This is a genomic window from Streptomyces sp. WG7 (assembly GCF_049975785.1).
GTDB lineage: Bacteria > Actinomycetota > Actinomycetes > Streptomycetales > Streptomycetaceae > Streptomyces.
The window spans coordinates 1-57,671 of the sequence record NZ_JBNGGE010000010.1 but is presented as its reverse complement, the minus strand read 5'-3'; the positions used below and the strand labels follow the sequence as shown (position 1 = coordinate 57,671).

The window sequence follows — 57,671 nt, the reverse complement described above, 5'->3', positions numbered from 1 at the left end:
CGCCGGCGTCTACGTGGACAGCAGCACGCTCGGGTACCGGTGCGAGTCAGCAGCCTGGTGGTTGCATCTCGCGCCAGTTCACGCCTCGCCGGCGAGCCCGTCCCAGTCCACCGTGTCCCCTCCGGAGACAGGTGGCGGGAGTAGCTGACGCAGGCGGGCGACAGCAGGCTGAGGCATAGCGGAGTTCCTGCCTAAGGATTGTCCCGTATTTGATCTTCGGGCTGGTGAGGTGCGGCCGGCCGGGGTGCGGCAGTCGGGTACACCCCGTGGTCGAGGTGTACCCGACTGCGGGCTGCCGTGCGGGCGGCGTCGTGCTCCGCCCGCACGGGGTTTGTGCGAGGTCAGCGAGCGGCGGCGTTGTCCGTGACCCCGGCCTCGGGGGCTGCCTCGGCGTCGGGTTGGCGAGGGGCGGTGTTCTTCGGGCCGCGCAGGGCGACGTAGACGAGCAGGGCGGCCATGACGGCGGCGCCGACCCACATGGACTGCTGCCAGCCGTCGACGAAGGATTGCTGCGCGGCGTGGATCAGATCCTGGGCGTGGCGTCCTGTGGTGGGCGCGACCTCGATGGCGTTGGCGATGCCCTCGCGTGCGGTGTCCGCGGCCCCGTCGGGGATGCCGTCGAGCTTGCCGTCGATGGCGCTGCTGTAGCCGCTGGCCAGGAGCGCGCCGAGCGTCGCGATGCCGAGGGCGGTGCCGAACTCGCGGGTGACGTCATTGAGCGCGGAGGCGACGCCCTGCTTGGTTCGGGGCAGGGAGCCGGTGATGGCCTCGGTGGAGGGCGTCATCGACAGCCCCATGCCGATACCCATGACGATCATGCCGGTCAGGATGGACAGGTAGCCGCCGTCCACGGACACGAACATCGCCATCAGCGCCAGGCCGAGCGCGGACAGGGCGACGCCCACCGCCATGGTGGAGCGGGCACCGATCCTGGCGGCCACCTTCGGGGCCAGGCCCGAGCCCATCATCATCATGACGGCCATCGGCATCAGCGCCACGGTCGACAGCAGCCCCGACATGCCCAGCGCAGCCTGGAAGAACGGGAAGAGGACCACGGCGATACCGGCCTGGACACCGAAGACGACCAGCAGGGTGATCGAGCCGCTGGCCAGGCCGCGTTCACGGAACAGCCGTACGTCCAACAGCGAGGCATCGCGGCGGCGCAGCTCCCAGGCCACGAAGGTAACGGCGGCGGCGACGCCGACGGCCAGGCTGACCAGCGTGATGGGGGCGGCCCAGCCGCGCTCGGGGCCTTCCTGCAGGACGAAGATGAGACCAGTCACGGCGATGATGGAGAGCAGCGCGCCGATGGTGTCGAAGGAATGGGCGGAGCGTTCGCGGGAGTTGGGCACCGACTTCAGTGTCATCGCCAGCGCCACGGCCCCCAGGACTACGGGCAGTACGAACAGCCAGCGCCAGTCGGCGACGTCGACCAGCAAGGCGGACAAGAACATACCGACGATGCCGCCGCCTCCGGCGACACCGGTCCACACACCGATCGCCTTGCCGCGTTCCTCCTCGGGGAAGGTGGAGGTGATCACGGCCAGGGTGATCGGCATGATCATCGCGGCGCTGACGCCCGCGGCCACCCGGGCCGCGATCATTACCCCGGCCGTCGGGGCGAGTCCCGCGAGGACGCTGGCGGCGCCGAAGATGACCAACCCCGCAATCAACATGGGCTTGCGACCCAGGCGATCACCGATGGCGCCGAGCGGCAGCAGCAGCGCGGCCAGGGCGAGGGTGTAGCTGTTGATCATCCACAGGACGGCGGTCTGCGAGGCGCCGAACTCGACGGCCAGGTGGGTCTGGGCCACGCTCAGCCCCGACACCGAGGCGATCACGGCCATCAACGCGATCGAGACGGTGATCAGGATCGCGCGCAGCTGACGCGCATCCGGCACACCCTCTGCGTCGGCCGCCATATCCGGCGAGTGGGGAGGCTGATGGGTACTCATGGTTCCTTCCAAAAGGACATGCTGAATCAGCGCCGGGGCAGGGCCGGGCGCCACATCGATCAGATGGGGGATTTGCTCACCGCGCGGACCGCCGCATGGCGGTCGCGCAGTTGTTCGGCAGCGGACGTACGGGTCAGCCGGTGGCCCTCTGCGCGGCGGCGAAGGCAGCGTCGGTGTCCGCAGTGGCCAGCATCGCGTTGATGTGGGAGCCGGCCAGGGCTCCGGCCGCCGCGGAGGCGCCGACCTGAGCGGCGAGGTCGGTGGCGTTGCCCGCCACCCACACACCCGGGATCTCGGTGGTGCCGGCCATGGCGGAAGCGAAGCGGCGGCCCATGTTGTCGGGCAGGTCCTCCATGGGCAGCTTCAGGCCCTCCAAGCCCTCGGTACGGGCCTGCATCTGCGTGGCCACAGCCAGAATCCGCCGCTCCACGAAGGTGTCGTCGGTCAGGCGGACGCCTGCGAGCGCACCGTCGTCGTCGTTGACGACTTCCCTCACGTCGGTCTCGATGATGCGGATGTTGCGTGCGGCGAAGCGGGCGCGGATGTCCGCGTCCAGTTCGGTGCCGCGGGTGAAGTAGATGAGGTCGTCCGTCAGCTGGCGGAACAGCCAGGCGTGGTGAACGGACAGAGGGCCGGTGGCGACGATGCCGATGGGCTCGTCGCGCACCTCCCAGCCGTGGCAGTAGGGGCAGTGCACCACGCTCTGGCCCCAGTGCTCGCGCAGGCCGGGTACCTCGGGCAGCACGTCGCGCAGGCCGGTGGCCACCAGCACCCGGCGCGCTGTCAGCGTGCGGCCGTCGGCCAGAGTGAGGGTGAACCGCAGGTCGCCGTCGGCCGAGGGGGCGGAAGGTTCGGCCGTGGCCACTTCCCCGAAGACGATCCGGCCGCCGTACTGGCGTACCTGGTCACGACCGCGCCTGAGGATCTCGGGCGGCGGGGTACCGTCGAGGACGATGAAGCCGTGCATGGCTGCCGCGGGGGCGTTGCGCGGGGTACCGCTGTCGATCACGACGACCGAACGGCGCGAGCGGGCCAGCATCAGCGCGCCGTTCAGGCCCGCGGCACCGCCGCCGATCACCACCACATCCACGGTTTCGGTGGGCAGTGCGTCGCTCTCGTATCGGGAAGTCTGCGCAGACATGTCGCGCCCTTTCGTCGTACCTGGCCCCTCGGTGCCGGACCAGCTGTGTTCGACGTTAAGCCCACATTGCATGAAGGGCATACCATGTTGCCTATGACGCAAGAAGATGGGCAGCTCGACAGCCTCGTACGCAAACGGATCCGCGCACTGCGCGTCGCACAGGGATGGTCTCTGGAGGAACTGGCCACTCGGGCCAACCTCAGCCAGTCCTCGCTGAGCCGCATCGAGAACGGTCAGCGCCGCCTCGCCCTGGACCAGCTCGTCACCCTCGCCCGCGCCCTGGACACCACCTTGGACCAGCTCGTGGAGAACGCCGCCGACGACGTCGTCATCAGCCCGATGATCGACGGCGCCCACGGCATGATGCGCTGGCCCGTAAAGGGCGACCCCGGCATGACCGTGATGCGCCAGAGGATGACCGACCCACCGCCCGACAACCCGGCCCGCATGCGCGCCCACCCCGGCCGCGAATGGCTCGTCGTACTGTCCGGCACCGCGAGCCTCATGCTCGGCCATCGGCGCTTTCGCATCGAGACCAACCAGGCCGCCGAGTTCCCCACCATGATGCCGCACGCCATCGGCGCCGAGGGCGGACCGTGCGAGATCATGGGCATCTTCGACCGCGACGCCCGCCGCGGCCACCAGAAAGACGCCGACACCGACGACTCCGAAGCCGACCGCACAGGCACTCAGGGCCCCTGCGCATAGCGGGCCGCGGCCGGAGGGAGGTCCCGGCAAAGCGACGCGATCTTGCGTGCCGAGCAGCGCACCGAACCACATCCTTGCTTTATACGCAACGATGTGTGCGGCAGGCGCATGGTCGGCTTACGGTGGAGTCATGACCCACACTCATCAGCACACCCCCCACCACGGTCACGGCGGTCACCACCCCGGCCCCGGCCACGGCCACGGCCACGGCGGACACCATGCACACAGCGACGGCGGTCAGGCGGAGATCCTCGACCTGGATGCCGAGGTACTCGCCGAACACATTGCGTCAATCACAGCCTGGCTGCCGCTGAAGGACGAGCCCCGCCACATCGTGGACCTGGGCTGCGGCACCGGCGCGGGCACCTTCGCCCTCCTCGAACGCTTCCCCGATGCGCACATCACCGCCGTCGACACCTCCGCCGAGCACCTGAAGCTCCTGCGCGAGAAGGCATGCGCCCGCGGCATCCAGGAGCGCGTACGGACCGTGCAGGCCGACCTCGACCACCGCGAGTGGCCCGACCTCGGTCAGCCGGACCTGGCGTGGGCCTCGGCCTCGATGCACCACATGGCGAACCCCGAACGCGCCCTGCGTAACGTCCGCGAACTGATCGCCTCCGGCGGCCTGTTCGCCGTCGTCGAGCTCGCGGGCGTCCCCCGCTTCCTGCCTGCCCACGCCCCGGAAAACCGGCCCGGCCTCGAAGAGCGCGCTCATGCTGCGACCAACAGCTTCCACGCCGAGCGCGTTCCGCACCGCGGCGCCGACTGGGGCCCGATGCTGACCGCCGCCGGCTTCACCGTCGAGGACGATCGCACCCTCACTGTCAGCGTCGCAGGGGCGCGCAACGAAGCCGTCGGCCGCTACGCCTACGGCATTTTGCAGCGAATCCGCAGCGTCGCCGCCCCCGCTCTCAGCCCCGAGGACCTCACCGCACTCGACGAGCTCTTGGACACCAGCAGCCCGAACAGCCTGCTGCTCCGCGAGGACCTCGTCGTACGCACCGAGCGCACGGTGTGGGCCGCCCGCCGCGCCTGACTCCCAGCGGCCTCGCGGCAGGATCCGTGCCACCCAGACCAAGGTGGACGAGGGGAACGGGGTCGGCCTGGTCCAGCTCTTACCCGCCGAATCCTGAACGGACAGTGCTTCGGGCCGGGTGCGGTCAGTCGCGGCACGCGAGGTTGTGCAGATGGGCGATGCCGAGCATCGCGTGGTGCACGCCATCGCCTTTGAGGCGGCAGTCGCGCAGGATCTTCCAGGTCTTCATCCGGGCGAAGGCATGCTCGACCCGAGCACGGACCTTGCGGTGAGAGACGTTGTGCTCTACCTTCCAGGCGGGCAGATCGCTCTGTCCAGGGGTGCGGCGGTGTGGGATGACGAGCCCGGTACCTCGGTAACCTCCGTCGGCGATCACTGCGGTGTTCCCGACGGCGGCCTTCGCCCCGGATAGCTCCCATGCCTTGCAGTCGTTGCGGTTGCCCAGCAACGGTCGGCCGACCGCGACCACCAGTTGGGTGTCCGCGTCGATGACAACCTGGTGATTCGTCGAGCACCGGTAGTTCTTGGACCGCTCCGCCACCGCGTGGTCGCGGGTGGGAACCAGAGTGCCGTCCACGATGAGCACGGCGTCCTTGTGAAACCGCTTACGGGGCCGGAACGCGAGAAGAGGCCCGACATGCCTGACAATGCGGCCGGCTGCGGACTTCGAGACGCCGAAGAGCAGAGCGAGCTGCCGCAGGGTCAGGTTGGTACGCCAGTACGCAGCGACCAGAAGCACTCGGTCCTCCAGCGGAATCCCCCACGGCCGGCCCCGTCGAGCGACGTCGGCGTCTTTCCGCCACAGGGCACGCACCACCCGGTTGAACTGGCGCGGAGCCACACCAGCGAACGGGGCTATCCAGGAGGGCTCAGACGCTGTGATCACGCGTGACACGGTCGAGATCATAGCTGGGCAAGATCACTTACGGGACAGCCCTTAGCCTCGTGGGTGACCGGCCCCGGCGCCCGCCATGAGAGGTCGAGCATGGTCGCGTTCGACGCACCGCTCGACACCGGACGTTGATGATCAGGTCAGCGCGCCACCCGGTGGCGGAGGTAGACGATGCCCGAGTTGAAGGTGCGGGTCTCGACGAGATCGAGATCCACCCGACGCTCGTGCTGGGGGAAGAACGGAATGCCACCGCCGACCAGCACCGGGTAGACCATGGCCCGGTACTCGTCGATCAGACCCGATGCGGCCGCCTCGGCGGCGAGGGTCGCGCCACCGATCGCGATGTCCCCCTCCCCCGGCTCGGCTCGCAACCGCTCGATCTCCTCCGCCAGACCGCCGGAAGCCAGGCGGGCATTGCCCTGCACCGCCGACAGCGTGGTGGAGAACACCACCTTCGGGAGCGGATTCCAGAGTGCGGCCCACTCGAGCATCGAGTCGTCGAGCGACGGATCCTGATCGGCGGTCTCCCAGTACAGCATCGTCTCGTACAGCCGTCGTCCCAACAGGTGGACGCCGACCTCGCGGATCTCGTCGATCCAGAAACGAAAGACGTCCTCGTCCGGCACCGTCCAGTCGAAGTCGCCGTCCGGCCCGACGATGAAGCCGTCAAGTGAGACGCCCATCGAATAGGTCACGCTGCGCATCAGAAGTCCTCCTCGGTGACGGGTCGACACTACGCCCGCGGAACATCGCGAAACCCGTCGCGGCTCGCGGCATTTCCTGTGTCGAGCCACCTCGCTGGCGGGCGGTGCGTCCACGGTGTCCTCCCCGGCCTCGGGCGTCGTCGCGTCACCGGGACGGCCTCGACCTCGTCGAGACCGCCTCGGGACGTCACCGTCGAGGAAATCACCGCACGCACGGCCGCTCCCCCGCGCCTGCCCGCGACACCGCGGAGGCGGTTGCCCGTCGGCCCGGCGCTGTCGGTGGCGCCCCTCACCGGACGGCGAGCTCAGGACGGCGTGACGGCCAGCACGCGGTTGAGGGCGCCGCCCGGGCGGGTGGTCAGGTCGTCCCAGGTGCCCTCCTCCACGACGCGGCCGGATTCCAGGACGGCGATACGGTCCGCGCGGCGGATGGTGGCGGGACGGTGGGCGATGACGACGGTCGTCCGATCACCTCCGGCGAGCGCGGCGGCGAGCCGGGCGTCGCCGGCGTTGTCCAGGTGGGCCGTGGTCTCGTCCAGCACGAGGACCCTCGGCCGGGCCAGCAGGGCGCGGGCGAGAGCGACACGGGCCCGCTGGCCGCCGGAGAGCGTGGAGCCGCGCTCCCCGACGAGTGAGTCCAGGGCGGCGATCCCGTCCACGCCGCACACCCGGGCGGTTTCGGCGAGGACCTCGTCGTCCGCGTCCGGTGCGGCAAGGCGCAGGTTCTCCGCGAGGGTGCCGTGGAAGAGGGGCGTCTCCTGCCCCACGACGGCGACGGCACGGCGCAGTTCGGCGTCCGCCACGTCGCGGAGGTCGACGGGGTCGCCGTCACGGGGCACCAGCTGGACGGCTCCTGCGGACGGGTCCCAGAAGCGGGCCAGCAGGTGGGCGCAGGTCGACTTGCCGGCCCCCGAGACACCGACCAGGGCAAGCGTCTGCCCGGCGGGAACCGTCAGGTCGACTCCGTCGAGTACGGGTCCGCCCCCGTAGTCGAAGCACACCCCGTGCAGTCGGACACCCAGCGGGCCCGGGGGAAGCCGACGGACGGCGGCGGGTGGCGGGGCCGACGCGGGGGCCTTCACGGCCGCGTCGACGCGGGCGGCCGCGGCGCGCAGCCCCACGGCCTGGCTCAGCGACCGGGCCGACTCGGCGACCGGCCCCAGCACCGACAGGGCCAGCACCATGGCGGCCGGGGCCCATGCGCCGTGCGGCCGACCCGAGTTCACGGACTGCGCGGCCGCGAGCACCACGCCGAGGACCGCGAGCACGATGAGCAGATCACGGACGGCTGCGGCCATGGCCTCCCAGGAGGCCTCGGCCCGCTGTGCCGCACCTACCCGCCGGCCCTGCTCGGCGAGGCGGCGGCGCCGCTCGGCGAGCCCTCCGAAGACGAGCAGTTCACGCAGTCCGTCGACGGTCTCCACGGTGTCGGCCGAGAGCTTCGCGATCTCGGTCCTGGTGCGGGCCCCGCGCGTGGCGCGTCCACGCGCGTCGGTGAAGGGGGCCACGGTCAGGAGCGCGGCGCAGGGCAGCACCGCCGCCAGCAGCCACGGTTCCACCGCCGCCAGCGTGACGGCCCCGCCGGTGAACACCACGCCGGATGCCAGGAGTTGGGCCGTGGTGTGCGCGTAGAAGAACTCCAGCGCCTCGACGTCGGCCAGCGCGGTGGTGGCCAGGTCCCCGCTGCGGCGTCCGGCCACCCGGGCGGGGGCGCTGCGGGCGAGCCCGTCGAAGACCCGCACGCGCAGTTCGGCCAGCACCCGGTAGGCCAGGTCGTGCGAGAGATCCATCTCGCGCCAGGTCATCAGGGCGCGTACGAGGACGGGCGCGATCAGCGCCGTGACCGTACCGGGTGAGGGGGCCTGCTCTTCGATGACGGCGGTTCCGACGCTGTGTGCGGCCAGTGTCAGCAGCGCGACCAGTGAGCCCTGTTCGGCGAGTGCGGCGACGCAGGTGCGGGCCGCCATGACACGGTGCCCGGTGAGGGCGGGCAGCAGAGCGCGCAGTGAGCCCCGCGGGGGCACGGACGCGTCGGTGGTGCCGCCCGGTGTCACCACGGTGGTGGTGCCGATGGTGCTGCTCATGCGGCGAGCCCCTCTTCCTCGGTGTGACCGGCCTTGACGAGCTCCGCGTAGACGCCTCCGGCAGCCACGAGGGCGGCGTGCTCCCCGACTGCGTCCACGCGACCGCCGTCGAGGACGACGATGCGGTCGGCGTGCCGGACGGCGGCGATCCGGTGGGCGACCAGCAGGACGGTCCGGTCTCCGGCGGCGTCGAGCAGTTCCCGGACGATGTGGGCCTCCCGGCGTTCGTCGACCGCGCTCGTGGCCTCGTCGAGGACGAGTACCCGGGCGTCGGCGAGCAGGGCCCGGGCGAGGGCGAGGCGCTGGCGTTGTCCGCCGGACAGGGTGGCGCCCCGCTCGCCGAGCAGGGTGGCGTAGCCGTCGGGGAGGGCGGTGATCTCGTCGTGGACGCCGGCCGCCCGTGCCGCGTGGGCCAGTTCCTCGTCCGTGGCGTCCGGCCGTGCCAGGCGCAGGTTGTCGGCGATGGAGGCGTGGAAGAGGTAGGTCTCCTGCGAGACGACGGCTATGCCCTGCCGCAGCGAGTCGAGTCCGTACCCGGCCACGTCTCGGCCGTCGACGGTGATCCGGCCCCGCTGCGGGTCGCGGTGGCGCAGAAGCAGGGTGAGCAGCGTGGATTTGCCGGCGCCGGAAGGCCCGACGACGGCGGTGGTGCGCCCCGCCTCGGCGGTGAAGGTGACGTCGCGGAGGACCGGCCCGTCGGCTCCGTCGTATGCGAACTCCACGTGTTCGAAGCGTATGCACGGCGGATCCGGCCAGTGCGCTCGCTCCGGCGCCGGGTCGCGGACCTGGGGATCGGATACCTCGGGGTCGGCGGTGCGCAGTGCGGCGAGTCCGTCCGCCGCCGACGCCCCCAGGTATCCGGCGTGCCATTCGCGGGACAGGTCGCGTACGGGCCTGAAGCACTCGGAGGCCAGGAGCAGCACCAGGTAGGTGCCGGTGGGCGTGGCGGAACCGGTGACGGCCGACCAGCAGGCGAGCAGTGCGGCGGCCACGGTGCCGCCCTGGATGGCCAGGTCCGTGAGACCGGTGTCGACCAGTGACACGCGGAGCTTGGCGACGGTCGCCCGGTGCAGCGCCGCGGAGCGTACCTCCAGTCGCTCGCGGGTGCGTCCGACGGCGCCCGCGGCCCGCAGTGCGGGCATGCCCTGCAGTGCTTCGAGGTAGTCGGCGCCCAGGCCTTCGTAGGTGTCCCAGTGTTCCTTGCCGCGCTCGGCCAGGAGCCGGTCCCAGGCGCGTGGACCGAGCAGGCCGAGCAGCAGGGCGGGGACGAGACCGAGCAGGGCGACCGGTTCGACGGCGGCCAGGACGGCGAGGAGCAGCGGCGGCACGGCGACGGTGACGAGGAGCTGCGGCAGGTACCGGGAGACGTAGGCGTCGACGCCCTCGACCCCGTCGACGAGGGTGGCGCGTACGGCTCCGGCACGCGCGGCGGTCAGGTACGCCGGTCCGAGCCGTCCGAGGTGGGCGAGGAGTTCGTCCCGCAGCCGCACCCTGACCCGCGCCCCGGCACGGGTGGCGGTGCGCCGTTGCCAGTGACCGAGCCCCGCACGGGCGGCTACGACGCCGAGTACGCCCCCGAGGAGCGGCGGGAGCCGGTCCGTGTCGCCCCGGGCCACGCCGGCGAGGGCGATCGCGAGCAGCACGGCCTGCGCGAGGTGGGCGAGGGTGACGGCTCCCTGCAGGAGGGTCGCCGCGAGCAGGGGGCGCTGTGCGTGCCGTGCGGCACGCCGCAGCTCTGGGTGGACGATCACGGGGTTCCCCCTCCTGAGTGGGTGGTGCCGAGGGCCACGCCGTGGACGATCCGGGCCCTGCCGGGTGCGGCGCCTGGTGCGGCACCGAGGCCGGCTGCGCCGTGCGGTGACGGTGAGTTCGACGGACGTGGGCCGAGGTGACGTCTCCGGGAGCGGCCGCGAGGGGCTCCAGCCAGACCGCCGGCCCTCGCGGTGACAGCGCAGCCAGGCGGTACCGCTCCCGGGCAGCAGGTCGACAGCGCCCCAGAGCGCAATCTAGTGAACATCATTTTCATATTCCACGCCCGGGAGAGGGTGATCCGGGTAACACACCGGCCAGCCGCCCTCGGGGTCCCGGCCGACCCTGCCCGCGACGTTGAGCACATCGGCGAGCAGCCCGGGGGTGACCACCTCCTTCGGCGTCCCGTCCGCCACCACGCGGCCGTCCCGCAGGGCGACGATCCGCTCGGCGAACCGCGCCGCGTGGGCCAGGTCGTGCAGCACCATCACGACGGTGAGGCCGCGCTCCTCGCGCAGGCGCACCACGGTCTGCAGCACGTCGAGTTGGTGATGCAGGTCCAGGTAGGTGGTCGGCTCGTCGAGCAGCAGGACGCGAGTGTCCTGGGCGAGCGCCATCGCGAGCCGGACCCGCTGCCGTTCACCGCCCGACAGCGCGTCCACGTCCCGGTCGGCCCACTCCTCAACCCCGACGTCGCGCAACGCCCGCCGTACGACGGGGTCGTCGCCCTCGCGCAGCATGCCGAGCGGGCCGCGCGCCGCGTACCGCCCCTGCCGGACGAGGTGCCGGACCGTCATGCCGGGGACGGCCGGGGCCGACTGGTGCAGCAGCGCGACCCGTCGCGCCGTGGCGCGCCGGGAGAGGCCGGCGACGTCGTCGCCGCCGAGCAGGACCCGCCCCTGACCCGGCCGCAGCAGGCCGGCGGCCAGCCTCAGCAAGGTCGACTTGCCGCAGCCGTTGAGGCCGATGAGGGCGGTCAGCTCGCCGGGTTCGACGGTCACGTCGACACCGCGCAGCACGGGACGGCCGGGGTAGCCGAAGTGGACTCCCTCGGCACGGATACCCACGGATTCGGTCATGTTCTGTCCTTCGTCGACATCAGAACGTTCGGCTCGGTGCCCGGCGTACGACGACCAGCAGCAGCACCGCTCCGATACACGTGGTGAGCGCCCCGACCGGCAGCGTGAGCCCTTCGGTGTCCAGCACGACGGCCAGCAGCCGCGACATCAGCTGGGCCGCCGCGTCCGCCCCGCTCACCACGGCGGCCCCCACGAGGGCGGCACCGGGCAGCGTCACCCGCAGGTCCGCACCGAACACCGCCAGGGCCAGGTGCGGAACGAGCAGCCCGACGAAGCCCAGCGCGCCCACCGCGGCCACCGCGCTCGCCGTCAGTGCCACGGCGCACACCAGGGCAAGGGTCCGGGCACGCACGGCGGACAGCCCGGCCGCACCGGCGATCTCGTCGCCGCAGCGCAGCAGGGTCAGCGGCCCGGCCAGCAGCCAGGCCAGTACGCCCCAGGCCAGCGCCCACGGCCACAGCAGGTGCCAGTGCTGCCACACCCGCCCCTCCGTCGTGCCGACGAGCCACTGCACGACACTGCCGAGCTGTCCCGGTGCGACCAGCAGCACCATGGCGGTGAGCCCGCCGAGCACCGCCGACACCAGCACCCCGTGCACGGCGGTCTGCGCGGGATCGCCCCCGCCACGGCCCGCGAGCAGCCACGTCAGCGCGGCTCCGGCGAACCCGCCCAGACACGCGGCGACGACGACGGCGAGGGGCGATTCCCAGCCCGCCAGTCCGAGGCCGGTCGCGGTGACGGCACCCAGTACCGCGCCCGGGGTCACACCGGTGACCTCGGGTCCGGCGAGCGGGTTGCGCAGGGCGGACTGGAGGATCAGGCCCGCCACGCCGAGGCAGGCCCCCGCGCCGAGGGACACCAGCAGGCGGGGCAGGCGGAGTTGCAGCAGAATGTGCCGCTCCGTCGTGTCGCCGCCCCCACCGAGGACCTCGCGGACCACGGCCGGGGACATGCCGCGGCCGGCCAGCAGTCCACCGCAGACACACACGACGAGGAGCAGGAGGAGCACTCCGAAACGCCGGCTCACCACGCTCCCTCCTGCGAAACGCCGGTTCACCCTGCTCCCTCCTCCGGACCCCCGGCTCACCGGGCGCCCTCCTGCGACGCGGCCGGCGCGACCCGCCGGTCCGGGCGGGCGGCCTCGGAGCCCGCCGCCGGGCCGGAGGCCTTCGGTCTCCGCCTTCCCGACCGGAGCAGAGCGACCCCGACGGGCACGCCGAACAGGGACGTCCAGGCGCCGACAGGGGTCTCCACCGGTGCCAGTGCCAGCCGGGCCGGTACGTCGGCGACGGCCACCACCACGGCACCCCACGCGGCCGACCAGGGCAGCCAGCGCACGGCGTCCGCCGTCGGATCGAGCCGTCGGGCCAGATGCGGGGCGAGGAGACCGACCCATGCCACCGGACCGCACACGGCCGTCACGGGCGCGATCAGCAGGACCGCGATCGCCAGCGCGGCGAACCGGGCCCGGTGCACGCGGACACCCAGCGCCTCGGCGTCCTCGTCCCCCAGCCGCAGTACCGAGAGCACCGGCGCGCACAGCACGAGTGCGGGCACCGCGACGAGCAGCCACGGCCACAGCCCGGCGACGTCGTCCCAGGTACGGGCGGAGAGCGAGCCGAGCAGGTAGCGGTAGATCAGCTGGAGGTCCATCTGATCGGCCATGATCATGAGCACGAGCAGCGCGGCCTGCAGGGCGGCGGCGACCGCGGCCCCGGTGAGCAGTACCGCGGACGGGCTGCGCCCCAGTCCGGCGGCCAGCAGTGTGAGCGCGCCGCCGAGCGCGGCCCCGCCGACGGCCAGGAGGGGCTGCGCGACGGCGGGGACGGACACCGCCAGCACCAGGGGAGCCGCGACCCCGAGCGCGGCCCCGGAGGACACGCCCAGCATCTCGGGGACGGCGAGCGGGTTGCGCAGCGCCTCCTGCAGCACGAGGCCCGCCGCGCCCAGGCAGGCACCGGCGAGCAGCGCCAGCACCAGCCGGGGGACGCGCAGTTCGGTGACGACGATCCCGGCGAGCGTGCCGTCCGCGTCCCGCAATGCTCCGGGAAGGCGGTGCAGTGGCACGTAGGGCGTGCCCAGGCTCAGCATGCACACGGACGCCGCGACCAGCAGCGCGCTCACCACGAGAAGCTGCCACCGCCTGCTCGCCCTGCCCGCGCGCGGGTCGCGCGGGGACCGTACGGACCGCCGCCCGCCCGACGTCACGTCCTCGGCCGCGGCCGCGGCCCGGGCGGTCGGCTCTCTCATCGCAGCGCGGCCGTGGCCTCGTCGAGGACGATGCCGAGCGAGCGGGTGCCCCGTCCCTTGGCCCACACCTCGGAGTTCACCTCGTGGACGTCCCCGTTGCGCACGGCCGGGATTTTGCCCCACAGGGGGTTCTTCGCGAGCTTCTCCGACAGCTTGCCGTCCGGCTCGCCGAAGCTGATCGTCTCGACGAACAGCACGTCGACGTCGCGCGCGAGGATCTCTTCGAGGCTGTAACTTCCCTCCACACCACGAGAGGTCCAGGGATAGTCGGCCAGCTTGGGAAACAGACCGGCGGTCACGTCCGTGCCCGGGGTGGCGACGCCGAAGTTCTCGTCACTGCCGAAGATGACGAGCGCGGTCTTGTCGCTCTTGGCCCGCTCGGCGCCGGCAAGCTTGGCACGGAAGGCCCTCTCGGCCTTCTCGCCCTCGGCGGTGCGGCCGGTGAGCGCGGCGACGTCGCGCAGATAGCCGACACTGTCCTGCCACTTCTCGGGCTGCATGGCCCAGAACGTGGTGGCGCCCTTCAGGGCGGGGGCCAGCTTGCCGTGGGTGTCCTCGAGGCCGATCACGAGATCGGGCTTGTGGGAGAGGATCGCCTCCACCTCGGGGGCGATGAACCCTCCGGGAATAACGTCGATCTCGGCCGCCCGCTCCTTCCCCAGGAAGTCGGGGTGGGCCAGGAGAGCGTTGTTCGTGGCCGTGGGGACGATGCCCAGCTCGGTCAGGATGTCGTCGCAGAGCCCGAACAGGCAGACGATCCTCTCGGGTTCCCGCTCCAGGGAGATCTTGACGCCGTTCGCGTCGGTCAACTGCCGTGTCGCCTTGATGGGTTCCACCGTGACGTCGGTCCTGGCGTCGGCCTTCGCGGCCTTGCCACCACCCGTGGGTTCGGCGGATGTGCCGCATCCGACCAGGACGGAACCCACTAGCGCCGCGGTGATCCAGCGTCGGACGAATCTCGACGGTGAGGCCGGCATCGGTGCCCTCGCTTCTTCTCATGGTCCTGAACACGAGGCAAGGTACACGATGATAATCGTTTTCATCAGAGGCTGGTCGGGAGACCATCGGGGAAGACGGGTCCGCGATGAGCTCCGGCCAACTGCTGTTCGTCTCCGACCCCATGGGCGGATCCGTCCGCGTGCCGACCGTTCCGGACGGTGTGGAGGCGCACCGTCCCACCGGCCGCCATCCGTCCCAGCACGCGGGTTTTCCGGCGCTGCCGGGTGGGCGGTGCGGTGACCGGTCGCTCGGGTCGCCCGGCCGTCGGCCTGCCCGACGACGGTCACGGTCCGGCCGGCCTGGCGACTCGACGCGATGGTCGCGTTCGAACCTTGGTCGGTGGCCGCGAGCTCGAGCCGCATGGCGCGGAGGGCGAGGGTGAGGGTGAGGGTGGGGAAGCCGACGGTGGTGAGGATGCCGGCGGCCACGCGCCACGTACGGCCAACAGCCACACGCCACGCACGGCCTACGGCGACGCACCGCGTACAGCCAACAGCCACGCACGGCCTACGGCGACGCACCGCGTACGGTCAACGGCGTCCGGCGCGGACCGGGCGGCCGAGGCGGACCGCGACGCCCGGTGAGTACAGGACGCTGGCCGGGGCGTGGGCGGGGGCCGGGATCCCGGCGCTCGCGATCAGGTCCTCGTCGCAGGCGAGGAGCTCGGCGCGGTACAGGGGCCAGCGGGGATGCTGGTTGGGCAGATACGCCGCACCGCCGAAGAACGCGTTGTGCATGCCCCAGCGGGCGGTGAGGAAGTGTTCCAGCCCGGTGGGCTCGTCGATGCGTTCGCCGGGCCGTACGGTGATGCGGCTGTAGGCGCCGCGCGGGCCGGGCCAGCGGCGGGAACTGGTGTAGGTCACGGTGTCGCCGACGGTGCGGACGGACATGCGGGACCACAGGTAGGGCAGCCGGAAGCCGACGCGGCCCATCACCACGGGCAGGAGCCGTGAGGCGTCCATCGACCGGAAGACCACACCGCGCCGCCCGTGCGCGTCCACCGAGTACAGCCGCACGTTGGTCTCCGGGAACGAGCCGAAGTACGGCACCCCGGGCAGCCCCAGCCAGCCGACCCGGTGCATCCGGAAGGCGACGAGACCGACGTACGTGAGCCCGTCGTGCGTGTCGGGAACGGTGCCGCGCGGCATGAGCCCCGCCACGGTGGCGGGCTCGACGGCCCAGTGGACGAACGCGAGGTCGAGCCAATCCTGGGTGAGGAGCGGCGCCCGTATCGTCGCGGGGGCGTCGGGCGTGACGGCGCTGGGCTTCTGCACGGCGCAAGAATGGCAGACGGCGGGCGGGCACCGGGCCGGGGCGCTCCGTGGGGCCGCCGCTCGGGGCAGGCCTGGCCGGGACGAGCGGGGGTAGAGCGGCGGACTGGCGAGATCCAGGCCGTGTTCGACGGGACGGGTCTGCCGATCAGCCTAGGGTGTCCCGTCGCGCCGTGCCCCACTCCCACATGCTGCGCACCACTGGTTCCAGCGCCCGGCCCCGGCTGGTCAGAATGTAGCGGACGCGGGGAGGCCAGCCCGGGGTGCGGTGACGCTCGATGACGCCCGCACCGGTCAACTGGGCCAGCCGGTCCGAGAGGACCTTGTCCGAGAGAGCGGGCAGGGCGGCGGACAGTTCGGAGTATGTGGCCTGACCGCGGCGCAGGAACTCGCGGACCACCAGCGGCGTCCACCGACCACCCAACGCGGCGAGGGTGATGTCAACAGGGCATCGCGGTTCGTGGCCAGGCGGAACCAGGGCGCTGTCAGGACAGTCCGCCAGCGGGCCGTCCTGATCACCTGCCGGTGCGTGTCCAACGGTTTGGTGAGTCACGAAGCCCCCTCCTAATGTCCGTCGAAAACCCCGCCAGCTTGCCTCCAGGGGGGCCTTGTGCGCATCCACCACCTCAACTGCGGTTCTCTCCGCAAGATTCCACCACTCGGCGAAGAGCTTCCGGCCGGCGCCGTGAACCGCGAACGGGCCGTTGCCTGCCATTGCCTGCTCATCGAGACGGACTCGGACGGGCTGATCCTGGTCGACACCGGCCTCGGCACCGCCGACCTGCAGCACCCTGACCGGTCGCTGGGTGCGGACTGGGTCGCCTACGCCCAGCCCGAGCTGAATCCCGAGGAGAGCGCCCTGCGCCAAGTCGTCCGCCTCGGGTACGCGTCCCAGGACGTGCGGCACATCGTGCTCACCCACCTGCATCGCGACCATACGGGAGGACTGCCGGACTTCCCGCACGCGCAGGTGCATGTCCACCCCGACGAATACCGGGCCGTCACCGACCCCACGGCAGCGCACCACCGGCACACCCTCGACCGCTTCGTGCCGGCGCACCGGGCGCACAATCCGCTGCTCACCCCCGCGACCATGGCCGACCGCACAACGTGGTTCGGCTTCCCCGACGTGATGCGACCGCAGGGGCTGGTATGCGAGTTGCTGCTGGTGCCACTGCCTGGCCACTCGGCGGGACACTCGGGTGTCGCCGTGCGCGACGGCCACGGACGGTGGCTGCTGCACGCGGGCGACGCGTACATGTATCACGGCGAGCTCGAGCACACGCCGCCCCTCTCTCATCCCGTCCTCGACCCGGTCCAGCAGGGAGCACAGACCGACGCCACAGCTCGCGATGCGACCCGCGACCGACTGCGCTCCCTCCGACGCGACCACGCGGACGAGATCACGGTCTTCAGCGCACACGACCCATGGGAGCTGGCCTACTTCACCGCCTCCGGAAGTTAGCCGCCGTCGCGTCATCGCGTTCGTCTTCGAGTCGACCGTGCTGACGGACGGTCTACTCCCTGCTGATGCCGGTCCGCCTGGACGACTGACGGCACGGCGCCCGTACCCCGGCCGTTCCCCGGCCGTCCCCAGCACCCGCCGCGTTGTCAGTGGGCTGGCCTAGAGTTTTCAGCACTTGATCACTGCGGTGCGGGGAGGCACTCATGGGGTGGGTGGCGGCCGGGGACTACGAGGTGGCCCTGGACGACGGGAAGGTGGTGTGCCGCAACGCCGCCGGACGACGGCTCAAGTCGGTGCCGGCCAAACTGGCGGACGATCCCGCCGTGGTGGGGCTGCGCCAGCTCACCGAGTGGCTGGAGCGGCACGAACGCCAGTGCCTGACCGACGTGGAGCGGTGGATGGTGCGGTCACTGCCCGTCCCCCTCGCCGTGCTCACCCGGGTGTGGCCCGACCCGGCCTGGCGGTCCGCCCTGCGCGACCTCGTCGTCACCGGCGCCGACGGCGAGGTCGCGGGGTTCCTGCGGGACGCCGACCCCGACCGCGGCCTCGGTCTCGTCGACCTCGACGGGGACACCGTGCGCATCTCCCCCGGCCTCGTACGTCTCCCGCACCCCGTGCTGCTCGAAGACCTGGGGGAACTACGGGAGTTCGCCGTCGAACTCGGCGTCGAGCAGCGCGCCCAGCAGCTCTTCCGCGAGGTCTGGCACCGCCCCGCCGCGCTCGACGCGGAGAGCACCTCGGTCGAGGAGTACGCGGGCGGTGCCTTCAAGGAACTGCGTTTCCTGCACGGGCGGGTCACCCAGCTCGGTTACCGCGTGCGCGGCGGATACGCCGTCTGCTCCGTACGGGAGGGGGGCCGGGGCGTCGAGGCCCGCGTCTGGGTCGGCGACTACGACGGCTACGAGGAGACGGAGACCGGTCCCCTGATGTGGACCGACAGCGCCGGCCGCGTGCTGAAGCTCGGCGGGATCGGGCCGGTGGCCTGGTCGGAGGGCATGCGCATGGCTGCCGCGCTGTACGCCGGACGTGACATCGAGGACGAGGAGCGGGCGGCGTGAGCACCGTGAACGGGACCACCACCATGACAGCCGACGGGACCGCCGCCACACCGGGCGGAGCCACCATCGCGCAGGACGGAGCCACCATCCCGCCGGGCGGAGCCGCCGCGCACGACGACGCCACGCCCGCAACTCGTCGGACCACCGCCTACGACGACGCCACCGCAGCCGCCCTCCTCGAGGCCGGCGCCCTCCTGCCGCCGGGCAGCACCGACCGGGAGGACGCCGACACCCTCACCGTCCGTACCTACACCCATGCCGCTCTGGGCGACCGCAGTGTCGTCCGGCTGGTGCCGGGCACCCTCGGCGAGGCCGAGGACCTCGCCCTGGACTTCCTCGGCCTCGTGCGCGACGCGGAGACTCCCGAGGTCGGGCAGGTCAGGCGGGAGACCCTCGGATTCCCCGCCTGGGCACTGGTCAACGACCCGGCGAACGGACATCACGCGCTGGCCCTGGTCAAGGACGTCGAGCGGATCGCGCGGCAGGCCAAGTCCCGCCCCGGCACCGCGAAGGAGGGCTTCGAGGCACTCGGTGAACGGCTCGGCCGGGCGGTGCCGCACTTCCTGCCCACCTTCTACGAGCAGGCCGCCCGCATCTTCCTCCAGTACGACAACACCACCTACGCCGCCGCCTTCTTCGGCAAGGCCCGCGACGCCGAGCGGGTGCACGCGCTCAAGGTCGACGAGGAGCGGCAGCGCGCCGTCTTCCTGGAGTTCGCCTTCGCCGGGGCACTGACGGTCAAGGCGCTCAAGCAGCACGTGAAGGACCTCTCCGGCCGGCTGGACGCCGCCGAGGCGTGGGACCAGTTCCGGCAGCTGGCGGTGGAGCGCTGCGCGGCCGGTGTGCCGCCGTACGCGTCGCTGCCGCAGGACGCCCGCGTCCTGATCAAGGCGGCCGGGCTGTCCCGCGTCCAGGCGGAGTGCGACCTGGTCGCCGATCTGGTCGCCTCGCCCGCCGCCGTCCGGGCACCCGCCTCCTTCTGGACCGCCTACCGGACCACCCTGCCCGTCCTCGCCGGCCGGCGACCGGCCGTACGCGCCCGGCTGCTGGAGATCATGCCTGCCGGGCTGGACCGCGACGTGGAGAGCGACGACTTCTGGCTGACGCTGCTGGCCGAGTGCGGCGCCGACCGGTTGCTGACCCGCGAGGCAGACGAAGCCGACGAAGCCGATGAAGGCGATGAAGGCGACGGTGCGGACCGTACGGGCGGGCCCGTCGTCGCGGCGGACGGTGTCGACGCGGCGGACTGGCTCAGCCGTTGGGCCGCCCACCGCAAGCACGGCGCGACGGTGTGCGACACCTCGCCGGCCACCCTCGACCTGGTGGCGCGGATGGCGTCCCGGCTGCGCGCCGACGGACGGCCCGTCGACCTGTTCACCGGCCGCCGGTACATGGGCGCCGACATCGGCCTGCTGGACCTCTGCGCGGCGGCGGACATCCCCCTCGCCCTGCCGGACCCCCGCACCGAGGTCCATCTCGGACTGGACCGCTGGGCGCGGGACACCCGGCCCGGGCGGCGTGATCTGGCCGCCGTCGCGGCTGATCCGCGGCTGCGTCCCCTGCTGCTGCGGGCCGTCGGTGCCGTGGCCGAGGACCGGCAGGCGGCTGACATACTCGAGCACCTCGCCGGCCATCGGGTACTGAGCGGCGTCCTGCACGAATGGCTGGACGGCGCGGTCGGGGAACTCACCGGCTCGGTGGGGCTGCCCGGGGCCCGCGAGGCACTGCACCGGCTGGGGCCCTTCCGGGCCGTGGCTCCCCGAGTCAACCCCGAAGCGGTCGCCCGCGCCGCCGCCTACGAAACGGCTCCGCTGCTCGGACGAACCCTGCGGGCCGGCATCCTCGACGAACTGGGCTGGCCCGCCCTGGACGACGCCCTGCGGCTGCTCGACGCCGAGACACGCAAGGACCGCGACAACACGCTGATCGTCAACGAGGCCTGGCCCTGCCTGATCCTGAGCCGCGGTCACAAGGCGGTCGTCGTCGGCCCGGACGGGGTCCTGCTCGAACACGACCTGCGGCTCCCGGCCGAGCTGGACCGCTGGCGGCGCCCGCAGTTCCGCTACACCGACGGGGAACTGCTCGTGGTGTGGTGGAAGGAGGGCAAGCAGTGCGGCTACTGGTCCACCCGGCCCTCCGAGGTGGTCACGCTCACCGGTGAGCAGATCACCCACTGGTGGCGCGGCGACAACGCCGGCGCGCCGTCCATTCCGCTGCCCGACGGCGGCCGGGCCACCGGCGGGCGCACCCTGCACGCCGGTGACACCGTATTGCCCGCGAGCCGTCCCGTCATCGGGGACGGCGGCCTGTACTGGCGGCAGGGCAGGCAGGGCCGGCAGCAGGTGTGGCTGGAGTACGACCCGGCGACCGGCACCCACGGGCGTGCGTCCCTGCCCGCCTTCCTGCGGACCGGCATCAGGGACGACGCGACGCTGCTGCAGGACCGGTGTGAGGTGCTCCCGCTGCAACCGGGGCTGGAGCAAAGCCCGTTCGGCACGGACGGCACCGTTCTCGGCCGCTGGGTGCGTGCCGAGGACGAGGCCGGTGAGACCCTGACGACCACCGGAACGCCCGACGGCCGCACCGTCACGCTGCGGGCCTCCGAGCACGGGGAACGGGTCGTTCCGCTCGGTGCGCTGCGGATGCCCGGGGGCGCCGCGCCCGTCGTGGCCCGGACGCGGCGCCGGATCGCCCTGTTCGCGCCGGACGACGGTACGGGCACAGGCGTGCTCGGCCGGGTGACACCGAACGAACGGGGCGGGGAGTTCGCCGCGGGCACCCCACTCGTGCCGCCGGTCGCCTTCTGGCACGCCCTGCGTCCCCGTGACGAGCGTGCGTCGGCCCTGCTGCGCGCGCTCACCGACGAGCGGGCGGCCGAGCTGGTGCGCGACGCGGCGCGGGCGCTGGCCGAGCGTCAGGCGCTGGTGAAGGCGGCCGAGGGCACCGGCGGGGCAGCCAGTGGTCCGGGAACGGGCGGTGGTCCGGGAACGGGCGGTGGTCCGACCGGCGGGCAGGGCGGAGCGAGCGGTGGGACCGGCGGTCCGGGCGGTGTGACCGCCGACGGCGGGACCGCTGTGCCGACCGCCGAGGAGGTCGTACGGCAGGCCGTGTCCCGGTCGCTTCCCGGCCTCACCGACGAGCGGCTCCTCACCGGCGTGGCGGCCCTGGTCCGCTCGACCCTCCAGATCACCGACTCGGTCACCAGGTTCGTCACGCCGCCCGTCGAGCAGCCGAAGGCGGACCGGAAGCGGGCCGAGGGCATGTTCGCGGACTACCGTCCCGAGCACGGTGACGACCACACGTTGCGCACGGCCACCGACGGTCTGGCCCGCATGTGGGGATCCTGGGCGGGCAACAGCCAGTGGACCGCGCTCCGGCAGATCCGCGCCGTGAACCACGTACTCTCCGGGAAGCCCGCTGACGGCAGGCAGTTGTCCGACAGCACCCGCCGCACCGCCCCCGGCGACGGATGGCGCAGCGACGAGCACGCCGTCCCCCGTATCGGCATGGTCTGGCCGGCCCTCCTGAAGGTGGTGCGGCCACTGGCCTACCGGGCCGCCGCACCGACCGTGGCGGAGGACGAGCGCGAGGCACTGCTCCTCCTGTTCGAAGCACTGGCCGAAGGGCCGCTGGCCGCTCCCGGGAGCGGCCTGCGGGAGATCGTGCTGAGCGAGCCGTACGAGAGGCACGACAAGCACGACAAGCAGGAGCGCGCGGGTCAGGTGCTGCGGCGGGACGGTCGTACCGTGGTCGTCCTCGGTTGCCAGAACGTCGACTACGGTCGCGGCCGCGTCAACTGGCTCGCTCTCGACCACGACCCGACGGGCACGTTCGGGGCCGTCGCCCACTTCACTCTGGAGAAGGAGACCCGCCACGCCTCGGCGTTCCCGGGCGACGGCCTCGCCACCGTCACCCGGCTGATCCGGGACAAGGGTGCCGCTCCCTGGCAGCCGGACGCACCCGCCGCGCTCGCCGCGGCGACGCACGCGGGCCTGGGCCCGCTCCAGGCCACGGTGCTCCTCGCCGGGCTGCCGGAGCAGCTCGGCGCCGACGCGCTCACCACGATCGGGCTCAAGCCGCGCCAGCTGAACTCGGGCAGGAGCATGCTGAACTCGCTCCTCGCCGTTGACCGGCAGGCACTCGTCGGCGCCCTGCTGCCCGACGACCCGGCGGAGTTGTGGACGGCCGGGCCCGACACGGGCGCCGCGGGCCGGATGTGGGCCGAGCGTCTCGGTTCCTTCGTCCGCGTGCCCGAGGACCTGGCGCCCGCTCTCGACGGCCTTCCGACCGCCTCCGCCGAGGACGTCCTCAATCCGGCCCGCACCGCCTGGCTCAGCCGCACCACGGTCCAACGGCCCGACAAGGACGGCCGGCTGGTCGCGGAGGACCCCGCCGCGGTGCCCGGACGCCACCACCTGACCAGTGCGGTCACCGCCCTCACCTCACTCGCCTACGCCCTGCCCTACGGGCACCCCCTGCGCGCGGCCCTGCCGGACGGCCTGGCCGCGCTGCGCCGCCGCGTCGCCGACCCGGGGCTGCTGCTCGAGCTGGACGTCTCGTGGACGGAGAAGGGCGGGAGCACGGCCACCGAGCTCCGCAAGCTGTACGGACTCCCCGACACCGGGGGCGCCGGCGCGGACGGCACCACGCGGGTCGGTGAGGCGCTCGTACTGCACCCCTGGCACAGCGACAGGGAGACCGTGCTGGTGCGCCCGGCCGGCCTCACCGGCCCGGACGACGCCGTGTTCGGGCTCCTCGAAGGGCTGGTGGGTGCCTCGCGCGGCTCCGGGCTCCGGTCCCTGCGGGCCGTTCTCGGCGACGAGCTGGCCCGGACCCTCGCCGCCGGGCTCGATCCCGAAGGGCCCACCGGAGCGGCCCAGGACCCCACGGTCGGCGTACCGGCGCTCGTCACCGAGGTCGCCGCGGCCCACGGGCTGGGCGAGGACGCGGCGGCGCTCTATCTGCAGCTGCTCGCCCTGCCCGACCCGACGGACCGCAACTGCGCCCGCTGGACCGGCTGGAAACCCGGCCGTCTGAAGAAGGCCCGGGCCGAACTCGCCGCGACGGAGCTGGTCGTGGAGGCCAAGCGGCCCCGGGCCGGCCGCTCCCTCTTCCTGCCCTGCGGCTGGCGCGACCTCAAGGCGCCCGCGTTGCCGGTGGAGACGTGGAAGGAGAGCCTCTATCCCGTCCACGCGGGACTCCGCGCCGTGCCGCTCCTCCCGGTGCCCGAGCTGTTCGCCGTCGCCTGGGCCCGGGTGCGCGCCGGCGAAGCACCCGGCTACGAGGAGCTCACCACCCGCGCCACGAGGAAGGGCCGCCGCCGATGACCGCGCAGGCGAGTCCACCCGCACGCCCTCCCATGACCCCTGCCCGAGCCCACCGGAAGATCCGTCGATGACCACCACCCTCTCCCCCGACACCGCCCGCCAGATCGTGCCGCCCGAGGACCGGTACGCCACCGAGCTGGCCTTCCTCGCCGCCTACGACGACGGGCCCCGCCCGCCGGCCTGGCGGCTCACCCCCCGGGCCGTGGTCACGTTCGTCATGGGCAGCGACGGCCGGGCCCTGCGGCTGCCCGAGGACGCGGAGGCGCCCGAGGGCGTGCCGCGCCGTCTGGTGGTGGAGGGCAAGTTCGTCGGCGACCGGGCACTGGTCGAGCGGTGCGTCGTCACCCTCGCCGGCGAGCGCGGCCTGCTGCTCGTCGGCGAGCCCGGCACCGCCAAGTCCATGCTGTCCGAGCTGCTGGCGGCGGCCGTGTGCGGCACCAGCGGCCTGGTCGTCCAGGGCACGGCGGGCACCACCGAGGACCAGCTCAAGTACGGCTGGAACTACGCTCTGCTGCTGGCCCAGGGACCCAGCCGGAAGGCACTCGTGCCCTCCCCGGTCCTGACCGCGATGGGCCGGGGCGGCATCGCCCGCGTCGAGGAGGTGACCCGCTGTCTGCCGGAGGTGCAGGACGCCCTGGTCTCGCTGCTCTCCGAGCGGCGCATCGCCGTCCCCGAACTGTCGGGCACCGACGACGCCCTGGCGCACGCCACGCCCGGCTTCAATCTCATCGCCACCGCCAACCTGCGCGACAAGGGCGTCTCCGAGATGTCCGCCGCGCTCAAACGCCGCTTCAACTTCGAGACGGTCGGCCCCATTCCGGACCTGGACGCGGAGACGGCGCTGGTCCGCAGCCAGGCTCGGGCCTGTGTCGAACGGTCCGGCGCGCCGTTCCGGGTCGACGAGGCCGTCCTGGAGGCCCTCGTCGTCGCCTTCCGCGACCTGCGCGAGGGCCGTTCGGCGGAGGGCTGGGAGGTCGAGCGGCCGTCCACGGTGATGAGCACCGCGGAAGCCGTGTCCGTCGCGGGCGCGCTGGGACTGGCCGCGGCGTACTTCCCGGGCGACCGCGACGTACTGGGGCTGCTCCCCGGGCATCTCCTCGGCGTGGTCCGCAAGGACGACCCGGCCGACGCGGCGCGGCTGCGCGGTTACTGGGACGGCCCGGTCCGGCGCCGCGCGGAGCAGGGTTCGGCCACCTGGCGCACCCTGTGGGACCTGCGCACGGACCTGGAAGGCTGACTTCCGTGTCCCGCTCCTCGGCCTCCCCCGCGTCCTCCTCCTCGGCCTCCCCCGCCTCGTTGCCCCTGTCTCCGGACGAAGCGGTCGCCGCGCTCACCGCTCCCGCGGCGCCCTACCTCATCGGTGTACGGCATCACGCCCCGTCCCTGGCCGCGGCAGTGCCGGGGCTGCTGGACGGGGCCGCTCCGGACGTCCTGCTGGTCGAGCTTCCCGCCGAGATGCAGGAGTGGCTGCCCTGGCTGGGCCACGAGGAGACGCGGGCGCCGGTCGCCCTCGCGGCCGCGTCCACCGAGGAGGGCGGGGGGCCGGCCTTCTACCCCTTCGCCGACTTCTCCCCCGAGCTGGCCGCCGTGCGCTGGGCCTGCCGGCGCGGCGTGCCGGTCGTCGCCTGCGACCTGCCGTTGGCCGACCGGGCGTGGCGCGAGGCGAGGCACCCCGGCACATCCGCCCCGCCTTCCGCACCGTCGGCACCTTCCGTGCCATCCGCACCTTCCGGGCCGTCCGGGCCGTCCGGGCTCTCAGCCGTCGCGCCGGATTCCTACTGTTCCGGGCTCACCGCCGCTCTCCGGGCCCGGCTCACCGGGCGTCCCGACGAAGACCTCTGGGACCGTCTCGTCGAGGCCGCAGCTCCGGGGTCCGAGCCGGAAGCGTTGCGCCGTGCCGCGCTCCTCACCGGCTGGGCGCTGCGCGAGGAGGCCATCTCGTCGGGCGGCGTGCCGGAGCTGGATCTGCGGCGTGAGCGGTGGATGCGCTCCCGTCTGGCCGCCGCCACCGCGGACGGCGCGCGTGCCGCTGTGGTCGTAGGTGCCTTCCACGCACCGGCGCTGGTGTTCCCGGCCGCCGCCGCGCCCGAGCCCGAGGCCGAGCCGGACCGCCCCGGCAGGCCCGGCAGCCCCGGCAGCCGTCGCGGCCCGGCCGACCGGTCCGGCCACGTGGCCGACCACTCCGGGTGGATCACGTCCCTCATCCCGTACACGTACGCCCTCCTGGACGAGCGGTCCGGCTATCCGGCGGGCATCCGGGACCCTGAGTGGCAGCACCTCGTCCTGCGCTCGGCGGGCGATCCGGGGGCGCTGGAGGAGGCACTGACGGGAGCGGCCGTACGGGTGTGTGCGGGACTGCGCGCCCTCGGACATCCGTCGGGGCCCGCCGACGCCCGCGAGATCACCCGGCTGGCCTCGGACCTGGCGCGGTTGCGCGGGCTGCCCGCGGCGGGCCGGGGGGAGTTGGTCGAGGCGGTGCAGACGGTGCTCGCGCAGGGCGAGCCGTACGGCAGGGGGCGGGCCGTCGCCCGGGCGATGGAGCAGGTCCTCGTCGGGACGCGCAACGGCCGCCCGGCTCCGGGCGCGCCGCGCAGCGGCCTCGTTCCGGCCGTCGAGGCCGAACTGTCGGCGCTGGGACTGCCCGGACCGGGCACCGCGGGACCGGGCGCCACCGGACCGGGGGCGACCGGACCGGGGGCGACCGGCCAGGGGCCGACCGGGCGGGGACCGAGCGGATCAGGTGCCACCAGGCCGGGTGCGACCGCCCGGGATCTGCGACTGGACCCCTTGCGTTCCACCCTGGACCGCGAACGCGACCTGCTGCTGCGCCGCCTGACGGTGTGCGGTGTCCCGTACGCACAGGAGAAGGAGGTCGTCGGCGCGGGCGGTGCGCAGACGCTGACGACGCGGTGGGAGGTCCGCTGGACTCCGGGGACCGAGGCCATGCTGTCAGCGGTCGGCGTACGCGGTGTCACTCCGGCCCAGGCCGCCGAGGGGGTCCTGCGCGAGCGGTGGCGCGCGGAACGGGACGAGGGCGGGCCGATGGCCGCGCAGACGCTGGAGGGGCTCCGGCAGGCGGCGGAGTGCGGCCTGCCGGAGCTGACCGACGCGCGGCTCGCGGAGGCCGCCGAGGTGCTGCCGGGCACTGCCGCGCTGCCCGAACTCCTCACCGGTCTGGGTCTGCTCGACCGGTTGCGCACGGGCCACATCGCCGCGCTCGGCACCGACGAGGGCCGTGCGGTGCGTGCCACCGCCGTGGCCGAACTCCTCACCTCCGCCGCGGTTCGCCAGGTGGACGGTCTCGCCGGGGCAGAGGACCCGGCGGACGCGCACGCCCTGCTGGAGCTCGCCCACCGGGCGGACGTCCTCGGTGGCGTCCGGCTGACCGCCGCCCTGGACCGGCTGGCGCTCGACGGCTCGCCCCTGATGCGCGGCGCCGCCGGAGCTGTCCGGGTGCTCCTCGGGCACGAGGACGCGGAGGTCCTGGGCGGTCGCGTCGCCTCCTGGGTCGACGCGGCGAGCGACCGCGCGTCCCGGTCCGCTCTCACCGCCCGGCTGACCGGGCTGCTGACGGCCGCCGGCCCGCTGCTGGAGTCCGCGGCGCCCGCGCTGCAGCCACTGCTCGACCGGGTCTGCGAGCTGTCCGACCGGGACTTCCTCGACCGGCTGCCGGCGCTGCGCGGCGGCTTCGACACGCTCAGCCCGGCCGCCCGCGACCGGCTTCTCTCCACCGTCGAGGAACGTCTGGACGTCGGCCGGCCGGCCGATACGGGCGGGGTGGACCCCGACGCCCTCGCCTTGTGGACCCGCGCGGACCTGACGGCCCGAGCCACTCTCGGCGGACTCGGACTGCTGCCCCCGCCCCCTGCCCATGAGACCGGCACGCCCGGGCCCACCGCCACAGCCCCCGACACACCACCAGCCCCCGAGCCCACCACCACGACCCCCGACACACCGCCCGCCGCCGGTGATCACCGCCTCGCCCCCGCCGACCGCTGGCGGCTCGTGCTCGGCCGCCGTGCCGACCGGCTGTCCCCGTCGGCGGCCTCGTTGGCCACCGCGTTGGACGAGCTGTACGGCAGCGGGCGGGGCGAAGGCAGCCGCGGGGACATGACCGGGCCCGGCCGAAGCGGCGGGGGCGGCGGCCGGGAGGCGTCCTATCCGGGTGTGCGTGAGTGGTCGGAGGAGCTGGCGGTGCTGTTCGGGCCGGGCATCCGCGAGGAGGTCCTGGCGGCCGCGGCCGCGACGGGCCGGCCGGACGTCCTGGCCGAGCTGGACCCGGACAGCGTGCGGCCCTCCGTGGACCTGCTGCGCACCGTGCTCCGGCACGCGGGCGGCCTGCCCGAGGCGCGCCTGGCCGCGCTCCGGCCGCTCGTACGGCGTCTGGTCGAGGAACTGACCCGGCAGTTGGCCACACGGCTGCGCCCCGCGCTGCACGGCACGGTCCTGCCGCGTCCCGGCCGCCGCCCGGGCGGCGGCCTCGACCTGCCCCGCACGCTGCGGGCCAACCTGCCCTCCGCACGGCGCGCCCCGGACGGCACGGTCCAGGTCATTCCCGAACACCCCGTCTTCCGTACCCGCGCCGGACGGGCCGCCGACTGGCGGCTGATCCTGGTGACCGACGTGTCGGGGTCCATGGAGGCGTCCACGGTCTGGGCCGCCCTCACCGCCTCGGTGCTGGCCGGAGTGCCCACGCTGTCCACGCACTTCCTGGCCTTCTCCACCGAGGTCATCGACCTCACCGACCACGTCGACGACCCGTTGTCCCTGCTGCTCGAGGTCAGTGTGGGCGGTGGCACCCACATCGCCGCGGGCCTGCGGCACGCCCGCGAACTCGTCACCGTGCCGTCCCGCACCCTCGTCGTGGTCGTCAGCGACTTCGAGGAGGGCTACCCGCTGGGCGGACTGCTCGCCGAGGTCCGCGCCCTGGTGGGGGCGGGCTGCCACGTCCTGGGCTGCGCGAGCCTCGACGACACGGGCCGCCCCCGGTACTCCACCGGGACGGCGGGCCAACTCGTCGCCGCGGGTATGCCGGTCGCCGCCCTCAGTCCGCTCGAACTCGCCCGCTGGGTAGGAGAGAAGATCGCGTGAACCCACAGCTTCCGCCGGTCGCCCCGTCGGTGACCGCCGAGCTCGTCGCGGCACTGACCCCCCGGCTGCGCAAGCGGCTCGACGCGGGCGTCGCCAAGGTGGCGGCTCGTCCGACGGTGCGTGCGGGCGACGTGGTGCGCATCACCGTCGACGACGACACCGACCTCGAACTGCACGCTCCCGGCGGGGTGGTGACCAGCGCCGGGGCGATCCGCTGCGGTTGCCTGCTCGCACCCGGCTGCCTGCACCGTGCCGCCGCGGCGTCGGCGGCCCCGGTCGCCGACCCCGCGGAGCCCTCGGCTACGGAGCCACCGGCCGCGGACCCATCGACCGCGGAGCCGCCGGCCACTGAGCCATCGACCACGGACTCGGCACAGCCACCGGCCACGGACTCGGCACAGCCACCGGCCACGGACTCGGCACAGCCACCGGCCACGGACTCGGCACAGCCGTCGTCCGCCCCTCCCCCGGCTCGGGACCCTGCTCCATCACCGCCCGCCTCTCCGCGGCCGTCACCCACCGCACCGGCGGCCCCAGTCACGGTCCCCACCGCCGCCACGGCCACCACCGAAACGGCCGTCCCCGTAACAACCGCCCCCGAAACGGCCACCCCCGGCCAACGTCTCGCCGCGGCCGCCCTGTACGACGCAGCGGCCGCAGTGCTGGAGGCCGGCACCGACGGTTCCGGTGCCGTGCTCCAGGCCGAGCTGCTGCACGCCGCGCACACCGCACGGCTCGCGGGCCTCCCCCGGGCGGCGAGCCGTGCGGTCGCCGTCGTCACCGCGTTGCGCGCGGCCCGGAGCGCGGACCCCGCCTACCGTCTCACCGACCTCGCCGCCGCCCTCCGCGACGTCCTGCTCCTCGCGCACCGCCTCCCCGGCGCCACCGGCCCGGAACTCGCCGGACTGCGCGGCACCGTACGCCGGCCCTACACCCCGGACGGGTCCCTGCGCCTGTACGGGCTCTTCGCCGAGCCCGTCCTCACCGCGACCGGATACGCGGGCGCCGTCACCTGGACCGCCGACGCCGCCGGCCGGCTCTACACGGTCTCCGACGTGGCCCCGGGCGGCGCCGGGCGGGCCACCGGCGCCGCCGACCGCGCCGTGCCCATCGGGGACACGTCCCTGACACATCGTGAACTGTCGCGTGCGGGACTCGCCGTGTCCGGCGCGACCGTCTCTCCGACGGGCCGCCTGGGGGCGGGCGCGGGTGTACGGGCCGTGCGTGCCACCGGCGCCGCATGGCACGCCGAGCCCCTGGACCACCTGTGGGCGGTACCGGTGGCCGAGCAGGTCTCCCGCGCCCTGACGGACGAACGGGACCTGCTGTTCCTCGACGTCACGCTCATCGGCACGGTCCGCGAGGCAGCGGGCGAGTGCCTGGTCGCCGACTGCGGCGGCCGCACGCTCCGGCTCGCCGCCGCCCATGACGATCCCGCGCTTCCCGACCGCGAGAACCTCCGCCTTCTGGCGTCTGCCCGGGGCCTCCGGCTGCGCGTCGTCGCCCGGCTCACGCCGGCCCCGCAGCCCCGCGCCCTGCTCCTTGCCGTCAGCCATCCCACCGACCCGGGAAGCCGCCTCGACCTCGGTCTCGACCGGCTCCGTCGCGCGGACCTGCCCGCCGCACCGGCACCCGGGGGTGCCCCGGCCGCCGCGCCCGCCGTCGACGAGGCACCCGTGCACCTGCTGCGGCGCCGGGTCCACCAGGCCGCCTCCGGAGGCCGCCGTGTGCTGGCCTTCCCGGGGAACCGGGACGCCGACGGCACGCGTCTTCGCCGGCACGGCCTCGGCACCGCCGCCGAACTCCTCACCGAGCTCCACGCCGCCGCCGGGGACCGCGCACGCGACCCCTTCGGCCGGCTGCTCCCGGCCGACACCGGCCGCTTCACCCGCGCCTGGCTCGGCGCCGCCGTCCACACCGGGGAACTCGACCGCATCCTGTGCGCCGCCGCGTGGGGCGCGGACCTCACGGACGTCACCGGTCCGGCGGCTCCCGTCGATCCGGCCGTGCCCGTCAATCCGACCGTGCCCGTCGATCCGACGGCCCCCGCCCGCCCCCGGACGCCTGGCGATCGGCCCACCAAGCCGAGCGACTGACCGTAATATCGGATGATCTCGTAGGGGGAGGCGGGCATGGCCAGGCAGCGTCCCGGTACGCCGACGCTCGAGGAGGTGGCCGCCCTCGCCGGTGTGGGGCGGGGCACCGTCTCGAGGGTCGTCAACAACGCGGCCGGCGTGCGGGATTCCACACGCCGCGCCGTGCAGCGGGCCATCGCCGAACTGGGATACGTCCCGAATCTCGCGGCCCGTTCCCTGGCCGGCCACCGGGCTGACGCCGTCGCGCTGGTCATGACGGAGACGGACTGGCGGCTGTTCGGGGAGCCGTTCTTCACCGAGATCGTCCATGCCGTCGGCGACGCCCTGACCGACACCCCGGTGCAGTTGCTGCTCACCCTGGTCCGTACGGACACCGAGCGGCAGCGTTTCGTGGAGTACGCGCGGGGCGGCCGGGTCGACGGCGTGCTGCTGATGTCCGTACGTGCCGAGGACCCGCTGCCGGACCTGCTCGCCAAGGCGGGACTGCCCACCGTCATGCTGGGGCGGCGTTCCGGCGACGAGAGCGTCACCTACGTCGACGCCGACAACACCGGCGGCGCGCGCGGCGCGGTCACGCACCTGCTGGACGGCGGCCGGACCACGATCGGGGCGATCAGCGGACCGCTCGACATGTACGTCGCCCAGTGCCGGTTGCGCGGATACCGGGAGGCGCTGGAGTCGGCGGGTGTGGAGGTCAGGCCCTCGCTGGTCGCCGAGTGCGCCGATTTCACGGAGGAGAGCGGGCGCCGGGCGATGACCGGTCTGCTCTCCCGTCACCCGGAGCTCGACGCGGTGTTCGCCGCCTCGGACACCATGGCGGCCGGGGCGCTGAACGCGCTGCGCGCGGCGGGCCGGCGGGTGCCGCGGGACGTCGCGGTGATCGGCTTCGACGACTGCCGGCCGGCCGAGTCCGCGGAACCGCGGCTGACGACGGTCCGGCAGCCGCTGGAGGAGATCGGCCACACGATGGTGCGGCTCCTGCTGGAGGAGATGGAGGACTCCGCCGTCGCCTGGCGCCACGTCATCCTGCGTACCGAACTCGTACTCCGGGACTCCGCCTGATCCGACGTCGGCACCCGGGAGCGCTCCCGGCGGCACGTCTCTCACCTGGGGCTTCGAAATCCCTTCGACAAACCCGACGCACACACTCTTGTCAGGGACATGAGCGGCTTCTACAGTCCCCAGTCAACCGGTAAGTGGGAGCGCTCCCATCAGTGGGGAGTCGGGAGCGCTCCCGCACCGGCCCCCTCCATCCCCCGCACCCTTCCGGAGAGACCCCCATGCGACCGTTTCGGCCCCAAGCCCGCACTCCGCGCGGCCTCCTGGGCGCACTGATCGCGACCCTCGCGGTCGTCGCGTCACTGATGACCGCGACGGCGCAGGCCCAGGCGGACACCACGATCTGCGAACCGTTCGGCACGACGACGATCCAGGGACGCTACGTCGTCCAGAACAACCGCTGGGGCTCCAGCGCCACCCAGTGCGTCACCGCCACCGACACCGGCTTCCGGGTCAGCCAGGCCGATGGATCCGCACCCACCAACGGGGCGCCGAAGTCGTATCCGTCGGTCTTCAACGGCTGCCACTACACGACCTGTTCACCGGGCACCAACCTCCCCGCCCGGCTCGACACCGTCTCCGAGGCGCCCTCCAGCATCTCGTACGGTTACGTCGGCGACGCCGTCTACAACGCCTCGTACGACATCTGGCTGGACCCGACACCCCGGACCGACGGGGTGAACCGGACCGAGATCATGATCTGGTTCAACAGGGTGGGCCCGATCCAGCCCATCGGTTCCCAGGTCGGCACGGCCGCGGTGGGCGGACGGACCTGGGAGGTGTGGACCGGCAGCAACGGCGCCAACGACGTGCTGTCCTTCGTGGCCCCGTCGGCGATCACCGACTGGAGCTTCGACGTCATGGACTTCGTCCGGGCCACCGTCGCGCGCGGACTCGCCGAGGACGACTGGTACCTGACGAGCGTGCAGGCCGGCTTCGAGCCGTGGCAGAACGGCGCCGGACTGGCCGTGAACTCCTTCTCCTCCACGGTCTCGACCGGCGGCGGCGCGGGCACCCCCGACCCCGGCGGCCCCGGGGACCCGGCGGCGTGCGAGGTGACGTACGGCACGAACGTCTGGCAGGACGGTTTCACCGCGGACGTCACCGTCACCAACACCGGCACGACCCCCGTCGACGGCTGGCGGCTCGCCTTCACCCTGCCCTCCGGTCAGCGGATCACCAACGCCTGGAACGCCTCCGTCGCCCCGTACACAGGTGCCGTCACGGCGACCGGCGTGGCTCACAACGCCCGGATCGCCCCCGGCGGCAGCCTGACATTCGGCTTCCAGGGCACCCACCGCGGCGCGTTCGCCGAGCCGGACGGCTTCCTCCTGAACGACACCGCCTGCACCACGGCGTAGCGGCCGCGCCCGGCCCCCGCCTCCCCGCCCGTCCGGTCGACGCGCCCTCCCCGGACGGGCGGGGGTTCCACCGCACGCTCCTCCTGATCACCAAGCCTGATTGCCGGACATCGACCGCCGGGCCCCGATCACCAGGTCCCGACCACTCCCCTCGATCGTCTCGATTGTCATGGACCGATCATGGATCGTTCATCAACGACCGGGAGCCCCAGCACCCGGAAGAACAGGAGACCCCTGTGGTTCGACGCAGCAGATACCTCTCTCTCACGGCGGTACTGGCCACCCTGCTCGGCGCGCTCGGCGTGACGTTCCTGCTCGGGCAGGGGCGGGCCGACGCGCACGGCGTGGCGATGATGCCCGGCTCACGCACCTACCTCTGCCAGCTGGACGCCAAGACCGGCACCGGCGCCCTGGACCCGACGAACCCGGCCTGCCAGAGCGCCCTCGACCGGAGCGGCGCGACGGCGCTGTACAACTGGTTCGCCGTGCTCGACTCCAACGCGGGCGGACGCGGCGCCGGTTACGTGCCGGACGGCACCCTGTGCAGCGCCGGCGACCGGTCCCCGTACGACTTCTCCGCCTACAACGCCGCCCGCGCCGACTGGCCCCGGACGCACCTGACGTCCGGTTCGACGATCCAGGTGAACTACAGCAACTGGGCGGCCCACCCGGGTGACTTCCGGGTCTATCTGACCAAGCCGGGCTGGTCGCCCACGTCCGAGCTGGGCTGGGACGACCTGGAGCTGATCCAGACGGTGACCGACCCGCCCCAGCAGGGCTCGGCGGGCGCCGACGGGGGCCACTACTACTGGGATCTGGCGCTGCCTTCGGGCCGCTCGGGTGACGCGCTGATCTTCATGCAGTGGGTGCGTTCGGACAGCCAGGAGAACTTCTTCTCCTGCTCCGACGTCGTCTTCGACGGCGGCAACGGCGAGGTGACCGGCATCGGCGGGTCGGGGAGCACCCCGACGCCGACCCCGCCCCCGACGACCCCGCCGCCCACGCACTCCGGTGACTGCATGGCCGTGTACGCCGTGGAGAACTCCTGGAGCGGCGGCTTCCAGGGCTCCGTCGAGGTGATGAACCACGGGACGGAGCCGTTGAACGGCTGGGCCGTGCAGTGGCGGCCGGGCAGCGGTACCACGCTCGGCGGGGTGTGGAACGGCACACTGTCCGGCGGGGTCGACGGCACGGTGACGGTCCGGAACGTGGACCACAACCGCGTCGTCCCACCGGACGGCAGCGTGTCCTTCGGCTTCACCGCCACGTCCACGGGCAATGACTTCCCGGTGGGGACGATCGGCTGCGTGGCGCCGTAGCGCGACCGGGGGAGGCACCGCGCGAACGGGCGCGGGGCCTCCCCCGGGGGCTCCGGTACGTACTTTGACCTCACGTGCCGGTTACAAATCGCTCAACCTCTGGTTGCGGAGCGGTGATCGGGCGACGATGGGGCCATGACTCTGGCCCAGCGCGCCCTCGAACGGCTGCAAGCCTGGCCCGACCTCACCGCGGGTCCGGCCAGTTGCGGAACCGGATGGGCACTGCGCTCCGTCCGCGACGAGATCGTCCACTTCCACTCGGACCGGGACGTGGACCTCCACCTCACCCACCGGGCCATCCAGCGCTTCCAGTACGACCTCGGCGGCTCCAGCGCCATCCGCCTGGTCCCCGGCTCCCGGTGGGTGACCGTGCACCTGGACTGCGACGCCGACGTCGACCTGCTGCTGAGCCTGGTGAGCATCGCGCTGAAGGCCCATCAGACGCGCCCCCCGGCGGATCTGCCCTCGAAGTGCAACTTCCACCGCGTCACGGTGCTCCCCCGCTCCGCGGCCGGGGAGACCTGAGGCACACCGCCGGCGGTGCCCCACGCCGAGGAGGGCACCGCCGGCCCGGTCTCAGTGGTCCGCCGGCTGCTCCGCGCGGCGCCGGATCCCGAGCGCCGCGACCACCGCGCCGAGCACACAGAGCACACCGGTGACGACCACGGCCACGTGGACGCCGTTCATGAACGCCTGCCCGCTGCCCTCCACCACGGCGGCCCGCAGGCCGGCCGGCATGTCGGCGGAGACGGGAGCCACGCCCATCGCCACGGCATCCTTGGCCTCGTGCAGACCGTGGGCCACGGCCGGGGGCACGCCCGCGCCGGTCAGCTCCCCGGTGAGCGTGGCACCGACCTTGCTGCTGATCAGGGAGACGAGGACGGACGTGCCGAGCGCGCCGCCGATCTGCAGGGTCGTCGCCTGCAGACCGCCGGCCACACCGCCGTCCCGGACGGGGGCGTTGCCCACGATGGCGTCGGAGGAGGCGGCCATCACCATGCCGACGCCCAGACCGAGCGCGATGAACGGCGGCCACATCGTGGCGTAGGAGGAGTCGGTCTGCCAGGTGAGCATGCCGAAGCAGGAGGCCGCCTGGAGCAGCATGCCCAGCGGCATGGTCAGCCGGGGACCGAAGCGCTGGGTCAGGACCGCGCCCAGCGGCGAGGCGACCAGCGAGGCGAGGCTGAGCGGAAGCGTCCGCACGCCCGCCTCGACCGGCGTGAAACCACGCACGTTCTGCAGGTAGAGCATGACGAAGAAGATCACGCCGAGCATGACGAAGAAGTTCAGCGCGGTGATGACCGCGCCGATGGTCAGCGCACGGTTGCGGAACAGGCGCATCGGGAGCAGCGGGTGCTCGACACGGGTCTCGTACCAGCCGAACACGAGCAGGAGTACGAGGCCGGCGGCGACGGAGCCGAGGGTGCCCGCGGACGTCCAGCCCCAGGTCTCGCCCTTGACGACGCCGAAGACCACGGCCAGCAGGCCGAGCGCGAGCAGGACGAGGCCGGGGATGTCGAAGCGTTCCCGGCCGGAGGTGTTGCGGCTCTCGGGAAGGACGAGGATGCCGAAGGCGATGGCGATGATGCCGATGGGGGCGTTGATGTAGAAGACGGACTCCCAGTTGACGTTCTCCACGAGGAGACCGCCGACGATGGGTCCGAGGGCCGTCGCGACGGCGGAGACCATGGCCCAGATGCCCACGGCCATGCCGAACTTCTTCGGCGGGAACACGGAGCGGAGCAGTCCGAGGGTGTTGGGCATCAGCAGTCCGCCGAAGACGCCCTGGAGGGCGCGGAAGGCGACCACGCCCTCGATGGACCCGGCCAGGCCGATGGCGACGGAGGCGAGGGTGAAGCCGGCCACGCCCACCAGGTAGTAGGTGCGCCGCCCGAACCGGTCACCGAGCTTGCCGCCCAGGATGAGGGTGGCGGCGAGCGCGAGCAGGTAGGAGTTGGTCACCCACTGCAGCTCGGCGGTCGACGCGTGCAGGTCGCTGCCGATCTCGGGGTTGGCGATGGCGACGACGGAGCCGTCGAGCTGGACCATGAACAGTCCGAACGCGACGGCGAGGAGGGTCAGCCACGGATTGGACCGCAGGCGGCCGGCCGCCGGTGGGGCGGTTTCGGCCGCGGGCGTGGTGGGGTGATCCACGGACGTGGACGGCATGGGTGAGCCTTCTCTTCCAGGTTCAAGGGGTGGTGCGGGGGACGGGGCGGCCCTCGGGCGCACGGCGGGCCGGCCGCGGGCACGACGGTGGGCCCGCGGCCGGCGGGAATGCCTGGGCCCCGCCCGGTCAGCGGGCGGCGGCGGGGTGGAGGTGCCGCGTCAGCGCGTCGAGGGCGTCCAGGGCGGAGCCGAGCGCGCCCTGCTGGCCCTCGGTGAGGGACGTCAGTGCGTCGCGGATGAACGCGGTCTCCAGTTCCCGCACCTCGGACAGCCGCTGACGGGCCGTGGCCGTGAGGTGGAGGTGGGCGACCCGCTTGTCGGCACTGTCCTGCCGACGCTCCAGGTCGCCCTGCTCGGTGAGCTGGGTGACCAGGGCGCTGACGTTGTTCGGCTTCATCAGCAGGGCCTCGGCGGCCTCGCGCACCGTGGTGCCCTCGCGCTGGGCGACGAACCGCAGCAGCGCGATCTGGCTCTCGGGGGGCTTGGGGTGCGGGTACTGGGCGGTGACCTGTCGGTCCAGCGCCCGGTGCAGCGCGGGAAGGCATGCCGCGAGCCCGGAGGCCACACGGTCGATGTCCCGGCGAGGGGTGCTGGAGTCGGTCACCCGGACACGATAGATATGACTCGATAGGTATGTCAAAATAGGTAAAGCCGCACGCGGAACCACACGCGGAACCACACCCTGCACCACACACGGAACCCGCGGGTGCAACCCTCTCGCAACCTTCGCCGTGCTGGCATGCGGGACATGCACGACACATACGAGGAGACTCCCCGCGTCGAGCTCACCCCCGAGGCCGCCGCACTGCTGCGCCGGCTCCGCGCGGCGCACGGCCCGCTGATGTTCCACCAGTCCGGCGGCTGCTGCGACGGCAGCGCCCCCATGTGCTACCCGGCCGGCGAATTCCGCACCGGTGACGCGGACGTCCTGCTCGCGGAGCTGGTCGTCGAGGGCGTCGGGGAGCCGGTGGCGTTCTGGATGTCGCGCCTCCAGTACGAGGCCTGGAGCCACACCAGACTGATCGTGGACGTCGTCGCGGGCCGGGGCGGCGGCTTCTCGCTGGAGGCACCCGAGGGGGTGCGCTTCCTCATCCGCTCCCGCGTCATCGACGCGTAGCGCCCCCCGTGGGCCGCCGGCCCCCTCCCCCCGTCACGGCCGCCGCCTACGGTCTGAGGCTGCCGACGATGTCCGCCGTCGCGGTCAGGCCGCTGTGGATGGTCGGCGCGATGTTCGTGCCGGCCAGATAGAAGCCGAGCAGCAGGCACACCAACGCGTGCGAGACCTTGAGCCCGCCGTTGCGCAGGAAGATCACCGCCAGGACGGACAGCAACAGCACCACAGAGATGGAAATGGCCATCGTCAACCTCCTCCGCCACGTCCACTTCGCGGCGTTCGGCCGTAAGTGTGGCGTAGCGGAGGGTTCGTCCGGGCGGCTGACCTGTCCTCCGAACGAGTACTGTTCCGTCGGCTCCGTCGGCGCCCTACGCGTCCCGGTGGGCGTCGAGGAACGCCTCCAGGCCGCCGAGGTCGTCGGTGTTGAGGTGGTCGACGCCGGCGGCGAGCAGTTCGGTCCACAGGGCGTCCCGCGCGGGGCCCGCCACGTCGGGCGTGGCCCAGAACCGCACCCGTTGCCCGCGGGAGTGCGCCGCGCCGACGATGTCCCGCAGCTTGCGCCGTTCGGCAGCCGGGAAGGCGCCCACGCCCCGCCAGGTGAAGTTGAGCGTCCAGTTGTCGCTGATCAGCGGGACGAAGGAGGCCGGTGCGGAGCTGCCGAGGTCGGCGAGGCGGCCGTCGTAGAAGGCCCGGCGGATGCGCTGCGCCTCCATGGGCGCGCGGGCCGCCCGGTCACCGGAGATCACCGCGGTGACCGCGCCGGGGAACACCCTGCCGTGGGCGTAGGTGGTGAACAGGTGCTTGTAGCGGCGCAGATGACGGTCGAGTTCGAGGTACGTCGACGATCCCTCGGTCTTGATGTCGATCAGGAGCTGCAGGGCCCGGCGGTCCCGCCGGTAGACCCGGCCGTGGTGGGCGCGGACGCGGGCGGCGAGGGGGTCGAGGTAGAGGGATTCCAGGGTGCGGGACGGGTCGAGGTCCTCGGGGTCGTGGGCGACGAGGAGTTGGTCGCCCACCAGGTAGATGTCGGCCTCGACGCTGCCGAAGCGGTGGTCGAGGGCGTCGAGGAGGGGGCGGGGGTGCTCGTAGTCGTTGTGGGCGTGGGCGCGCCACAGCGGGCGCGGGCCGGGCCTGCCTTCGCTCGCCAGCGCGGTGCCGGCGGGCAGGGCGACCGCGCCCGCGAGGGCGGCGCCGAGAGTGGTGAGGGCTCTGCGTCGGGTGGTGAGGGCCATGCTCTGCCTCCCTGGAGGTGCCGTACGGGACGCCTGTGAGTATGGGGTCCCGATGTCGTCAGGGGGCAGGGCCGTGCGGGGAGTTGGCCGGACCGCCGCCGGTCGTTCATGTCGTCCGGCGGCGGACGCGGAAGATGCCCGCCCCTGGTGGGACGGGCATCACCCGGAATGGGACGGCATCACCTGGAAAGGGACGGACGGGCGTCAGGGTGCTCGCAGGTCGACCAGTTCGGCCAGCGCTTCCCGGTGGGTGCCCGCCGCGCCGTAGGCGATCGAGTCGGCCTTGGCCCGCTTCAGGTACAGGTGGACCGGGTGTTCCCACGTCATGCCGATGCCGCCGTGCAGTTGCAGCGCCTCCTCGGCGGCGTGGACGGCGACCCGGCCCGCGTACGCCTGCGCCACGGCGACGGCCACGTCGGTGTCCGCGCCGGTCGCCAGCGCGTCGGCCGCGTTGCGGGCGGCGGCGCGCAGGCCGGCGACCTCCAGCCACAGCCCGGCGAGCCGGTGTTTGAGCGCCTGGAACCCGCCGACCTGGCGGTTGAACTGCTTGCGTTCCTTGAGGTAGCGGACCGTCTCGGTCAGCAGCCAGTCGGCCAGGCCCAGTTGCTCGGAGGCGAGCATCCCGGCTCCGGCCCGCAGGGCGCGCCGTACGGCGGGTCCGGCGTCGCCGAGCCGGTGTCCGGACACGCCGTCGAGGGCCACGCGGGCCACGGGCCGGGTCAGATCCAGGGACACCTGTGGGGTGACGGTCACGTCGGCGGCGCGGACCGCGTACAGCCCCCCGTCGTCCGCGGGCACCAGCAGCACGTCGGCGACGGCCGCGTCGGCGATGCCGGCCAACCCTCCGCGCAGCCGGCCCCCTTCGAGCCGTACGTGCGGGACGGCACCGCCCGGTGCGACGTGCAGGCCGACGGCGAGTACGGCGGTGGTCGTCGCGGACGCCACTTCGGTGAGCAGGTCCTCGGCTCCGCAGGCCAGGAGCGCCTCGGTGGCGACGACGGCACTCGTCAGGTACGGCACCGGTGCGACGGCGCGCCCGAGCTCCTCCAGTACGACGGCGGCTTCCCGGTGGGTGGCGCCCTGACCGCCCAGTTCCTCGGGGATCAGCAGGCCCGCGAGGCCCATCGAGTCGGAGAGCGTCTTCCACAGCGACACGTCGTGCGGGGCGGCCGACTCGGTGCGGGCGATGACGTCCGCCGGGTCGCAGTGGTCGGTGAGCAGGTCCCGGACGGCGGCGCGCAGCGCCTCTTCCTCCTCCGAGTAGAGCAGACCGGGTTCCGACTGTGCGCTCATCGGGCGAGGTCCTTCCATGCGACGTCCTTGTCGGTGCGCGGCTCGGCGGGCAGGCCCAGGACGCGCTCGGCGACGATGTTCAGCAGGACCTCGCTGGTCCCGCCCTCGATGCTGTTGCCCTTGGAGCGCAGGTAGCGGTATCCGGCGTCACGGCCGGTGAAGTCCACGTGCTCGGGGCGGCGCATGGTCCAGTCGTCGTAGAGCAGGCCCTCCTCGCCGAGGAGTTCGACCTCCAGGCCGCTGATCTCCTGGTTGAGGCGGGCGAAGTTCAGCTTCATGCCGGCGCCCTCGGGACCCGGCTGGCCGGCCACCAGCTGCTGGCGCAGGCGTACGCCGGTGAGGCGGGCGACCTCGGCCTCGACCCACAGGCCGAGCAGCCGCTGGTGCAGGTCGTGGGTGCGCAGTTCGGGGCGTTCCCGCCAGGTCGCGGCGATCTTGCCGATCATGCCGCCCTCGCGGGGGATCGGGGTGCCGCCGATGGCGACGCGTTCGTTGTTCAGCGTGGTCTGCGCGACGCGCCAGCCGTCGCCGGTCTCGCCGAGGCGGCGGGAGTCGGGGATGCGGACGTCGGTGAGGAACACCTCGTTGAACTCGGCCTCGCCGGTGACCTGGCGCAGCGGCCGGACCTCGACACCGGGGTCGGTCATGTCGCACACGAAGTAGGTGATGCCCCGGTGCTTGGGCACGTCCGGGTCGGTGCGGGCGATGAGGATGGCCCAGCGGGCGAGGTGCGCGCTGGACGTCCACACCTTCTGCCCGTTGACGACCCAGTCCTCGCCCTCCCGGACCGCCCGCGTACCGAGGGCGGCCAGGTCGGAGCCGGCGCCCGGTTCGCTGAACAGCTGGCACCAGACCTCCTCGCCGGTCCACAAGGGGCGCAGGAGGCTCTGCTTCTGCTCCTCGGTGCCGTACTGGAGGATGGTCGGGGCGGCCATGCCGAGGCCGATGCCGATGCGCCGGGGGTCGTTGTCGGGGGCGCCCGCGGCCGCCAGTTCGGCGTCCACGACGGCCTGGAGGGAGCGCGGGGCGGCGAGTCCGCCGAGGCCCTCGGGGTAGTGCACCCAGGCCAGTCCGGCGTCGAAGCGGGCCCGGAGGAAGTCCAGGCGTTCGGTGGCGGCCGGTGGATGCGCGGCCAGCAGTTCCTTGGTACGGCGGCGCAGTTCCGCTGCGTCGGTCATGCGGCGGCTCCCTTCTCCAGCTTCTCCGGTACGACGGCCACCCGGCCGGTCGTCCTGCCGTCGGCGACGCGCTGCACGGCGTCGGCGGCCCCGTCGAGCGGCACCCGCTCGCTCACCAGCGGCTTGATCGCGCCCCGTGCGGCCAGCTCGGTGAGCTGTTCGTGGCAGTGCTGGACCAGCTTGGGATTCCTGGTGTTGTACAGGCCCCAGTGCAGGCCGAGGATCGCGTAGTTCTTGATCAGGGCGTGGTTCAGCGCGGGGCTGGGGATCGTGCCGCTCGCGAAGCCGAGGACGACGATCCGGCCCTCGAAGGCGACGGTCTTGGCGGACTGGGCGTAGGCCTGACCGCCGACCGGGTCGTAGATCACGTCGGCGCCCCGGCCGCCGGTGGCGTCCTTCACGGCGGCGACGACGTCCTCGCCGTGCCGGTCGACGACCACGTCGCAGCCCAGCTCGCGGGCGACGGCCGCCTTCCCGGGTCCGCCGACGACACCGATGACGGTGGCACCGGCGGCCTTGCCGAGCTGCACGGCCGCGCTGCCGACTCCTCCTGCGGCGGCGTGGACGAGCAGCGTCTCGCCGGCCTCCAGCCGGGCCCGGCGGTGCAGGCCGAACCATCCCGTCTGGTAGCCGATGTGCAGGGCGGCGGCCTCGGCGTCGTCCAGGGCGTCCGGCGCGGGCAGCAGGGCGCGGGCGTCCGCGACGGCGTACTGGGCGAAGCCGCCGTGCGGCAGCGCGGGGGTGGCGATGACGCGGCGCCCGTCCTCGGTCTCACCGCAGATCTCCACGCCCGGTGTGAAGGGCAGCGGTGGCCTGACCTGGTACTGGCCCCGGCACAGCAGTGCGTCCGGGAAGTTGATGCTCGCCGCGCGGACCCTCAGCAGCACCTGACCGTCGCCGGGCGTCGGCGGCGCCACGTCCACGAGGCGCATCACCTCGCCCGGCTCGCCGTTCTCGTGCACCTGCCATGCCTGCATGCGGGGCCTCCACCGACTGCGTCGTCCGACCGGGTCTCCCGCATACTAAGCGGTCGCTTGCCGATCAGGGAACAGGTCGCGGTCGGCAACAGGCGGCGGGCGGTGACAGGCGGCGCGCGGTGACAGGTCGAGGGATCAACAGGTCGAGGGGTCAACAGGTCGAGGGGTCAACAGGTAGCGGGCGGTCGTCGAGTCACGACCGGGCGTTCCGTCACGACCGTCCGGCGGGCCGCGCCCGTACGTGCATCCGCTCCCCCTGCGGGCCGAACAGGCTGAGGAACTCGACCGGCCCCTCACCCGTCGACCCGAACCAGTGCGGCACCCGGGTGTCGAACTCGGCCGCCTCCCCCGCCGACAGCACCACGTCGTGGTCACCGAGCACCAGCCGCAGCCGGCCGGAGAGGACGTACAGCCACTCGTACCCCTCGTGGGTCCGCGGATCCGGCTCGTCCTTGCCCTGGGGCACCAGCACCTTGAACGCCTGGAGCCCGCCCGGCTGGCGGGTGAGGGGCCAGTGGGTGCGGCCGTGGCGCACGATGGGCTTGGCTCGCACCCGGGGGTCGCCGACCGGCGGGGCGCCGACCAGTTCGTCCAGCGGCACCTGGTGGGCCTGGGCGATCGGGAGCAGCAGTTCGAGGCTCGGTCTGCGCAGGCCCGACTCCAGCCGCGACAGGGTGCTCACCGAGATGCCGGTCGTCTCGGAGAGCGCCGCCAGGGTCACCTCCCGCTCCTTGCGCAGCTGGCGGAGCCTCGGTCCGACACCGGCGAGAACGTCGTCTGCAGTCATGCCCTTATTGCAGAACCGGCAAATGTATTTGTCAATCCCGTACCGCTCGGGCGACCTTCTACGTGGAGGTGGTCACCGTGACCCAGAACAAGGACCTGACCCAGAACAAGGACCTGACCGAGAACTACGACGTGGTAGTCGTCGGCGGCGGTGCGGCCGGACTCTCCGCCGCGCTCGTCCTGGGCCGCTCGCGGCTGCGCACGCTGGTAGTCGACGCCGGCGAGCCGCGCAACGCGCCCTCGGACCACATGCAGGGCTACCTGACCCGGGACGGCATGCCGCCCGCGGAGTTCCTGGCGCTCGGCCGGGAAGAGGTCGCGCGGTACGGCGTGGAACTCGTCCGCGACCGGGCGGTGGACGTGTCCCGGGGCGAGGACATCGCCGTGGAGCTGGCCGGCGGGCGCACCGTGCACGCTCGTCGGCTGATCGTCACCACCGGCCTCAAGGACGAGCTGCCGGCGGTGCCCGGCGTCGCGGAGCGGTTCGGCCGGGACGTGCTGCACTGCCCGTTCTGCCACGGCTGGGAAGTACGCGACGAGCGCTTCGGTGTTCTCGCCGCCGGCCCGCTCAGCGTGCACCAGGCGCTGATGGTGTCCGGCTGGTCCGACGACGTGACCCTCTTCCTGCACACGGTCGCCGAGGAGGAGCTGTCCGACGACGACCTGCGCCGGCTCGCCGCGGCCGGAGTCAAGGTGGTGCCCGGCGAGGTCGCCGGCCTGCGGGTCGAGGACGACCGGCTCACCGGGGTCCGGCTCGCGGACGGCACGGAGCACGACCGCTCGGTGGTGTTCGTCGCCCCCAAGGCCGTGCCGCAGACCGGCCTGATGGAGCGGCTCGGCGCCGAACTGCAGGAGACCCCCTTCGGCGCCTACCCCGTGGTGGACCCGACGGGCCGGACCACCGCGCCCGGCGTGTGGACCGCCGGCAACGCGATGGGATTCGCCGAGCAGGTCGTCCACGCGGCGAGCGGCGGCTACCGCGCGGCGTCGGCGATCGTCGGCGACCTGATCATGTCGGACCTGGACGCGGCCATCGCGGGCTAGGCAGCGCGGGCGGACCGCACCGCGGGGACACTGCGGTGCCGGATCGGCGCGCGGCGCCGGACGGGTACGCTCCCACGCCCGTGCGGCAGGGCAGTACGCGCCCGGCACGCGACCCCGCGCTTTCGGCGGGACGTGACCGCCCGGCACGCGTCCCCACCCTTCCGGCAGGGTGCGTAACCGCCCGGCACCGCGCAGCCACCGCACCGTCCGCCGCGAGGACCGGCGTGGCGTGCCGCCCGCGGGTGTGGTCCGGCCTCTCCGGTGCACTCTGACTGCATGCTGCTCGCCCGGTTGGCCCAGGTGTCCCGGGAGGTCGCCGCCACGTCGGCGCGGTCCCGGAAGACCGCCCTGCTCGCGGAGCTGTTCCGGGAGGCGGAGGCGGCGGACGTGCCGGTCGTCATCCCGTATCTGGCGGGCCGGCTCCCCCAGGGGCGGATCGGCGTCGGCTGGAAGGTGCTGAGCCGCCCGGTGGCGCCGGCCGCCATGCCGAGTCTGACCGTGCGCGAGGTGGACGCCCGGCTCTCGCGGCTCGGCGCGGTCTCCGGCGCCGGTTCGCAGGCCGAGCGGACGCGGCTGGTCGGCGAGCTGATGGGCGCGGCCACCGAGGACGAGCAGCGCTTCCTGGTCGGGCTGCTCACCGGTGAGGTCCGGCAGGGCGCCCTCGACGCGGCCGCCGTGGAGGGCCTGGCCGCGGCGACCGGCGCGCCCCCGGCCGACGTACGGCGGGCGGTGATGCTCGCGGGCTCGCTGCGGACGGTGGCGGAGGCCCTGCTGGCCGACGGGCCCGGCGCCCTGGAGCGGTTCCGGCTCACCGTCGGCCGCCCCGTCCTGCCGATGCTGGCGCACAGCGCCTCCTCGGTCGCCGAGGCGGTCGGCAAGCTGGGCGCCTCGGCCGTCGAGGAGAAACTGGACGGCATCCGCGTCCAGGTGCACCGGGACGGCGACACCGTACGGCTGTACACCCGCACCCTGGACGACATCACCGACCGGCTCCCCGAGGTCACCGCGGCGGCACTCGAACTGCCCGGCGAGCGGTTCGTCCTGGACGGCGAGGTGATCTCCTTCGACGCGAACGGACGCCCCCGCTCTTTCCAGGAGACCGCCGGGCGGGTCGGCTCCCGCACGGACGTGGCCACGGCCGCGCGGGCGGTGCCCGTCTCCGTCGTGTTCTTCGACGCGCTGTCCGTCGACGGCCACGACCTGCTCGACCTGCCGCTGACCGGGCGGCACGCGGAGCTGGCCCGGCTGGTCCCCGAACCGGCGCGGGTGCGGCGCACCCTGGTGCGCGGGCCCGAGGAGACCCGGGCCGCCGAGGAGTTCCTCGCCGAGACGCTGAGGCGCGGACACGAGGGCGTCGTGGTCAAAGGACTCGACGCCGCCTACAGCGCGGGCCGGCGCGGCGCGTCCTGGCTGAAGGTCAAGCCCGTCCACACCCTCGACCTGGTCGTCCTGGCCGCCGAGTGGGGCCACGGCCGCCGCACCGGCAAGCTCTCCAACCTCCACCTGGGCGCCCGCGCCCCCGACGGCTCCTTCGTCATGCTCGGCAAGACGTTCAAGGGCATGACCGACGCGCTGCTGGCCTGGCAGACCGAGCGCCTGGGGCAGCTGGCCGTCGAGGAACACGACTGGGGAGTGACCGTACGCCCCGAGCTCGTCGTCGAGATCGCCTACGACGGCCTCCAGCGGTCCACCCGCTACCCGGCCGGCGTCACCCTCCGCTTCGCCCGCGTGGTCCGCTACCGCGAGGACAAACGCCCCGAGGAGACGGACACGGTGGACGCCCTGCTCGCCGCGCACCCCGAGGCGGCCCCGTGAGGCGCAGCGCCGGCCTGCTGCTGTACCGGCGCGACCGGCGCGACCCCGGCCACGGTCTCCAGGTGCTCCTCGGCCACATGGGCGGTCCCTACTACGCCCTTCGGGACGCCGGAGCGTGGACCGTCCCGAAGGGCGAGTACGACCCCGCCGAACCGGCCTGGGAGGCGGCCCGGCGCGAGTTCGAGGAGGAGCTGGGGCTGCCGCCGCCCGAGGGCGAGGCCGTACCGCTCGGGGAGGTACGGCAGGCGGGCGGCAAGGTCGTCACGGTGTGGGCCGTCGAGGCCGGCCTCGATCCGGCGGCGGTCGTCCCCGGCACGTTCCGCATGGAGTGGCCGCCGAGGTCGGGCCGGTTCGAGGAGTTCCCCGAGCTGGACCGGGTGGCGTGGTTCCCGGTGGACCGGGCGCGCGAGGTGATCGTGAAGGCGCAGGCCGCGTTTCTCGACCGGCTGGCTGAGCACTCGCACTGACGAGAAGCGACCAGTGGCGGGCGTACGGCACGGGACCCGTCCGCGTTGCGGCGACCCGCGCCGCGCGCCAAGGTCGAAGCACGAGTCCGCACCAGGGAGGTCGGCCATGCCCATCGCGACGGTGAACCCGGCGAACGGCGAGACGCTCAGGACGTACGAGGCCATGGGCGAGGAGGAGATCGAGCGCCGGCTCCAGCTCGCGGAGGCCACTTTCCGCACGTACCGGACGACGCCGTTCGACGAGCGCGCCCGGCTCATGCGCCGGGCCGCCGACCTCCTGGAGGCGGACCAGGACGAGATCGGCAAGGTCATCACCACGGAGATGGGCAAGCCGGTCAAGCAGGCCCGCGCGGAGGCCGCCAAGTGCGCCAAGGCGATGCGCTGGTACGCCGACCACGCGGCGGAGCTGCTCGCCGACGAGGAGCCCGCCGAGTCGGACGTGAAGGACTCCGGAGCCTCCCGGGCCCTGGTCCGCTACCGGCCGCTCGGTCCGGTGCTCGCGGTGATGCCGTGGAACTTCCCGCTCTGGCAGGTCGTCCGGTTCGCCGCCCCCGCGCTGATGGCGGGCAACGTCGGGCTGCTCAAGCACGCCTCGAACGTGCCGCAGACCGCCCTCTACCTGGAAAACCTCTTCCACCGGGCGGGCTTCCCCGAGGGCTGCTTCCAGACCCTGCTGATCGGGTCGGCGGCCGTGGACGACATCCTGCGCGACGAGCGCGTGCGGGCCGCCACCCTCACCGGCAGCGAGCCCGCCGGCCGCGCGGTCGCCTCCACCGCCGGAGAGATGATCAAGAAGACGGTGCTGGAGCTGGGCGGCAGCGACCCGTTCGTCGTGATGCCGTCCGCCGACGTGGACCGCGCCGCCCAGGTGGCGGTGAACGCGCGTACGCAGAACGCCGGGCAGTCCTGCATCGCCGCCAAACGGTTCATCGTGCACACCGACGTGTACGACGCCTTCGCCGAACGCTTCACCGAGGGCATGAAGGCGCTGACGGTCGGCGACCCGATGGACGAGGGAACCGAGGTCGGCCCGCTCTCCAGCGAGCAGGGCGTGAACGACCTCGTCGAACTGGTCGACGACGCGGTACGCGGCGGCGCGAGCGTGCTGTGCGGAGGCGAACGCCCGGGCGGGCCCGGCTGGTACTACCCGCCGACCGTGCTGGCCGGCGTCACCCGCGGGATGCGCATCCACCGCGAGGAGGCCTTCGGCCCGGTCGCCACGCTGTACCGCGCGGCCGACCTGGACGAGGCGGTCCTGATCGCCAACGACACCGACTTCGGGCTCAGTTCCAACGTCTGGACGCGCGACGACGCCGACGTGGACCGCTTCGTACGGGACCTGGAGGCCGGCGGCGTGTACGTCAACGGGATGACGGCGTCCCATCCGGCGTTCCCGTTCGGCGGGGTCAAGCGGTCGGGCTACGGGCGTGAGCTGTCCGGGCACGGAATCCGGGAGTTCTGCAACATCACCACCGTATGGCACGGAGCGTGAGCCTTACGCGACTACGATCCCCTTTGTGAACCGCGAAGTGACCCTGCCTCTGATCGTCGACGACCGCGGCACCCTTCAGGTCGCCGCGTCCGACGTGAGCAAGCTGCTGCGCACGGTGGGCGGGCGCTGGCTGCGGCTGGTGGAGGCCGGCGAGGTGACTCTGGACGAGGACACGGTCGCCGCGCTCACCATCGAGCTCGCCAAACTCGCCGACCGGATCGACGTGGCCTGCATCGCCCACAGCAGCGGCCAGTCCTCCTGACGCCGTTCGTGCCCGCCGCCCGCACCGGCCGGTCCCCGGGACGGAGTATCCCGGCGGGAGATCGCCGCCCCCGTGAGTGATCGTGGATGGACACCCCCGAAAGGAGCACCGCTTTCCGGCCGGGGCGAGAGCCTTCCACGAGGCGGAAGCAGGCACGGTTCATGGCGACTTCGCGCAGCCCCTCCGTGTCCGTTCCGGAGCACGTGACCGCGACGGAGGAGACGCTGGAGCCGGCGCGCGAGCGCCACGCCGGCCATCCTCAACTGCCGCTGGTCCTCCGGCTGATGGAGAACACCGGCGCGTTCGACAGCACCACGCGGCAGGGCCCCGTCGCCCGGCGATCCGTCCTTGGGCCATCGACGAACTACTGCGCTGGATTCCCCATCGCAACGCGGTCGGGCTGTCCCGGATCGCGCTGAAGGACGTGGACGTCAGGGGCGTACGGATCCGGGCGAGCGACGCGGTCTACGTGTCGTACCTGGCCGCGAACCGCGACCCGGAGGTCTTCCCCGACCCGGACACGATCGGCTTCGCCCGCAGCCCCAACCCGCACGTGTCCTTCGGCTTCGGCCCGCACTACTGCCCCGGCGGCACGCTCGCCCGGCTGGAGTCCGAACTGCTCGTCGGCACGGTTCTGGACCGGGTACCCGGCCTGAAGCCCGCGGTGCCGCCCGAGGACGTGCCCTTCAGGAAGGGGCGCTGATCCGCGGGCCCGAGGCCCTGCCGGTGACCTGGTGAGCGGTCTGGCAGCGGTGTCGGAGGGGCTGCTGGTGCCGCCGGGCAGGGCAGGGTCGTGCGGGCGCCCGCCCAGCACGTGACTTACAAGGTGACCGGTTCGCACTCGCGCACGGCCTCCGCCTACCCGGCGGGCGCGCCGGCCAGGATGTTCTTCCAGGCGAGCCCGCCCCCGGACCACGAGCGCTACTTCGAGGAACCGCTGGAGACCCTGGGCGACCGGGGCCGCCGGACCACGAGGCCGTCGAGGCGTTGCGGGCCGCGTACGGCATCGGGCAACCGACGCCGCTGAGGCACGGTCAGCGGATGGGCATGCCCGCCAGCGTCCGCGCGATCACGAGCCGCTGGATCTCACTCGTGCCCTCGAAGATCGTGTAGATCGCGGAGTCGCGGTGCATCCGCTCCACCGGGTACTCCCGGGTGTAGCCGTTGCCGCCCAGGATCTGGACCGCCTGGGCGGTCACCTTCTTCGCCGTCTCACTCGCGAACAGCTTGGACATCGACCCCTCGGCCGCCGTGAACGGCTTGCCGTTGACCGCCATCCACGAGGCCCGCCACACCAGCAGCCGCGCCGCGTCGATGGAGGTGCGCATGTCGGCGAGCTGGAAGGCGACGCCCTGGTTGTCGATGATCGGGCGGCCGAACTGCTCGCGGGTCCGCGCGTACTCGAGGGCGACCTCGTAGGCGGCCCGGGCGGTGCCGACCGCCATGGCGCCGACCGCCGGCCGTGAGGCCTCGAAGGTGGCCATCGCCGCGTTCTTCACCCGCTCGCCCCCCTTCTTGGCCTTCTCCCGGGCGCGGGCCAGGCGGGCGTCGAGCTTCTCCTTGCCGCCGAGCAGGCAGGAGCCGGGGACACGCACGCTGTCGAGGATCACCTCGGCGGTGTGCGAGGCGCGGATGCCGTGCTTCTTGAACTTCTGGCCCTGGGACAGCCCCGGCGTGTCCGGCGGGACGATGAAGGAGGCGTGGCCCTTGGAGCCCAGTTCCGCGTCGACGACCGCGACGACGACGTGGACGTTGGCGATGCCGCCGTTGGTCGCCCAGGTCTTGGTGCCGTTGAGTACCCACTCGTCCTTGGCCTCGTCGTACACGGCACGCGTGCGCATGGAGGCCACGTCGGAGCCGGCGTCGGGCTCGGAGGAGCAGAACGCCGCGACCTTGACGTCGCCGGCGTCGCCGTACATCTGGGGGATCCAGGTGCCGATCTGCTCGTCGGTGCCGTTGGCGAGGACACCGACGGCGGCCAGACCGGTGCCGACGATGGACAGGGCGATACCGGCGTCACCCCAGAACAGCTCCTCCATCGCCATGGGGATGCCGAGGCCGGTGGGGTCGAAGTACTGCTGGGCGTAGAAGTCGAGGGAGTAGATGCCGACCTTGGCGGCCTCCTGGATGACCGGCCAGGGAGTTTCCTCACGCTCGTCCCATTCGGCGGCGGCGGGACGGATGACGTCGGCGGCGAAGCCGTGCAGCCAGTCCCGGACCTCCTTCTGTTCGTCGTTGAGCTCCATGGTGAACTCGGCCATGTCCCCTCCAGTGACGCACGTACATGTTACTTGCGGTAACGCGAGTCTTTTACCGGCGGGTAGGAAAAGTCAACTCCCCAGGCCCCGCCGCCCTCCCGTTCGATGCGCGGTGCCCGCCGGGTGTTAGTTTGCGCAGGCGTCACCGAAACAGCACGGGTGGGGAGAGCACATGGACACCACGCAGCGGACCGATCAACAACAGTCCGCCGACCGCCGCCGGCGCGAGCTGCTGGAGGCCGCCGACCGGGTGGTGCTGCGCGACGGCCCACAGGCCTCGATGAACGCCATCGCCGCCGAGGCCGGCATCACCAAGCCGATCCTCTACCGCCACTTCGGCGACAAGAGCGGACTCTACGCCGCCCTGGCGAAGCGGCACACGGACGCTCTCCTCTCCTCGCTGCGGGCCGCCCTGGACGCTCCGGCGGAACGGCGGGAACGGGTCGAGGCCACCTTGGACACCTACCTGGCGGCCATCGAGGCACGCCCGCAGGTGTACCGCTTCCTGATGCATCCGGCGGAGGGCAGCACCCCGCCGGGCGACCAGGGCTTCGACGTCGGCAAACACTCGGCACCCCTGCTGCGCCGCATGGGCGAGGAGCTGGCCCAGGTCATCGAGGAGCGCCTCGACGTCGGACCCGGCACCCAGCAGCTGGCCCGGGTCTGGGGGCACGGCATCGTCGGCATGATGCACGCCGCCGGGGACTGGTGGCTGGGCGAACGCCCGTGCCCCCGGGCGGAGTTGGTGCGCACCCTCGCCGACCTCCTGTGGGGCCGCCTCGCCGCGGCCGGCGACAAGGCGGGCGGCCCGGGCTTCTGACGGCCCCGGGCCGCGTCCGTGGACCGGACGTGCCCGTGCGGCGCGGCCACCCGCCGGTGCGGCCCCGTACCCCGGCCGACGCCCTCAGCGGCGCCAGGAAGCCCTCGCCACCTGCCGCATCAGCTTCCGGTGACGCCGGCCGGCCAGGCGGTCGGCGTACACCCGGCCCTCCAGGTGGTCGCACTCGTGCTGGAGGCACCGGGCGAAGAATCCGGACCCGTGCACGGTGACCGGCTCCCCGGTCACCGTGAAGCCCGACACGACCGCGTGGTCGTGACGCTCGGTTCCGGCCTCCAGGCCCGGCAGCGACAGACAGCCCTCCGGCCCGCGCACCACCACCCCGTCGGTCTCGACGAGCCGCGGGTTCACCACGTGGCCGAGGTGACGTTCGTCCTCGTCGTCCGGGCAGTCGTAGACGAAGACGCGCACCGGCTCACCGATCTGGTTCGCGGCCAGACCCACGCCGTGCGCGGCGTACATGGTCGCGAACAAGTCCTCCACGAGGGCCGCGAGTTCCGGACCGAAGTCCGTCACCTCCTCGCAGGGTGCGTGCAGGACGGGGTCGCCGAGGAGGCTGAGGGGCCGGACGCGCCCGCGGGCGCCCGGGATGGAACCTTGTCGCATGGCGGCAAGAGTAGGGTCCCTGTGTCCCCCGGCGGCTCGCGCCCACCGCCGGAACGCCATGACCGGTGCCGCGATTCGGGAGTGCGAACGGATCTCGATAGGCTGAGGTCCACACCACGTGGCCGTCAGGCTTCAGGCGCGGCGCGTACGCAAGGAGGATCGAGAACTGATGGCAGGCAACTCGGACCCGCTCACGCCCCGGGCCAAGATCGCCGTGACCGCGGGCAAGGCGGTCGCGGCGGCATCTCGTGCCGCGGGGCGCGGCAGCGGTTCGGTGATCGGCGGCAAGGTCGCGCTGAGACTCGATCCCGACCTCCTCGCCCGGCTCGCCCAGCACCTGGACGTGACCCTCGTCTCGGCGACCAACGGCAAGACCACCACCACCCGGCTCATCGCGGAGGCCCTCAAGGCCGCCGGGCCGGTCGTGTCCAACGCGCTCGGCGCCAACATGCCGGCCGGCATCACCTCGGCGCTCGCCGGCGGCTCGGAGGCCCGGTTCGGCGTCATCGAGGTCGACGAGAAGTACCTCGCCGGCGTCGCCCGGGACACCGACCCGAAGTGCATCGCGCTGCTCAACCTCTCCCGCGACCAGCTGGACCGCGCCGCCGAGACCCGGATGCTCGCCGAGAACTGGCGCGAGGGGCTGGCCGGTTCGAAGGCCGTGATCGTCGCCAACGCCGACGACCCGCTGGTGGTGTGGGCCGCCTCCTCCTCCCCCAACGTGATCTGGGTCGCCGCCGGGCAGATGTGGAAGGACGACGCATGGTCCTGCCCGTCCTGCGGCGGCGTGATGCAGCGTCCGGGCGACGACTGGTTCTGCGGCGAGTGCGGCTTCCGCCGGCCCACGCCGAGCTGGGCGCTCTCCGGCGACCACGTCCTCGACCCGCACGGCTCCGCCTGGCCGATCCACCTCCAGCTGCCGGGCCGCGCCAACAAGGCCAACGCCGCCTCCTCGGCCGCCGTCGCCGCCGTGTTCGGGGTGCCGCCGCAGGTCGCCCTGGAGCGCATGTACCAGGTGCAGGCGGTCGCCGGACGCTACGACGTCGTCCAGTTCCAGGGCCGTGACCTGCGTCTGCTGCTCGCCAAGAACCCGGCGGGCTGGCTGGAGACCTTCTCCCTGATCGACCCGCCGCCGACCCCGGTGATCCTCGCGGTGAACGCGCGCGGCGCCGACGGCACCGACACCTCCTGGCTGTGGGACGTCGACTACACCAGGCTGACCGGCCATCCGATCTGCCTGGTCGGTGACCGGAAGCTGGACCTCGCGGTGCGCCTGGAGGTCGCGAACCAGCAGTTCCAGGTCTGCGAGGACATCGACCAGGCGGTGCAGCTGTGCCCGCCGGGACGCATCGAGGTCATCGCGAACTACACCGCCTTCCAGGACCTGCGCCGCCGCGTCGGCAACTGACCGCGAGACTTCAGGGGACTTTCGTGAGCGACAACCAACTGCGGATCGTCTGGATCTACCCGGATCTGCTCAGCACGTACGGCGACCAGGGCAACGCCCTCGTCGTGGAACGCCGGGCCCGCCAGCGCGGCCTCGACGTCGCCCGGCTCGACGTGCGCAGCGACCAGCCGATCCCGACCTCCGGCGACATCTACCTGATCGGCGGCGGCGAGGACCGCCCGCAGCGGCTCGCGGCCGAGCGGCTGCGCCGGGACGGCGGCCTGTACCGGGCGGTGGAGAACGGCGCGATCGTCTTCTCCGTCTGCGCCGGCTACCAGATCCTGGGCCAGGAGTTCATCAACGACCTGGGGCAGCGCGAGCCGGGCCTCGGCCTGCTCGACGTGGTCTCGACGCGCGGCGAGGGCGCCCGGTGCGTCGGCGACGTCCTCGGCGACATCGACCCGCGCCTGGGCCTGCCTCCGCTGACCGGCTTCGAGAACCACCAGGGCGTCACCCACATCGGCCCGGGCGCCCGCCCGTTCGCCCAGGTCCGCTTCGGCAACGGCAACGGCACGGGCGACGGCACGGAGGGCGCGTACAACGACACCGTCTTCGGCACGTACATGCACGGCCCGGTGCTGGCGCGCAACCCGCTGATCGCGGACCTGCTGCTGAAGCTGGCGCTCGACGTGAACGCGCTGCCGCCGACCGACGACCGCTGGTACGAGGCGCTCCGCAACGAGCGCATCGCCGCCGCGCAGCAGCCTGCGTAGACCCGGCTGCCCCGCAGCGGCCCGCACCCGCAGGCGGCGGCGCGGCCGCCTGCCCGGCGTCCGCGGAAGGGCCCGTCTGATGACTCATCCGCACAGGTGAGCGGGCACGTCCAGTAGGCGGACGCGCGGTTCGGTCCCGCCCCCCGATGCCGCTAGGGTGGCGGGAATCGAGCCGGACAGCGCGGTCCGGCCCCCGTGCCACTTGAGAAGGTATTCCGGGCTATGCGCATTGGTGTCCTCACGTCCGGCGGTGACTGCCCCGGCCTGAACGCCGTCATACGGTCCGTCGTGCACCGCGCCGTCGTCGACCACGGCGACGAGGTCATCGGCTTCCGGGACGGCTGGAAGGGCCTCCTGGAGTGCGACTACCTCAAGCTCGACCTCGACGCGGTCGGTGGCATCCTGGCCCGCGGCGGCACCATCCTCGGCTCCTCCCGGGTCCGTCCCGAGCACCTGCGGGACGGGGTGGAGCGCGCCCGGGGCCACGTCGAGGAACTTGCCCTGGACGCGATCATCCCGATCGGCGGCGAGGGCACGCTGAAGGCGGCACGGCTCCTCTCCGACAACGGCCTGCCGATCGTGGGCGTGCCGAAGACCATCGACAACGACATCGCCGTCACGGACGTCACGTTCGGTTTCGACACGGCCGTCACTGTCGCCACCGAGGCCCTGGACCGGCTGAAGACCACCGCCGAGTCCCACCAGCGGGTGCTGATCGTGGAGGTCATGGGCCGTCACACCGGCTGGATCGCGCTGCACTCGGGCATGGCGGCCGGCGCCCACGCCGTCGTCGTCCCGGAGCGGCCCTTCGACATCGACGAGCTGACCGCCAAGGTCGGCGAGCGTTTCTCGGCGGGCAAGCGGTTCGCGATCGTGGTGGCCGCGGAGGGCGCCAAGCCGAAGCCCGGCACCATGGACTTCGACGAGGGCGGCAAGGACGTCTACGGCCACGAGCGCTTCGCCGGTATCGCCCGTCAGCTCTCCATCGAGCTGGAGGAGCGCCTCGGCAAGGAGGCCCGGCCGGTGATACTCGGGCACGTCCAGCGCGGCGGCACGCCGACCGCGTACGACCGGGTGCTGGCGACGCGGTTCGGCTGGCACGCGGTGGAGGCCGTGCACCGCGGGGAGTTCGGGATGATGACGGCCCTGCGCGGAACCGACATCGCCATGGTGTCGCTGGCCGAGGCCGTGAAGACGCTGAAAACGGTGCCGGTGGAGCGCTACGACGAGGCGGAGTGCGTTCTCTGAGGCGTACCCGACGACAAACCGCCCCCGGTCGCAGCCGCGACCGGGGGCGGTTCTACTCTGGTGCGGACAGACAGCGCTCAACCCCCACGAAACAGGAGCCGGCGGATGGATCACAGCGGGCACGGCATGACGATGGATCTGCCGCCGTTCACGCTGGGGCGAGGTCTCGCCTGGTCGGCGGACCCCTTCTTCCTGATCGCCTGCCTCCTGGGACTGGCGCTCTACGGCTGGGGCGTACTCCGTCTGGTGCGGCGCGGCGACAAGTGGCCGGTGGGCCGGACCGTGTCCTTCGTCGTCGGTGTGCTGAGCGTGGCGCTGATGATGTGCACCAAGCTGAACGACTACGGCATGGTCATGTTCAGCGTGCACATGGTCCAGCACATGATCATCAGCATGGTGTCGCCGATCCTGCTGCTGCTCGGCGCCCCGATCACCCTGGCGCTGCGGGCGCTGCCCCCGGCGGCCCGCGGCCGCAAGGGGCCCCGCGAGCTGCTGCTGATGCTGCTGCACAGCCGCTACATGCGGATCATCACGCATCCCGCGTTCACCATCCCGCTGTTCATCGCGAGCCTGTACGCGCTGTACTTCACCCCCCTCTTCGACTTCCTCATGGGTTCCCAGGTCGGGCACATCGCGATGATGGTGCACTTCCTCGCCGTCGGCGTGGTGTTCTTCTGGCCGATCATGGGCGTGGACCCGGGCCCGCACCGGCCGGGCTATCTGATGCGGATGCTGGAGCTCTTCGCGGGCATGCCGTTCCACGCGTTCTTCGGCATCGCGCTGATGATGGCGTCGTCACCCATGGTCGGCACGTTCGAGAACCCGCCCGCGTCGCTCGGCATCGACGCGCTCTCCGACCAGAACGCGGCGGGCGGCATCGCCTGGGCCTTCAGCGAGGTCCCGTCCGTGCTGGTGCTGCTCGCGCTGCTGTTCCAGTGGTATGCCTCGGAGGAGCGGCAGGCCCGGCGCGGCGACCGGGCCGCCGAACGCGACGGCGACAAGGAACTTGAGGCATACAACGCCTATCTGGCCTCACTGAACACACGCGGCGGCTGAACGGCGGCTCCGTTCAGTAGCATGTGGCGCGTCGGGGGGAACCGCCCGGGGGGAGCGGTATGGCACGTCACGCATTCTCAGGATCAGAGGGCCCAGGATCAGAGGGCCCGGGATCAGAGGGCCCGGGACCGCGGCCGGAAGTGGGCCGGGTCGTCGTCGGCCGCTATCTGCTGCTGCGCCCGCTCGGTGACGGCGGGCGGGGCCGGGTATGGCTCGCCCACGACCAGCTGCTGAGCCGCGAGGTCGCGCTGGAGGCCGCCCGCACCGGTACCCGGAACCTGCCGCGGCCGCCCGGCCATCCGCACGTCGTGACCGTTCACGAGGTGGTGGAGCACGAGGGCGTGCCGTGGGTCGTCATGGAGTACGTGGCGGGCGCCGTCGGCCTGGGGGAGCTGGTGGCCCGGCGCGGCCCGCTGGCCCCGGCCGACTGTGCCCGGATCGGACTCGCGGTGCTCACCGTGCTCGGTGCGCCGGACGCCGGGCGCGAGCGGAACGGGCCGCACCGGGAGGTGGAGCCGGCCGACATCCTGCTGGCTCCGGACCGCGGTGGCGCGCCGTACGGCAGGATCCTGCTCCTGGACCACGTCGTCGCCCGGCCCGTGGACGGGGACGGTCTCCTCGCACTGGGCCGCACACTCCACTACGCCGTCGAGGGGCACGAGCCCTCCGAGCGGGAGGTACCCGGTCCGCCGGTGCGGGCCGGTGCGCTCGGGCCGCTGCTGGAGCGGCTCCTCGCCGGGGACCGGGCACGTCGCGTCACGGTGGCCGAGGCGGAGGCGGAACTGGCGTGGATCGTCACACCGCAGACCGAGACGTACGCCCGGCCGCGGACCGACCCGGGATCGCAGCCGCCCTGGTCCGCGGCGCACCCGGCCGTGCCGGGCCCCGCCGCCTCCGCCGGCCGAGGGGCCCGCCCGCGGGCGGGGCGCCCCCGCCCCGGCGTTGGGGGTGGGGGGGGGGTCGGGCCCGGGGGGGGCACGGGTCGAGGGGGACAGGTCGGCAGGACGGATCGGGCCGGTCGGCCCGGTCGGA

The 57,671-nt window shown here is 73.0% G+C and carries 45 protein-coding genes and 3 pseudogenes; 26 read left to right on the top strand and 22 right to left on the bottom strand.

Annotated elements, in window-relative coordinates; translation table 11 throughout:
- Nucleotides 1-341 precede the first annotated feature (341 nt).
- Both ACP4J0_RS13370 and ACP4J0_RS13365 read right to left on the bottom strand, forming a co-directional pair.
- Nucleotides 342-1,955 (bottom strand): MFS transporter, encoded by a 1,614-nt coding sequence (locus ACP4J0_RS13370; protein ID WP_426598870.1) that lies wholly within the window; start codon nt 1,953-1,955, stop codon nt 342-344.
- A gap of 133 nt (nt 1,956-2,088) precedes the next feature.
- On the bottom strand, nt 2,089-3,096 hold the full coding sequence (locus tag ACP4J0_RS13365; protein WP_426598869.1) for an NAD(P)/FAD-dependent oxidoreductase: 1,008 nt from the start codon (nt 3,094-3,096) through the stop codon (nt 2,089-2,091).
- Between the two features lie 93 nt (nt 3,097-3,189).
- Here ACP4J0_RS13365 and ACP4J0_RS13360 point away from each other — a divergent pair, with 93 nt between their 5' ends.
- Together ACP4J0_RS13360 and ACP4J0_RS13355 are read left to right on the top strand one after the other, a co-directional pair.
- The gene (locus ACP4J0_RS13360; protein ID WP_426598868.1) at nt 3,190-3,804 is read left to right on the top strand and encodes a helix-turn-helix domain-containing protein; all 615 of its coding nucleotides are present in this window, start codon (nt 3,190-3,192) and stop codon (nt 3,802-3,804) included.
- A 130-nt stretch (nt 3,805-3,934) separates the two neighbouring features.
- Nucleotides 3,935-4,840, top strand: a complete 906-nt coding sequence (locus ACP4J0_RS13355; protein ID WP_426598867.1) for a class I SAM-dependent methyltransferase — start codon at nt 3,935-3,937, stop codon at nt 4,838-4,840.
- A 124-nt stretch (nt 4,841-4,964) separates the two neighbouring features.
- Here the strand turns inward: ACP4J0_RS13355 and ACP4J0_RS13350 are convergent, their stop codons facing one another.
- From ACP4J0_RS13350 to ACP4J0_RS13305, 10 genes are all read right to left on the bottom strand, one after another.
- Nucleotides 4,965-5,735: a transposase gene (locus ACP4J0_RS13350; protein ID WP_426598866.1), complete on the bottom strand. Its 771-nt coding sequence runs from the start codon at nt 5,733-5,735 to the stop codon at nt 4,965-4,967.
- 137 nt (nt 5,736-5,872) lie between these two features.
- Nucleotides 5,873-6,436, bottom strand: coding sequence for a dihydrofolate reductase family protein (locus ACP4J0_RS13345; protein ID WP_426598865.1), 564 nt, complete (start codon nt 6,434-6,436; stop codon nt 5,873-5,875).
- Nucleotides 6,437-6,741: 305 nt separating this feature from the next.
- Nucleotides 6,742-8,520 carry an ABC transporter ATP-binding protein gene (locus ACP4J0_RS13340; RefSeq protein ID WP_426598864.1) on the bottom strand — a complete coding sequence of 593 codons (1,779 nt, stop codon included), beginning with the start codon at nt 8,518-8,520 and terminating at the stop codon, nt 6,742-6,744.
- Nucleotides 8,517-10,271, bottom strand: a complete 1,755-nt coding sequence (locus ACP4J0_RS13335) for an ABC transporter ATP-binding protein/permease (RefSeq protein WP_426598863.1) — start codon at nt 10,269-10,271, stop codon at nt 8,517-8,519. Before ACP4J0_RS13335 ends, ACP4J0_RS13340 begins: the two co-directional genes overlap by 4 nt.
- A 255-nt stretch (nt 10,272-10,526) precedes the next feature.
- The gene (locus tag ACP4J0_RS13330) at nt 10,527-11,348 is read right to left on the bottom strand and encodes an ABC transporter ATP-binding protein (RefSeq protein WP_426598862.1); all 822 of its coding nucleotides are present in this window, start codon (nt 11,346-11,348) and stop codon (nt 10,527-10,529) included.
- A 19-nt stretch (nt 11,349-11,367) separates the two neighbouring features.
- Complete coding sequence (locus tag ACP4J0_RS13325) at nt 11,368-12,375, bottom strand: FecCD family ABC transporter permease (RefSeq protein ID WP_426598990.1); 1,008 nt, start codon at nt 12,373-12,375, stop codon at nt 11,368-11,370.
- Nucleotides 12,376-12,431: 56 nt separating this feature from the next.
- The gene (locus tag ACP4J0_RS13320; protein ID WP_426598989.1) at nt 12,432-13,439 is read right to left on the bottom strand and encodes a FecCD family ABC transporter permease; all 1,008 of its coding nucleotides are present in this window, start codon (nt 13,437-13,439) and stop codon (nt 12,432-12,434) included.
- A 155-nt stretch (nt 13,440-13,594) separates the two neighbouring features.
- Nucleotides 13,595-14,575, bottom strand: coding sequence for an ABC transporter substrate-binding protein (locus tag ACP4J0_RS13315; RefSeq protein ID WP_426598861.1), 981 nt, complete (start codon nt 14,573-14,575; stop codon nt 13,595-13,597).
- A 552-nt stretch (nt 14,576-15,127) separates the two neighbouring features.
- Nucleotides 15,128-15,871, bottom strand: a complete 744-nt coding sequence (locus tag ACP4J0_RS13310) for a YqjF family protein (RefSeq protein WP_426598860.1) — start codon at nt 15,869-15,871, stop codon at nt 15,128-15,130.
- A 145-nt stretch (nt 15,872-16,016) separates the two neighbouring features.
- Nucleotides 16,017-16,292, bottom strand: coding sequence for a winged helix-turn-helix transcriptional regulator (locus tag ACP4J0_RS13305; protein WP_426598859.1), 276 nt, complete (start codon nt 16,290-16,292; stop codon nt 16,017-16,019).
- 186 nt (nt 16,293-16,478) lie between these two features.
- On the opposite strand from ACP4J0_RS13305, the gene ACP4J0_RS13300 reads away from it, so the two are divergent.
- The 10 genes from ACP4J0_RS13300 to ACP4J0_RS13255 all read left to right on the top strand — a co-directional run bounded on the left by ACP4J0_RS13300 (nt 16,479) and on the right by ACP4J0_RS13255 (nt 35,169).
- A complete protein-coding gene (locus ACP4J0_RS13300; protein WP_426598858.1) occupies nt 16,479-17,333 on the top strand; it encodes an MBL fold metallo-hydrolase in 855 nt (284 codons plus the stop codon).
- A 203-nt stretch (nt 17,334-17,536) separates the two neighbouring features.
- Entirely contained in the window at nt 17,537-18,391 is an 855-nt protein-coding gene (locus ACP4J0_RS13295) for a DUF4132 domain-containing protein (protein WP_426598857.1), read from the top strand.
- A 23-nt stretch (nt 18,392-18,414) separates the two neighbouring features.
- The gene (locus ACP4J0_RS13290) at nt 18,415-23,718 is read left to right on the top strand and encodes a hypothetical protein (protein ID WP_426598988.1); all 5,304 of its coding nucleotides are present in this window, start codon (nt 18,415-18,417) and stop codon (nt 23,716-23,718) included.
- A 67-nt stretch (nt 23,719-23,785) separates the two neighbouring features.
- Nucleotides 23,786-24,955 carry an ATP-binding protein gene (locus tag ACP4J0_RS13285; RefSeq protein ID WP_426598856.1) on the top strand — a complete coding sequence of 390 codons (1,170 nt, stop codon included), beginning with the start codon at nt 23,786-23,788 and terminating at the stop codon, nt 24,953-24,955.
- A gap of 5 nt (nt 24,956-24,960) precedes the next feature.
- Nucleotides 24,961-28,809, top strand: a complete 3,849-nt coding sequence (locus ACP4J0_RS13280) for a DUF5682 family protein (protein WP_426598855.1) — start codon at nt 24,961-24,963, stop codon at nt 28,807-28,809.
- A complete protein-coding gene (locus ACP4J0_RS13275; RefSeq protein ID WP_426598854.1) occupies nt 28,806-30,905 on the top strand; it encodes a hypothetical protein in 2,100 nt (699 codons plus the stop codon). Before ACP4J0_RS13280 ends, ACP4J0_RS13275 begins: the two co-directional genes overlap by 4 nt.
- 36 nt (nt 30,906-30,941) lie before the next feature.
- A complete protein-coding gene (locus ACP4J0_RS13270; RefSeq protein ID WP_426598853.1) occupies nt 30,942-31,967 on the top strand; it encodes a LacI family DNA-binding transcriptional regulator in 1,026 nt (341 codons plus the stop codon).
- Nucleotides 31,968-32,185: 218 nt separating this feature from the next.
- Nucleotides 32,186-33,325: a GH12 family glycosyl hydrolase domain-containing protein gene (locus tag ACP4J0_RS13265; protein ID WP_426598852.1), complete on the top strand. Its 1,140-nt coding sequence runs from the start codon at nt 32,186-32,188 to the stop codon at nt 33,323-33,325.
- A gap of 236 nt (nt 33,326-33,561) precedes the next feature.
- The gene (locus ACP4J0_RS13260) at nt 33,562-34,644 is read left to right on the top strand and encodes a lytic polysaccharide monooxygenase auxiliary activity family 9 protein (protein ID WP_426598851.1); all 1,083 of its coding nucleotides are present in this window, start codon (nt 33,562-33,564) and stop codon (nt 34,642-34,644) included.
- 135 nt (nt 34,645-34,779) lie between these two features.
- Complete coding sequence (locus ACP4J0_RS13255; protein WP_426524713.1) at nt 34,780-35,169, top strand: luciferase family protein; 390 nt, start codon at nt 34,780-34,782, stop codon at nt 35,167-35,169.
- Between the two features lie 51 nt (nt 35,170-35,220).
- On the opposite strand, the gene ACP4J0_RS13250 is transcribed toward ACP4J0_RS13255, so the two are convergent.
- Together ACP4J0_RS13250 and ACP4J0_RS13245 are read right to left on the bottom strand one after the other, a co-directional pair.
- Nucleotides 35,221-36,813: an MFS transporter gene (locus tag ACP4J0_RS13250; RefSeq protein ID WP_426598850.1), complete on the bottom strand. Its 1,593-nt coding sequence runs from the start codon at nt 36,811-36,813 to the stop codon at nt 35,221-35,223.
- A gap of 127 nt (nt 36,814-36,940) precedes the next feature.
- Nucleotides 36,941-37,417: a MarR family winged helix-turn-helix transcriptional regulator gene (locus ACP4J0_RS13245; protein ID WP_426598849.1), complete on the bottom strand. Its 477-nt coding sequence runs from the start codon at nt 37,415-37,417 to the stop codon at nt 36,941-36,943.
- Nucleotides 37,418-37,561: 144 nt separating this feature from the next.
- On the opposite strand from ACP4J0_RS13245, the gene ACP4J0_RS13240 reads away from it, so the two are divergent.
- Entirely contained in the window at nt 37,562-37,930 is a 369-nt protein-coding gene (locus ACP4J0_RS13240; RefSeq protein ID WP_426598848.1) for a DUF779 domain-containing protein, read from the top strand.
- Between the two features lie 46 nt (nt 37,931-37,976).
- Here ACP4J0_RS13240 and ACP4J0_RS13235 read toward each other — a convergent pair whose 3' ends face one another.
- The 6 genes from ACP4J0_RS13235 to ACP4J0_RS13210 all read right to left on the bottom strand — a co-directional run bounded on the left by ACP4J0_RS13235 (nt 37,977) and on the right by ACP4J0_RS13210 (nt 43,394).
- A complete protein-coding gene (locus ACP4J0_RS13235; RefSeq protein ID WP_279563426.1) occupies nt 37,977-38,171 on the bottom strand; it encodes a hypothetical protein in 195 nt (64 codons plus the stop codon).
- A 124-nt stretch (nt 38,172-38,295) separates the two neighbouring features.
- A complete protein-coding gene (locus ACP4J0_RS13230) occupies nt 38,296-39,159 on the bottom strand; it encodes a phosphatidylinositol-specific phospholipase C/glycerophosphodiester phosphodiesterase family protein (protein WP_426598847.1) in 864 nt (287 codons plus the stop codon).
- Nucleotides 39,160-39,363: 204 nt separating this feature from the next.
- Nucleotides 39,364-40,452, bottom strand: a complete 1,089-nt coding sequence (locus ACP4J0_RS13225) for an acyl-CoA dehydrogenase family protein (RefSeq protein WP_426598846.1) — start codon at nt 40,450-40,452, stop codon at nt 39,364-39,366.
- Nucleotides 40,449-41,630, bottom strand: a complete 1,182-nt coding sequence (locus tag ACP4J0_RS13220) for an acyl-CoA dehydrogenase family protein (protein ID WP_426598845.1) — start codon at nt 41,628-41,630, stop codon at nt 40,449-40,451. Before ACP4J0_RS13220 ends, ACP4J0_RS13225 begins: the two co-directional genes overlap by 4 nt.
- Entirely contained in the window at nt 41,627-42,607 is a 981-nt protein-coding gene (locus ACP4J0_RS13215; RefSeq protein ID WP_426598844.1) for an NADPH:quinone oxidoreductase family protein, read from the bottom strand. The genes ACP4J0_RS13220 and ACP4J0_RS13215 overlap by 4 nt, the downstream gene beginning before the upstream one ends.
- Before the next feature lie 211 nt (nt 42,608-42,818).
- On the bottom strand, nt 42,819-43,394 hold the full coding sequence (locus ACP4J0_RS13210) for a helix-turn-helix domain-containing protein (protein WP_426598843.1): 576 nt from the start codon (nt 43,392-43,394) through the stop codon (nt 42,819-42,821).
- 62 nt (nt 43,395-43,456) lie between these two features.
- Between ACP4J0_RS13210 and ACP4J0_RS13205 the strand changes: the two genes are divergently transcribed.
- The 7 genes and pseudogenes from ACP4J0_RS13205 to ACP4J0_RS13175 form a co-directional block, all read left to right on the top strand.
- Complete coding sequence (locus ACP4J0_RS13205; protein WP_426598842.1) at nt 43,457-44,437, top strand: NAD(P)/FAD-dependent oxidoreductase; 981 nt, start codon at nt 43,457-43,459, stop codon at nt 44,435-44,437.
- Between the two features lie 276 nt (nt 44,438-44,713).
- Nucleotides 44,714-46,252, top strand: coding sequence for an ATP-dependent DNA ligase (locus ACP4J0_RS13200; protein ID WP_426598841.1), 1,539 nt, complete (start codon nt 44,714-44,716; stop codon nt 46,250-46,252).
- Complete coding sequence (locus tag ACP4J0_RS13195; RefSeq protein ID WP_426598840.1) at nt 46,249-46,719, top strand: NUDIX domain-containing protein; 471 nt, start codon at nt 46,249-46,251, stop codon at nt 46,717-46,719. The genes ACP4J0_RS13200 and ACP4J0_RS13195 overlap by 4 nt, the downstream gene beginning before the upstream one ends.
- A gap of 106 nt (nt 46,720-46,825) precedes the next feature.
- Complete coding sequence (locus ACP4J0_RS13190) at nt 46,826-48,211, top strand: NADP-dependent succinic semialdehyde dehydrogenase (RefSeq protein ID WP_426598839.1); 1,386 nt, start codon at nt 46,826-46,828, stop codon at nt 48,209-48,211.
- 25 nt (nt 48,212-48,236) lie between these two features.
- Nucleotides 48,237-48,473, top strand: a complete 237-nt coding sequence (locus ACP4J0_RS13185) for a DUF6213 family protein (protein WP_426524689.1) — start codon at nt 48,237-48,239, stop codon at nt 48,471-48,473.
- A gap of 334 nt (nt 48,474-48,807) precedes the next feature.
- Nucleotides 48,808-49,211, top strand: a pseudogene (locus ACP4J0_RS13180) (cytochrome P450); the annotation flags it as partial.
- Nucleotides 49,208-49,505 (top strand): annotated as a pseudogene (locus tag ACP4J0_RS13175) (hypothetical protein); the annotation flags it as partial. The pseudogenes ACP4J0_RS13180 and ACP4J0_RS13175, both read left to right, overlap by 4 nt.
- 2 nt (nt 49,506-49,507) lie before the next feature.
- On the opposite strand, the gene ACP4J0_RS13170 reads toward ACP4J0_RS13175, so the two are convergent.
- Nucleotides 49,508-50,734, bottom strand: a complete 1,227-nt coding sequence (locus tag ACP4J0_RS13170) for an acyl-CoA dehydrogenase family protein (protein WP_426598838.1) — start codon at nt 50,732-50,734, stop codon at nt 49,508-49,510.
- A 169-nt stretch (nt 50,735-50,903) separates the two neighbouring features.
- Here ACP4J0_RS13170 and ACP4J0_RS13165 point away from each other — a divergent pair, with 169 nt between their 5' ends.
- Nucleotides 50,904-51,551: a TetR family transcriptional regulator gene (locus tag ACP4J0_RS13165; RefSeq protein WP_426598837.1), complete on the top strand. Its 648-nt coding sequence runs from the start codon at nt 50,904-50,906 to the stop codon at nt 51,549-51,551.
- Between the two features lie 84 nt (nt 51,552-51,635).
- On the opposite strand, the gene def is transcribed toward ACP4J0_RS13165, so the two are convergent.
- Complete coding sequence (def, locus tag ACP4J0_RS13160) at nt 51,636-52,175, bottom strand: peptide deformylase (protein WP_426598836.1); 540 nt, start codon at nt 52,173-52,175, stop codon at nt 51,636-51,638.
- A 169-nt stretch (nt 52,176-52,344) separates the two neighbouring features.
- On the opposite strand from def, the gene ACP4J0_RS13155 reads away from it, so the two are divergent.
- From ACP4J0_RS13155 to ACP4J0_RS13135, 5 genes and pseudogenes are all read left to right on the top strand, one after another.
- A complete protein-coding gene (locus ACP4J0_RS13155; protein ID WP_426598835.1) occupies nt 52,345-53,583 on the top strand; it encodes a MurT ligase domain-containing protein in 1,239 nt (412 codons plus the stop codon).
- 23 nt (nt 53,584-53,606) lie between these two features.
- Nucleotides 53,607-54,335 carry a type 1 glutamine amidotransferase gene (locus ACP4J0_RS13150; RefSeq protein WP_398134617.1) on the top strand — a complete coding sequence of 243 codons (729 nt, stop codon included), beginning with the start codon at nt 53,607-53,609 and terminating at the stop codon, nt 54,333-54,335.
- A gap of 222 nt (nt 54,336-54,557) precedes the next feature.
- Nucleotides 54,558-55,583, top strand: coding sequence for a 6-phosphofructokinase (locus ACP4J0_RS13145; RefSeq protein WP_426598834.1), 1,026 nt, complete (start codon nt 54,558-54,560; stop codon nt 55,581-55,583).
- A 105-nt stretch (nt 55,584-55,688) separates the two neighbouring features.
- A complete protein-coding gene (locus ACP4J0_RS13140; protein ID WP_426598833.1) occupies nt 55,689-56,639 on the top strand; it encodes a cytochrome c oxidase assembly protein in 951 nt (316 codons plus the stop codon).
- Nucleotides 56,640-56,779: 140 nt separating this feature from the next.
- Nucleotides 56,780-57,671, top strand: a pseudogene (locus ACP4J0_RS13135) (serine/threonine protein phosphatase); the annotation flags it as partial.

Bases quoted from the DNA above. Each gene is read 5' to 3' on its own strand.
- ACP4J0_RS13295 (WP_426598857.1), top strand. From the start codon at position 17,537: ATGGGGTGGGTGGCGGCCGGGGACTACGAGGTGGCCCTGGACGACGGG.
- ACP4J0_RS13230 (WP_426598847.1), bottom strand. From the start codon at position 39,159: ATGGCCCTCACCACCCGACGCAGAGCCCTCACCACTCTCGGCGCCGCC.
- ACP4J0_RS13360 (WP_426598868.1), top strand. From the start codon at position 3,190: ATGACGCAAGAAGATGGGCAGCTCGACAGCCTCGTACGCAAACGGATC.
- ACP4J0_RS13370 (WP_426598870.1), bottom strand. From the start codon at position 1,955: ATGAGTACCCATCAGCCTCCCCACTCGCCGGATATGGCGGCCGACGCA.
- ACP4J0_RS13255 (WP_426524713.1), top strand. From the start codon at position 34,780: ATGACTCTGGCCCAGCGCGCCCTCGAACGGCTGCAAGCCTGGCCCGAC.
- ACP4J0_RS13200 (WP_426598841.1), top strand. From the start codon at position 44,714: ATGCTGCTCGCCCGGTTGGCCCAGGTGTCCCGGGAGGTCGCCGCCACG.
- ACP4J0_RS13145 (WP_426598834.1), top strand. From the start codon at position 54,558: ATGCGCATTGGTGTCCTCACGTCCGGCGGTGACTGCCCCGGCCTGAAC.
- ACP4J0_RS13315 (WP_426598861.1), bottom strand. From the start codon at position 14,575: ATGCCGGCCTCACCGTCGAGATTCGTCCGACGCTGGATCACCGCGGCG.
- ACP4J0_RS13220 (WP_426598845.1), bottom strand. From the start codon at position 41,630: ATGACCGACGCAGCGGAACTGCGCCGCCGTACCAAGGAACTGCTGGCC.
- ACP4J0_RS13250 (WP_426598850.1), bottom strand. From the start codon at position 36,813: ATGCCGTCCACGTCCGTGGATCACCCCACCACGCCCGCGGCCGAAACC.
- ACP4J0_RS13345 (WP_426598865.1), bottom strand. From the start codon at position 6,436: ATGCGCAGCGTGACCTATTCGATGGGCGTCTCACTTGACGGCTTCATC.
- ACP4J0_RS13215 (WP_426598844.1), bottom strand. From the start codon at position 42,607: ATGCAGGCATGGCAGGTGCACGAGAACGGCGAGCCGGGCGAGGTGATG.
- ACP4J0_RS13270 (WP_426598853.1), top strand. From the start codon at position 30,942: ATGGCCAGGCAGCGTCCCGGTACGCCGACGCTCGAGGAGGTGGCCGCC.
- ACP4J0_RS13140 (WP_426598833.1), top strand. From the start codon at position 55,689: ATGGATCACAGCGGGCACGGCATGACGATGGATCTGCCGCCGTTCACG.
- ACP4J0_RS13265 (WP_426598852.1), top strand. From the start codon at position 32,186: ATGCGACCGTTTCGGCCCCAAGCCCGCACTCCGCGCGGCCTCCTGGGC.
- ACP4J0_RS13225 (WP_426598846.1), bottom strand. From the start codon at position 40,452: ATGAGCGCACAGTCGGAACCCGGTCTGCTCTACTCGGAGGAGGAAGAG.
- def (WP_426598836.1), bottom strand. From the start codon at position 52,175: ATGCGACAAGGTTCCATCCCGGGCGCCCGCGGGCGCGTCCGGCCCCTC.
- ACP4J0_RS13285 (WP_426598856.1), top strand. From the start codon at position 23,786: ATGACCACCACCCTCTCCCCCGACACCGCCCGCCAGATCGTGCCGCCC.
- ACP4J0_RS13155 (WP_426598835.1), top strand. From the start codon at position 52,345: ATGGCAGGCAACTCGGACCCGCTCACGCCCCGGGCCAAGATCGCCGTG.
- ACP4J0_RS13210 (WP_426598843.1), bottom strand. From the start codon at position 43,394: ATGACTGCAGACGACGTTCTCGCCGGTGTCGGACCGAGGCTCCGCCAG.
- ACP4J0_RS13240 (WP_426598848.1), top strand. From the start codon at position 37,562: ATGCACGACACATACGAGGAGACTCCCCGCGTCGAGCTCACCCCCGAG.
- ACP4J0_RS13235 (WP_279563426.1), bottom strand. From the start codon at position 38,171: ATGGCCATTTCCATCTCTGTGGTGCTGTTGCTGTCCGTCCTGGCGGTG.
- ACP4J0_RS13320 (WP_426598989.1), bottom strand. From the start codon at position 13,439: ATGCTGAGCCTGGGCACGCCCTACGTGCCACTGCACCGCCTTCCCGGA.
- ACP4J0_RS13290 (WP_426598988.1), top strand. From the start codon at position 18,415: ATGACAGCCGACGGGACCGCCGCCACACCGGGCGGAGCCACCATCGCG.
- ACP4J0_RS13340 (WP_426598864.1), bottom strand. From the start codon at position 8,520: ATGAGCAGCACCATCGGCACCACCACCGTGGTGACACCGGGCGGCACC.
- ACP4J0_RS13165 (WP_426598837.1), top strand. From the start codon at position 50,904: ATGGACACCACGCAGCGGACCGATCAACAACAGTCCGCCGACCGCCGC.
- ACP4J0_RS13365 (WP_426598869.1), bottom strand. From the start codon at position 3,096: ATGTCTGCGCAGACTTCCCGATACGAGAGCGACGCACTGCCCACCGAA.
- ACP4J0_RS13170 (WP_426598838.1), bottom strand. From the start codon at position 50,734: ATGGCCGAGTTCACCATGGAGCTCAACGACGAACAGAAGGAGGTCCGG.
- ACP4J0_RS13330 (WP_426598862.1), bottom strand. From the start codon at position 11,348: ATGACCGAATCCGTGGGTATCCGTGCCGAGGGAGTCCACTTCGGCTAC.
- ACP4J0_RS13190 (WP_426598839.1), top strand. From the start codon at position 46,826: ATGCCCATCGCGACGGTGAACCCGGCGAACGGCGAGACGCTCAGGACG.
- ACP4J0_RS13355 (WP_426598867.1), top strand. From the start codon at position 3,935: ATGACCCACACTCATCAGCACACCCCCCACCACGGTCACGGCGGTCAC.